Here is a 56903-nt window from a genome sequence, read left to right as displayed (position 1 = left end):
CGGGAGCTAATGAATATTTAATACGCGTAGAAACGCAAAGTTTAGCCGCATATAAAGCGTTCCATGCCGATGTACTGGGTGAGTGTGAGCACGTCAAGTCGATCACAACCATGGTGGTAATGGACACACCGAAAGACGAACGTTAGTCGGTCAAGAGTGGCATGGTTTTGTGGCACATGAATTTGAAGTGACTCGAAAGAGTCAGTCGAGTATGAGATAAGTACACAACAAATGCTGGAAAGCAGATGGCACTCTTACAATTTCCACCTTTATTCTCACCTTCGAAATAATCTCATCCTGCTAGTTTTGCTTAAACCGCTTGTGTTCATGAGCGGCGAGTCAGCAAATTTAAGGATGAACGATGAAATCACATGTAACACTTCCTCTTTTGAGCTTAAGCGCTGTTGCCGCATTGAGCTCATTTAACGTCAACGCCCACGGCTGGGTAGAATTTCCAAGTGCTCGTCAGAATACGTGTTATTTAGACGGTGGTTTTTGGACCAATGAGATCCCCAACCAAGCGTGTAAAGCGGCTTTTGAAGAATCTGGTGCTTACCCGTTTGTGCAACGCAGTGAAATTGCAGCAAACGTACCAAATTACCGAGATATGGAGCATGTTAAAGCCGTAGTCCGTGACGGCGAACTGTGTTCTGCCGGCGATGCCGCTAAGAAAGGCTTGAACATTCCTTCTCCAAACTGGCAGCGCACCAATGTTACGCCAGATGCAAATAACCAGATTGAATTGGTGTTTTACGGCAAGGCGCCGCACAACCCATCATACTGGGAATTCTATCTCACCAAGCCGACTTATGATGATTCAAAACCGCTTACTTGGAGTGATTTAGAGCTGATCGACACCGCAGGTGATGTGTATGTTGATGCGGAAAAACGCTACCGTATTCAGGTGACTTTCCCAGCTGAGCGTTCGGGCGATGCGGTGCTTTATACTCGTTGGCAGCGCATTGATGTCGCTGGTGAAGGTTTCTACAACTGTAGTGACATTACGTTAAACGGAACGGGCACGACGCCGCCGACTGACCCCGTTGATCCAACCGAACCAGGTAATAATCTGACATCTCTGGGCTACTTTGTTCAGCAAGGTTTTGGACCAGTAGAAGCGGGTGACACCATCCGTTTCCGTACGTTTAATGCGACAGGCAATGAAATTGTTGATATTTCACTGCCAATCAGCGCAAACAATACGACGACTTGGGCGGCAGAAATTGCGGATCAATTTAACGCGCAGCAAACGGGCGATTGGTATGTAGGCATTTGGCATCAAGAGATGAACCACTACATGTTCGATAGTAAGAACGTGAATGCGAACCAAGTATTAGCGCCAAGCGCAGACTTCAGTTATGCGTTGTCACTGATCAAAGCGGATGTACCGCCACCAGTTGAACCAACCAACTTGTGGGACAAGACGGCCGTTTACGATCAAGGTGATGTGGTGACGCACAACGGTAAAGAATGGACTGCCCAGTGGTGGACGTCTGGTGAGGAACCAGGCACAACGGGTCAATGGGGGGTATGGCGTTAAGCCAGTTATTCGGGCCCTGATCAATAAAACCCTTCTCATGTGAGAAGGGTTTGTTTTTTCAGTCTAAAACGACCACTTTGGCGGAGTGGTTGTCTTGAAAATCAGAGCACATATCGTTATTCGCTTGCTCTCCACTCGATCCAGTTGAGCATCGAGTAGTCTGCCAGTTTGAGCATCGGAATGTCTTCGTGTGTATCACCGTAGGCATAAATAGACGCAAACTCGTCGAGCGAAAACGCCGCCTTAACACGCGAGACTTTTCTTTCTAAACTGCAATCACCTTGCTGGTAAAAGCCACTCAGTTTTGTCTGCTCTGAGATCAGTTCACTGCACAGCAAGTGGTAACCGTTCGCTTCACACCAAGGCTTGAGATACGCATTGAGTGATGCCGACACCACCACAATAGTATCGCCTCTGTGTTGATGCCACGCCAACCTTTCCATCGCTTCTGGCCGTAAGTACAGCGGGATCACTTCATGGGCAAACTGAGCGCCAATCGCTTCAATTTGCTGCGCTTCTTTCCCTGAAAATGCAATAAAACTGCTGAGCGGACGCATAAGACGAGCGGGTAACACTCCGAGTTTGTACAGCGCATAAAATGGCATGATAGCGACCTTTCCTACTCGCTTGCGCAGGCCATAAGCAGAATAGTGGAGGAAAAGGCTAAACATATCCTCTCGGGTAATGGTGCCATCAAAATCAAACAGTGCCAGTGACGGCTTGGTAGTATCGAGCAAATTCAGCGCCTATTTTTCGATTTAAGATCGTTTTGTGTTTATTGATAAAACACTGCCAACCAAATGGTTTCTTGCGTTGGGTCAGTCCAGCTCACTTTGTGTTTGGTATGAGCCGGAATCGTAACGTGATCGCCTGCCTCAAGTCGTTTCACTACACCTGATTCCAAAGTCAGCTCTCCAGCTCCTTTAAGAACCAATACCCATTCATGTTCTTCTTGATCGTACCAGCCACTTTCGGGCGAGGCTTGCCCCGTTGAGACAATGCGTTCTATACGCAGGTTTTTGTGGATCAGCAGGTCTTCGAACACTTCCTCGTCGAGGTTATTCGGTAAGTCTTTAAACAGGTTCATGGCCTTTCCTTAGAGAATGATCAGTCCAAAAGGTGCAAGCAATTGCTCTTGTTGCCAATCACAAATTTTAACACCAAACAGAGAAACGCGGCGAACATCTAGCCCGTCTAGTTCGACATGAGTCAGATCACACTGCTCAACGTTAAAGGTTCCCCATTGCTCTGGCGAGAATTCGCAGCGAGATAAATCCGAGCCTTTGAGAGTTGCCCCTGCGAGGTTCGCACCGTTCCAACGGTTTTCAAAGAGGTCACATTTTTCTAGTAACACTCGCTCGAAGTTACAGTAGGTGAGGTTGCAGCCAGTAATAAAAGCCGAACAGAAAAACATGGTGTTACTGACGCGATTAGCAAAGTTCGCACCTTGGAAGTTTGCCCCTTTGAGATCGCACTTACGCAACTCCAAGCCCATACAATTTGCGCCGTTAAACAGGCTCATCGCCAACATACAGTTCGTGAAGCTGGCATCTTTTAAGTTCGCGAAGCGAAAACTACACCCTTCTAGCGCTTTGGATTCGATAAAGCGACAGTCGATGAACTTAGCATCGCGCAGATCGGCATGGTCGAAACTGCACATATAAAAGTGGCAGTTTTTAAAGGTGGCATTCTGAAAATCGTGGTGAGAAAAGTTTTCTCGTTCAAAAATGAGATCGGTTTTTAACATGTCTTCTCCTTAGCTGCGAGCAGACTAGCACTCCAAGTGACTGATTTTCCAGAAAAATAACTTCTTGTATTTCAGTGTTTTACAAACCCCTCAAATCTCAATTTTAAGGGGTCAAACGAGCGTTTTAAGTGGGTTGTTTTTTGAAAATAGAAGACGTAGAGGAAGAAAAAAGTTTTTGCTGGCTACGAGCCCTAGCGAGAGGATTCGTGTTTTTGAGTAGGCATGGCTTCTCACACGCACAGTTTGCATTACAGAATTGTATCCGATTTGCATAATTTGTTGATCGATATGGCGTTTCTCTATACAAAAAACCTATATTTTTCACAAATTGATTTCCATCAAAATAGTAGGGTTTCTATGTGCTAGATTGCGCGCAGCTCAAAAAAATATAGATGCCCGTGTGCTTCAAGGCGCTGAGTTTACTTGAAATCTAAGGCCAGTCAGCAGGCACACCTTTGGGTACGACATAACGAAGCCCTATAAAAGGAAATAAAAAATGAAAAAAACAATCTGCAGTCTAGCAGTGGTTGCTGCACTCGTGTCACCAAGTGTTTTCGCTCATAAACAAGGTGACTTCGTCCTTCGTGTTGGTGCGGCGTCTGTCGTTCCAAATGACAGCAGCGATAAGATTCTTGGTTCTCAAGAAGAATTGAAAGTGGATTCAAATACGCAGCTTGGCTTGACGTTTGGCTACATGTTCACAGATAACATCAGCCTAGAGCTTCTAGCAGCAACACCATTCAGCCACGATATCTCAACAGATTTGTTAGGTCTTGGTGATATCGCGGACACCAAACATCTTCCACCAACGCTTATGGTTCAGTACTACTTTGGCGAGCCACAAAGTAAATTCCGTCCATATGTTGGTGTAGGTCTCAACTACACCATGTTCTTTGATGAGGGTTTCAATAGCACGGGTAAAGGCGCTGGTCTTTCAGATCTTAAGTTGGATGACTCATTCGGTCTAGCAGCGAATATTGGTGTGGACTACATGCTCAACGATCAATGGTTCCTCAACGCTGCTGCGTGGTACGCAAACATTGAAACAGAAGCAACTTACAAAGCAGGTGGAGCGAAGCAAAAAACCGACGTCAAAATTAACCCTTGGGTATTTATGATCAGCGGCGGTTACAAGTTCTAAGAAAAACCAGTAGTTACACGCACATTACTATTATTGGCATGACTTTGGGGGCGGTTACGGGGACTGCCCCTCTTTTTTTATCCTCGTTTTGATTGCTCATCATTTACTCCACTTAGCAACATGCAAAATTGGATCTTTACCTTGCAGATCATTTTATTGTCCGAAGATCGAAAAGTCCTACACTGATCACATAATTGAACAAGTGGACAATATAAATGAGCGGCGACATCGCGAAGCATTCTTCCTCCAGATCTAAGCTGGTAAAAACTCTTTTCTTTACTCTATGTGTTATCGCATTTGGTGCGATGTATTGGTCTTGGCAGTATTCAGATAGTCATCCAAGCACGGAAGATGCCTACGTTAGGGCAAAAATTTTATCGGTAGCCCCTCAAGTAAAAGGCCAAGTGGTTTCTGTGGATGTCAAAGACTTCCAATCTGTTAACAAAGGTGATCTACTGCTGAAGATTGATTCGCGCCCATATCTGTTGGCAGTGAAGCAAGCAAAAGCGGCATACCAATTGGCGGTCCAGCAACATGACGTTGCCGATAAGCAGGTAACTGAAGCCGTAGCGGGCTTAGATGCGGCGCGCTCTAACCTGACAGAAGCTCAAGTGGAGTACAAACGTACGGATTCTCTAGTGAAACGCAAACTGGCGTCGGACCAAGATTTAGATACGGCGAAAAACAAACTTGCTAATGCCCAAGCGAGCCTAGAGCAAGCGCGTGCGACGGTAGAAAAAGCCATTGCGAACCGTGGTGAAGAAGGCGTAGAGGCTGCGGTTGTTCAACAAGCGGCAGCGCAGTTAGCGCAAGCGGAGCTGAACTTGAGTTACACCGACATTACGTCACCAGTGGATGGCATTGCCGGTGAAATCAATACGCACGTGGGCTCGGTCGTTAGCGTGGGTCAAACGCTGTTCCCTGTGATTTTAAAAGACAGCTATTGGGTACGCGCGAACTTTAAAGAAACCGATCTTACTCATATTAAACCTGGCATGCATGCGGATGTGGTGATTGATATGTACCCAGACGTGGTGTGGAAAGCAACGGTAGAACAGCTGTCGCCAGCGAGTGGTACATCGTTCTCCTTGATGCCACCAGAAAACGCAACGGGTAACTGGGTTAAAATTAAACAGCGTTTCCCTGTACGTTTGGCATTAGAAGTACCAGCCGATGCGCCGCAACTTCGCGTGGGTGCGAGCTCAGAAGTCACCATTGATTTGCAAAGTAGCGTGCAATGAGCCATCAAATTACGGCAGACAAACGGGGGATTGCCACCGTCGCCGTGATGCTTTCTGCCATCATGGTGTTAATCGATATGACCGTTGCGAACGTGTCGCTATCGCACATGATGGGCGCGTTGGGCGCAACGGCAGACCAAATTACGTGGGTGCTGACGGGTTACAGCATGGCGGAAGCGATCTTCATTCCGATGACCAGTTTCTGGGTGTCGCGCTTTGGTGAACGCAAAGTCATGCTGGTTGCCGTGATCGGTTTTGTGATTGCCAGTGCGCTTTGTGGGCAAGCACAGTCGCTTGAAGAGATGGTGCTATTTCGCATTATCCAAGGCGCTTTCGGCGCGTCGGTGATTCCATTGGCGCAGTCGACGTTAGTACAGATTTATCCGTATGAGCAAAAAGGCAAAGCGATGGCGATTTTCTCCATCGGCATTTTGCTTGGTCCTATTTTGGGCCCAGTTGTGGGTGGCGTGATCACCGACAACATCAACTGGCGCTGGATTTTTTACATCAACTTGCCATTCGGTTTGATCTGTACCTCTTTGATTTATCGCTATATCCATATCGACAACAAATCCAAACCTAACTTTGACTGGTGGATCATCGGTTACATGGCGTTAGGTGTGGGCGCGTTGCAGTTTGTGTTGGATAAAGGTAACGAAGAAGACTGGCTCAACTCACGCATGATCCAGACCGCGATATTGCTCGCAGTCATGGGATTGGTGATGTGGATCTATCGCAGCTGGAAAACCAAAAGCCCAATAGCGCCATTATGGCTGCTTAAAGACCGAAATCTTATGGTCTCGTCGTTGATGATTGCTGTGGTGTCGATGGCGATGTTTGGCCTGACGACTCAACAACCAATGCTGTTGGAAAGCTTGCTGGATTATCCGGTCTCAACCACTGGCTTATTAATGGCACCGCGTGGGTTGGCGTCAGCGGCGATGTTGATTTTGGTGATTAAGCTCAATCCGCAATTCGATCCCAGAATCAAAATAGTCTTTGGCTTGAGCTGCATCGGGATTGGTAGCTATTTGATGACGCAGTACTCACTGCAGATCGATACATTTTGGATTGTGATGCCGAGTATGATTCAGGGGATGGGGCTTGGTTTAACCTTCTCGACGCTATCCACCTTGGCGTATTTAACGATTCCGAAAGAGCAATCTGTCGCGGCTGCGAGTATTTACAATCTGTTCCGTACCATTGGTAGTTCGTTTGGTATCTCTATCGCCACCACGTTCCAATATCGTGATAGTCAGCAGCAATGGCATGCGCTGGGAGAGGGTATTAATCCTTATAATCCTAACTTGCATGACTGGGCGGCCAATCAGGGGCTTTCTATTACCGATCCGGTTGCGTTAGACCAATACCAACAGATGTTGCAGCAGCAATCGCAAATGGTCGCGTTTGTGCACACCTTCCAGCTTGTGGGAGTGATGTTCGTGATCATGATGCCGATGCTGGTTTTCATCCGGTCGCGTGAATAACAACAAGTTCCGGTGAACTGTGTCAGAGAGCGCCTCTCAAGTTGTGTCAGCTTGAGAGGCGTTTTTTATTGGACGGTGTCAGTGAAAGAAGGACGTTTACTCAAACGTCACTTCATCAAAATGCGGATTGGCTTTGAGCGCGCGCATTGCGACTAATTGTTCAGTCGGGAAGGCGATGTGCTCACCATCCATATCTAAAAACAAGCACTCTTGTCGCTGCATGTCGTAGCCTGTGTCGAACGCGTTGCCCTGATGAGTTTCACCATTTTTTAGTGTGATCTCGATCGGGAGCTTAAACATACAGGCGATTTCAATAAAATCGTATTGGCTGCAAGTCACCATAGTTTTCTCCTTTCAAACCGACGCAGTATTCAGAAGGTTTGAGAACCGTATCCTTAAATAGAAGACGTTTGATTGAAACTGAATCTTCATCTTACACCTCATTTTGGTCACGAAATAGACATACACGCACGTTTTAATAAACCTACTGTTGAGCGTTCGCAAGCGAGACAAAACTACGATATGTCTGAGACGATACTTAAGCGCACATACCTAACGAGTGAACAAAAGACACAAAAGCCAAGTTCACTGATTCTGCCTCAAACCTACCATGCGCAGTTGGCGCACCGTGTTCACCACTCGCCTCAATTTGAAAACGGCCGCGTTAAAAACGAGATGCCAAATGTGCCTAGTCCGCAATCATTCTGGCAGGTGTGTTGGAGTTATCTTGGTGGTAGAACGCCGTTGAGTCCTAACGAACATCTGCCACATTCCCCAATTCAACCCACGCAGTTTGCGCAGCGAAGTGAATCGATGCGCCTTACTTGGCTGGGCCACTCTAGTATGCTGGTGGAGGTCGATGGCATTCGAATTCTGACCGATCCGGTATTTGATTACGCTTCTCCGTTCATCGCAAAAGCGTGGTTTGAACGCAATATTCCCAATACTCACGCCAGAGATTGTTTGCCGATTCCTGAAATTATCGTGATTTCGCACGATCATTACGACCATTTAGAAGCGTCGACCATACGTTTCTACGCCGATAAGCCCGTGACGTTTTATGTGCCCTTAGGGGTTGGCAAGCATCTGATAAAGTGGGGCGTTTGCGCAGACAACATCGTGGAATTCGATTGGTGGGATAGCGTGCACTATGCTGGAATCGAACTGATTTGTACGCCCGCTAACCATAATTCGGGTCGTACTTATTTCGATAAAAACTCGACCTTGTGGGCTTCTTGGGTCATCAAAGGCAAAGAAGAGACGCTCTATTTTAGTGGTGATTCAGCTTACGATTCGCACTTTTCTGAGATCGCACAGCGATGTGGGCCAATCGACATTGCCTGTTTGGAAGTGGCTGCTGATGTGAAAGGCCAAGGTTATCCGGTCGAAAACTGGGGGCACATGCAGGCTCATCATACCGTGCAAGCGTTTCGCGATTTAAATGCGAAAAAACTGTTGCCAGTACATTGGGCTACATACGAACTGTTTACTCACCGCTGGGACGAACCGATTTTAGATTTGCTTACCCATTGTCAAAAAGAACATATAACGCTGCTGACGCCAATGCCAGGGGAGAGTTTTTACGTTCATCAAGAACATATAAATAAACAATGGTGGCGAGAAAAAGAAATATGTGAGCCAGATATAATTTTGACTTAATAACATGATCTTACTTCAATAATTATTTTATAAATTAACCTTGTTATTTTCAGAATATAACAAGGTTTTTACTAGTCATTGAAATTCAAAATTTCCATAGGTTCACTTTCCAATTGTGATCTCACGCTTTTATAAATCGATTGGTGTCATTTTTTGATACTTTTCATCTGAAAATTTGCGCTCTTATCAGAAAAGTTTTAGTAAAAATCTTTGCCATCTTAATTTTACTCTTCAAAACAATTATACTGACTATTATCTTGATAAGCCCATAGGGCAATGGCCATAACTTGTTCAGGGTGGGTAAAATGCGTCCAGTTAAAGAAAAGTAAAAAAATTTTAGTGGATAAGATATGTTTTACGCCAACAAGATAGAATATTGAGACCAAAATCACAAGAGTAGGACTCTCTTGAATTTATCATCATGGATGCTGAATAAATAAAATACAGGCATTGTTAGATGAATAATTCTGCAACGTATTTACTTGCTGCTTTACGAGAAAAAATAAAAGAAAAAGGCATTGGATATTCCGAGCTTTCTATTGGACTTGGAATCCCGCTTTCTACTATAAAAAGGCAGCTTCACAATACGTCTCTTGGTTTAGATAAAATCTTGTTGTACGCCACGCACCTTGATACGGATTTGGTTGAGTTATCCATGCGAGGTAAGCAGCTGCAGCAAGAGAGTGAACAGTTTATCACCGACACCAACAGTGAGATTTTTCATCAATATCCTCACTTATTTGATTTTCTTTATCTTTTGCGTCGACCTGAGTGGTCTTTAGAAGAGATCGCACGGAGATACCAGCTGAGTGATACTTCCGTTGCGCTTTATTTACGCGCGCTAGAAATGATGGATTACATTGAACTAAAAGGGGATAAACACTATCAATTTAAAGATACAGGCCGCTTTATTTTTGAAGAAGGTTCAAATTTAGACACGCTATTTGCACAGCGCTTTCGTGAAGAAGTGTTTAGTCACGATGTTCGACCCCCAATTTGTGTTGGACGTATTGCGATTACCGAAGAACAAGAAGAAAAGCTGGCAAATGAAGTGTACAACAAATTAATTGAGTTTGATGTTCAAAATAAAACCAGTGAAAACAGTCAACGACTAAAAAACGTTTTACTCACTTTTACACCTGGTAATCAGATATTTTTGGCTGACACAATTCCGAATATTAATGGCGATTTATTAAAAGCCATCACTATCGCTAAAGAAAAATAAAAGAATAATTATCGGAAGCTTGTGCTTATTTAGTGCGAGCCGGGCTTCTGCACACTAAAAACACTCATTTATATAAATGAGAATATAAAAATAACGTAAATAATAGGGAAAAAGTATGTTTAAAAAGAGCACACTTGCCATTCTGATCGGGGCTACTATTTCGCTTGTTGGATGTGGTTCCAATGATAAAACTGAAATCCGTTTACCACAGGCGCCAACTTCGGAATTTACTAACGTGATTGATCGTACTGGTAATCCCACTTACCTGCGTGATTACGACAGTTATTCGAACCTGAAGTACAACGCGTTGACGGATAACGGCGCGTGGCATGGCCATTTGCTACCTGAAGATGCGGCGGGTTATGGCGCTTTCGGCGGTATTATGCAAGTGACGCAAGAGTACGCGCATTTTATGTCTGGCCAAACGTTCGACAAGCTCACGTTGACCGACAAAGTGAGTGGTCAAACTTACGACTTATCGAACGCAGAAGCGAAAGTCTATTCCATTCCAGGTGCGTTAGTGCAGGTGTTGGACTTGGACGATATTCACGTGCAAATGGTGCTGCGCTTCGTAACTGATCGCTCTTCGCTGGTGGAAACGCTCATCACTAACAAAACTGATCGTGATATGAACTTGGCGTTGGAGTGGGACGGCGAGTTGGTGAAATACGCGCTGTCGACGCGCAAAGACCAAACCGTTGCGCAGTACTACCCAGATTACAAGCGCCAGATTTCGACCATTGAGAACGGCATTAAAATTAACTTTAGCGAGATGAAAAACAACTGGGCGATCCGTAATGACCGTGATGCCGAGTTCCGCATTACTCGTTCTCTACCGACGAAGACGTTCACCAACGAAACCTCATTCAGTTCTACCGCGGAGATGAGCCTACCAGCTGAGCAAACATCGGCGGTTTATACGGCGTATTCTAACCTGCACAATGCGAAAGAAGTGCAGTCAGAATCGTTGAAATTGCAAGATGTATTGGCGAATCCAACTCAATACATGGAAGCGTCGAAAGCGCGTTGGGACGGCTATTTAGCGAATGGTCTTATCAACAAAGAAGCGACAGCAGACCAAGCTCGCGTAGCGGTAAAAGCGATGGAGACCCTAAACGGTAACTGGCGCTCTGCGGCGGGCGACATTGAACAAGCGACAGTCACGCCATCGGTCACTGCGCGTTGGTTCTCTGGTAACTTAACATGGCCGTGGGATTCGTGGAAACAAGCGTACGCGATGGCGCATTTCAACCCAGATGTTGCGATGGACAACATTCGCACGGTATTCCAAGAGCAAGTTCAAGCTGATGACAAGATTCGTCCGCAAGACAAAGGCTACTTGCTGGATGTATTGACGTACACCAAACCTGTTAGTCGTGGTGGTGCTGGCTCTGAAAACTGGAACGAACGCAATACGAAACCATCGTTGGCGGCATGGTCTGTGATGGAGGTGTATCACGCTCTCGTGAACCAGTTTGATCGCCCAGAAGACGCGCAAAAATTCATTGATGAAATGTATCCGAAGTTGGTGGCATACCACGATTGGTGGCTATCAAACCGCGACCACAACCAAAATGGTGTGCCTGAATACGGCGCGGCAGTGGACCCAGCACACAACACGGAAGAAGGCGTGATGTACGTTTGGGTAGAAACGCGCGATCCTAACTTCACGACCATTATTCCGGCAGAAGACATCATCGAGCAAAACGGCAATTCTTATAAAGTAAAAGGCATGGCGTCTTACAATAAGATTCTTGATGAAGTGGATTACATGACGATTCACGTCGGCGCACAAGAAGCGGCTGGCTGGGAATCGGGCATGGATAACGCGGCTCGTTTTGGCTTTATCTACAACATCCACAACATGAATTCGCAAGCTGAAGACATCAGCAACCCAGACAGAAATGTGGATCAACTTGGTCGCTACGCGGCAAGTGCGTACGGCTTTGATAACAGCATTAAGCTGGAAGGCGAAGAGTGGGTGTACAGCAATACGTCAGCGGAAAACTTAGCGAAACTCGATCTAGCGAAGAAAGATTGGGAAGTTCGTTTTGCAGAAAACCGCACCAACAATAACGCTGCGGACGGCGAGCTGCTTGGCTTCTCTATGCTGCAAGAATCGGTGGATCAAGCCTCTTACATGTACTCAGACAACAAATACTTAGCGGAAATGGCGAAGTTGGTGTCTGATGGCGTAGAAGGTAAAGATCGAGCGCAAGAATTCCTTAATGGCGCAGAAAAAATCAAGACTTACATTAACCAATGTATGTTTGATGAAAGCACAGGATTCTTCTACGACATTCACTTGAATGTGGCTGAAGATGGCACTACTCCTGAGCCTCTTGCAAATGGCTGTGCGGGTTTGCCGATTGTAGAGCGTGGACGTGGCCCTGAAGGTTGGTCGCCGCTGTTTAATGGTGCAGCAACGCAAGAGCATGCCGATAAAGTGATCGCGGTAATGCGTGATCAAGACGAGTTCAACACGCCAGATAAATTCCAAGGAACGGGTGTGCCTTTGCCGACGGCATCGCAAACCAACCCTGCTTACGGTAAAGATGTGTACTGGCGTGGTCGTGTATGGCTAGACCAAGTGTACTTTGGCTTCCGTGCGAAGGAAAACTACGGCTACAAAGAAGAAGCGATTGCAATGGCGAATGAGTTGTTTAACAACGCAGAAGGAATGACGGGTGACATGCCAATCCGTGAAAACTACAACCCAGAGACGGGCGCGGTACAAGGTGCGTCGAACTTCTCTTGGTCTGCGGCGCATTTGTACATGATGTACAACGGATTCTTCAAAAACTAGATCGCACACATTAGGCGCTTTGGATGACCCCCCTAGCATTCGTAGCGCTTAACGAACGATAATTCATTGATAAATAAGACAAACCGGACTGTGTTGGCAGTCCGGTTTTTTTATGCCTCTTATCACACAGATTTCAGTGCTGGGTCAGGGCGTGTTGCCAAATCGAAAGCATCTCTTCACTAAACAAGTAAAAGCGCATGTCGAGTGCGGCGTATTCCGGTCTTTGGCAAACGGCCATCGCGACTTCTGCTGCTTCTTGGGGCGGGTAACCATACACTCCGCAAGAAATCGCAGGCAGTGCCACACTTTGGCAATGCTTGTCGAGCGCGAGATCCAGCGAACGTTGATATGCAGATTCCAACACCGCTTTTGGATCGGCGAATTTATCGTAAATCGGGCCAACGGCATGAATGACGTAACGCGCGTTTAAATTGCCAGCCTCAGTAATGCGTGCGTCACCAAACGGGCATCGAATACCGTCGACATCATCAACGGCATAACACGCATTGATAAGCGCAGGCCCTGCTGCGCGATGAATGGCACCATCGACGCCACCTCCGCCGAGCATTCTCGGGTTTGCTGCATTCACGATGGCATCGACATGTGCGGTGGTAATGTCGCCTTGGACTAACGAGATCGCGTTCATTTTTTTGAGCCTTCTACAATGATGAGAAACAAATGGTCAGTAACACAGTTAAGTGTAGTTTACTCATCAATCACTTGAGGTTTTAACTCGACGACATTTCCTTCCGGATCATGTATATAGAGTGATCTACCGAACCCTTGTGCGCCATACCGCTTCGCAAACTCTTCGGTTTCAATGCCGTTCGAACGCAGATATTCCAGTATTTCATTTTCGGAAAAAGGCGCTAGTTGCAGGCAAAAATGGTCAATATTACGACCATTTTGAACTGGTGGCTTTCCGCCAAGTTGCCCTAACTCGCTGTCCACCGTCACCACATCAATCAATGCGTTACCAGCCCTGAGCTGGGTTAAACCAAGCTCCATTACTTCGCGCTCGACAGGGCAGCCCAAAATATCTCGATAGAAATGCAACATGGCGTCGAGGTTGCACGTTCTTAACACGACATGATCAAGGGCTTGGATTGCGATTGGGTTGTTGGTGGGCATGCTTCACTCCTTTTGTGCGGTTATGGAAAAGTATACGACCTGAACGTCCATATTGATCGTTAAGCCATTTTTAACATATGCGCATTTAGTCATAAAGAGTGCGTTTAAGAAGAGAGAAAGAGTTTTTGGCGAAACGCCTTGATGTGCGACCGAGTCAGGCGTTTAGGCCTGTAGCAAATTGGTCACGCGCCCAAGCTCTCAAACATTGATGGGAAGTACTGGATTCATCTCGTTTATGGAAAATCAGCTTATAGCTGACCGGCTCGGAAAACATTGGAGTTTGAATGACTTGCAGATTCAAAGCCGATTGCCATTTCTGCGCCAAAGACAGGGGAAGCACGCCTAAGCAATCGTGTTTCGCCACATAAAGCATCATGCCAGAGAGCGATGTTGTCATCATTTCCACATCACGCTCTTGCAGCCCTGGCTGGTGAATTTCGGTGTTGCTAACTGGGAAGTCTTTGTCTCCGACAAACCGACAGTGCTTTTCAGAATAAAACTGTTCTTGTTCGATTTTTCCTGCGATACGTGGGTGATCTTGACGACAAATCACCACCATTGGCTCTTCAAAAACTGATTCACTGATAAACGATGGGTCATGAATGGTCGTTGGGCTAATAATCAAATCGATCTGTTTAAGTCGGAGATCATTCAATAACGAAGGTAAATCCGTATCGGTGCAAATGCTGATCGTGCTGGTTGGTGTGATGCGGTGGAGCAGCGCTTCATTACAGCTCAGGCGGAAAGTGCTTTGATCGGAAATGGCATCATTGATCATCGCAAACGCCTGATGAAATTTAGGTAGCAACTGATGCGCTACAGAAGTGAGTTTGATTTGTCGCCCATCCTTCACAAATAACGATTTGTTGGTTTCTTTTTCCAAACGCTTCATGGATGCGCTAATCGCTGGCTGAGTTAGCCCTAGGTGCTCTGCGGCGCGAGAGTAAGATTGATATTCAGCAACAATTAAAAAGGTTTGGATTAGATTAAAATCCATACGATACCTAAATAAAAATAATCACTAGGTTGAGTGGGTGGCTCTTTGATTTTTGGGCTTGATGTTCGCCCTAGACACCCACCTTGAAATAAGCCTCCTTAACGCACTTACGAGCTAAGGAGGCGACAGAGCAGTGGTTCGTTAAAACGAATTATTTAACTACCTTGATTTCAGGCATTTGATACTCACCACTTTGGATTGCATCGTCTGCGCCGTAGAAACGCATGATGGCGTAGAACGGTTTTTCAGGTACTGGCAAGAAGTTTGGATCGTCTGCTCGGCCTTTCTCGTTCGCACTCATGTAAATGGTGTAGTAACCGTCTTTGTCCGCTTTCATGGTTCGGTCGCCACGGCTGTGACGGTTTAGGTCGTTTTTCGCCATCAAACGGTTGTCGTTGCCGTAAATAGTAACAGACCAGAATTCGCTGACGTTCGGCGCTTTAAAGCGCATCACGTAATCATGCTTCGAACCATCCAGTTTTTGACCAGTGCTGTCGAAATCTGATTTACGGTAAGACGCTTCGATAGGTGGTAAACCCCACTGACCAAGGTAAGTACCTTCTGCAAAAATATCGCGTGGCGCATCACCCAAGGTATCGCGTGTACCAAGCAACGTACGAGCATCTGTCATTTTAGGTGCAAGTTCGACGAGGTGTTCCATGCCTTTCTTCTCTCCAACTTTTGCCAGTTTTATCTGCTCAGGTGTGAAGTCAGTTTTGCATGGTTCAACGCCGATAGATTGGTATTTGTCCAACCACTGTTTGTCCGCATTGCCCATCGAGCCATTACATAGCACGAAGTTCACGCGTTCAAGCCATGTTGATTTTTTTGGATCTGGATACGTTCTTTGTACTGGTTTTGGCCCGTTCTTACCTAAATATTCCGATAGGGTACGAATGTTCCATTGGTCCATGTAGTTAAGCGCGACTTTTGCGTCTTCGTCATTCACTGCCATGATGCGACCCATCAGCTTCACAAGGTTGCTGTCTACGCGAACCACTTCGTCGACAGAAGCTGGCACTTCACCTTGCCAATCTTGTGCTGCAAACATGAACTGGCCGCCTTTTGTGCCGCGAGTACGAGAACTGAACGCTGCGTTGGTGTAATGGCCCATGTCCATTGTGTGCAAGATCCAGTAACGGCCTTCATCCATATCAGGCACGCTCACAATGACAGGTTCTGCTGCAACATCTAACCAGCCCATAAGGTGAAGCGTATCGTTATTAATGGTTGGGTGAGCGGTGTAAGAGTCATCAGCTAGAGCACGAATATTCTGAAAGCGGTTGAGCGGATAGTTGTTTTCTACCGCCGTGTGATAGAAAAACTTGTACGCTTCATCGATAGAGTAGCCGTAGATATAAGCATCTTCTGCAAGATCAACATTGGTGTTAGCCGCAAATACAGAGCTGGCTCCTAGCGCTGATAATCCCAATAGAGTAACGAGTAATTTTTGTTTCATGGCTGGTTTCATCCATTTGTTTGTGAGGATATGTTTCCAGCTAAGCTTAGTCGTTAACCCGTTTATTACAGAAATGAATTGTGAGTATTTAGTCTATATCAAAAGTGATATGCTTTGAGAAAAGCTAAAGAGATAACGTTGATGAACTTTGATTACAACTTGCTCAAGGTGCTTGCGGTGATTCTTGAAACACGCAACACCACAACGGCTGCGGAGCGTTTGTGCACCAGCCAGCCTGCTGTGAGTCGAAGCTTGCGTAAAATTCGGGATTTGTTTAACGACGACATTTTAGTGCGTAAGGGCACCAATATGGAGCTCACGCCGAAAGCCGAAGAGATCAAAGCGCAGCTTTCTGGGATCATCAACGACATCGACAAGCTAGTGAATGTTTCTCATAGTTTTGATCCCGCGACCGAAAGCAGTGTTCTGCGTGTTGCTATCAACTCGTCCATTGCGCAATGGTTTTCTGCCGCGTTTACTCAGCTGCTAGCCAAGGAAGCGCCGTTTATGAACTTGGTGATCGAAGACTGGACGGAAACCACGCCAGACAAAATCGATGCGGGTGAAATCGCTTTTGGTATCAACTATTTCCCTATGGAGTTGCCGAAACATCTGGTTCAGAAAAAAGGCGGGCGGGACGACTTTGCTCTGGCCTGTCGCGCGACGCATCCGCATGGTGGTAAACGCATGTACTTGGATGACATTTCAGAGTACGCGTACGCGGTTCACATCATCCAACATTGGAATGAAAAAGAAGATCATATCTCGCGCTTATTACAGCCTTTTTCAGTTGTCCCAAGAATTCAACTGCGTACCACGCACATCAACACCATTTTGAATTTGGTTGCGGATAGCGATGTGCTGTTTCCTTGTTCGCGTCACTTGATCAATCAGTTAGATAAGCGTTTTTCTTTTATCGAATTTGATGACGCGCTGCCGAAATTAGAGGGTAACTTCGGTTACGTTTACAGCGTAAAGCGCCGCAATGATCCGTTGATATTGTGGGTTAACAATACCGTTGAATCGTTGATGAAGTCGTTAGGCATTGAGTCGTAACAATGGTTGGTGAAACGGTTTGAACAACCGGGTTCAATAACGCACAGATCCCGGTTGTATTACTTGATGTAATTACTCGTATTCAGAAGCGTAAGTTTCTTCATAAGTGTGCGAGTAAAGCTCGAAAAGGTTGCCGAATGGGTCTTCTAGATAGACCATTTTCGCAGGCTTGTTATCGTCTTCTGGGTGGTAACGCATGATGTCCATACGCACTTTGCCACCCAACGCTTCAGTGCGCTTGATTGCACCTTCAAAGTCGTCCGTCTGCAAACAGAAATGGAAGATACCGATGCGAGAAAAATCCACTTCATGGCGCTCTTGACGCTCTTTCATTTCAAATAACTCAAGTCCGATGCCATCGCTTGTCACTAGATGTGCAATGTTGAAGCCTTTAAAGCCCTCACCAAAGACCGCAATACACATTCTGCCAATTGCGGTTTCGCGTTCTTCAATCACTTTCGTGTTGCCCATAACGACTTTTAGACCAAGCGCTTGCGTGTAAAACTCAACCGCTTTATCCATATCTCCGACCATAATACCGACATGATTCATTTTCATTTGTTTGCTCCCAACATGTGTGCTTAAACGTTGTTTTGTTTCGATGTGGGAGAGTATATGGCGAGGTGTTAATTACATGAAATTATCATAAATTATAAAAATAATAATTTTTTATAATCAACATGAGAGGGGTTCGAGCTAATTGGCTAATGCCTCAACAGCTTGCTGTACCGAGGTGAAGTGAATTTTGATGATGCATCTTTGTGCGAGACTAAACTCATGCGACTGGATGAGTGACGTAACTTCCTCGACGGACAGAGTGCGTTTTTCCGGTTGTAAAACGGTGGTGTTCGAATCGTTGTATTGCAACCCGAACGTGTTGCCATTTGAGTCAATTACGTAATCATCTGGCCCCCAAATGAACGCTTCGCATTCGGAATCAAGCTCGGCATGAGAACGCAAATAGATAAGTTCATCGTCGCCATCGAGTTTCAATAAACATGGCCATGTAACCATGGGGCCTCCGGTGTAGTGGCTAAAATTGTTTCAATGTCTGAAAGGGCAAGGTGAGCGCTGGCTTTCAAGGTGTTGGCCTTAAACCGCAGTCAAAAATTACGTGTGTTGAGCAATAATCGAAAACAGCTCGTCAACCGTTCTTGCCACGTAATCTGGTTGCACGTTCCAATGCTCTGGCATCGCGCCGCTGTACGCTGCTGCAACGGCAATCACTTTACTTTGGCCACCCAACTGCTGTTCGATGTTGCGTGCGAATTGCGTGTCGGCTTCATGGTCACCGATGTACATCAGCTGTCGATTTTCTGCGTGACCAAAAATCGACTCAACGCATTTGATACCACTGTACGCATCGGGCTTTTGGTGTCCGTTCGAGACGTCATCATACCCGATGATGGATTTAAACGGCGCGCTGATGCCGTTGTCGGACAGCACTCGACGAATATTGCTTTGCGAGTTTTGAGAGCAAATGCCGTGAGGCAGTTGCACAAACTCTTTAATAACGCCATCAATGCCTTCAAACAAGGTTACTGGTGTTTGGTTTTTCTCTTGATGCTCTGCCCATAAACCGCCAGCTTTTAGCATTTCATCATGGGACATGCCGTAGTAATCCACGTAGAGCTCTTGCCAGTTTTTCGCCGCGTGGTTTGCGTAGTGATAGTTGGCTTCTGAATGGAGATATTTCGGTAAATTATCGCCAGTTAAATGCGGGGCAACGATGGATAAGATCGCTTTGGTGATGTCGATGTTTTTCGGTACAGAGTTTACGAGTGTCCCATCGTAATCCCACAATATGGCGTCTAATTTCATTCAACGTTCTCGTTGTTATTGATGGTTAAAAGCTGGAACCGGGTTGCTGCAAAAATGCTAACTCTTCAGATGTGCTTTCTCTACCCAAGATGGCGTTGCGATGTGGGTAACGTCCAAATTGGTCGATGATGGCTTTGTGTTTTAGCTCAAAATCGTAGTTATTTTCAAGCCCTGATGCGCGAAACAATTTCTCAGCTTCGACATGAATACGTCGAGATTCGCTGTGCATAAACGGCATGTACAAAAAGCTTAGCTGCTCAGGCGCTAATTCTTGATCGTGTCCTAACCGAATTGCTTCTTGAGCCAATGCTAATGCGAGCGGGTCTTGCGCAAACGCTTTTGGGGTGTTGCGATACGCATTACGTGAAAACTGGTCGAGGACGATGATTTCGGCCAATCGCCCTTGTACGCTGTCTCGCCAGCTAAAAAGCTCACAGCGAGCGGCTTGCTCTAATACAGAGGTAAATCGCGATGTAATATGTTTGTCCAGTTCTGGGTCGTTTTCAAACCAGTTTTGAGGCGTTAGCTCTTCGAACCAGAACTTGATGATTTGTTGATGCATGGCGCTTCCTTTTGTTGTGCCTTAATAGTAAAAAGCCAGAAGCGTGGCTTCTGGCTCTTGGCGTGTTATCGACCGTAAGTCTCTACGATGTAACGTTCAAAATCGTCACACATTTGTTCGTCAGAGATGACGTTGCTTGCCAGTTCTTTACTGCCGTCGACGACTTTAATCGTCGCGTTCAGTGAAGCAACTGGTGCTCGTTCTCGCGTCGCAAGTAAGTCGATTTTCTTCTGCTGTACTTCCCACGCTTGCTCTGGCGATAGATTACATACATCTGCCAAGTACTTAGCATTGAACCCCTCGCCAGTCAGGCTGAAAATGGTTTCGTTGTGCGACAAATGATTGCCTGCGTGCCAGTAGTGTTTTGCCAGCAGTGGGCCAATTTCTGGGTTATCCGTCAGATAGCCAAACTTATCAAGGAAGTATGCGCGGGTCTGATACACCGCCATGTGCGCGAGTAGATAACCTTGATACGCACAAGCTGCTTCGTCGGATAGCAAATGTGGAATCGCCATCAGTGGGCGAGGGCTGCATTCCAAACCAAGGATCTGTTTTTCACAATCGCGAGCCAGCTTAGTGATGCGCTCTGGCGTTAACTCGTCATCGCTAAGTTGATATAACGCGCGTTCAAAGTACGGCACAACCAAGATGCTACGTTCTTCATAAGCTTTGAATGGCTGACGACTGTTGATCATCGCTTGAATGATCTCATCAGGAACCGGATTCCCTTCATCATCCAGTGCGTATTGTTTTAGCCAATCGGCATCGGTTAACAGGCTGTCACAGAACATCGACTGAGTTTCTGCATAAGCCATCGACGTTGGCGCAAACTCCTGTGAAAAACAAGGCGCGTTCATTTTTACGTTCGCAAAGTGTGCTGCGTGGCCACCTTCGTGGAACAGCGTGTTGATACCATCGTAGCCGCTGCCCACTTGGTCTGGTTTGGCATTGCTGGTAAAGTTCACCTGCGCTGCGACCCATTCGCCTTGATTGTAGAAAGAAGGGATCGGGCCGTGGCAGAACCCGTTCGGGTATTTACCTTTGCGGTCTAATAAATCAAGCGTTAGCGTCGCGCCAGAGTAATCAATATTCAGACGACCAAACGATTCTACCCAGCGTCTCAGAGATTTTGAGAACGGCACGTATGGGTCAAGGTCACGCATGACGTCACCCGCGAACGAGTAAACAAAGTTGAAGCCTGTTAGCGCGCTTGCGCCTTTCTCTTTCGCCAAGTTTTCTAAGCTGTTTAGGTGCGCATCTCGCGTGCGTTGTTCGAAATCTTCCAAAATCTCGAATAGCTGCTCAGAGCTCATCTTTTCCGTTTTTTGCACGGAGTAATCAAAGAAGGTCGCATAACCCAGTGAGCGAGCGAACTGGTTGCGCAGTTTGATCAGTTCTATAAAGCCGTTTTGCAGTAGCCATTGTTCAAGGTTCAGCAACGCTTGGTGAGCCGATTGGCGAACTTCTTCATGATTGTTGGTGCGAATGGTTGAGCTCAATACTGGCAGTGAACCTTCCACTTGCTCGCCGTTTTCATCGGTAAACGTTTGTACGTGGTTCTGTTTTTTCTCGAACAGCTCAGCTTCAAAGGCAATGAGCTGATTTTTCAACGCTTGTGCTTTTTCGCCCTCGATTGCGTGAGATTCAAACATCGCCAGCCAACCAGAAAGACCCGTAATGGTTTGCTGTTTCTCTTGTGGGTCGGTAATTGAGTCCGCGGCTTCAAGCTGTTGTTTGATGGCAGTAATTTGCTCGGCGTTGCTTAAAAAGCTTGTCCATGCGGTTTGTGCTTGCGTCGAGCCATCATGGTCATCGCTGATCCCCATGTAAGTTTCCCAAAAGAAATCTTCTTTGGTGCGGTGAATCGCGAGGTAACGTTGATTGAGGTCGTTAAGATAATCCGTTGCGGTCATTTTGATCCTTCAAATGGTTGGGAGTAGACCCCTAATTATTGCACGCTTGTTGATAATAAAGGAGGGACAAATTAATTTGCTGGTAGTGTACTGCGTAAACGTGATTTTACTATTTGTTTACATTTTAATGAGTTAGCAAGAGTTGTTACGCGTTCGGAGTGCGCAGTGTTAAGGCTGGCACGGGTTTTACAGTTCATCAGTTAATTAATCTGCGAGGCGCTCTCGATGATCTTTGTCATGTGTAATAATATTTCTATATCGCGGCAGTACATATGGAAACGATATGATAAATAAGACAAAAGTTACGCTATTGGCGCTAGGTACGATTTTGGTTGGATGCTCTTCTGTCACGCCGCCAAGAAATGATGCGGTTGAGAACATTCAACAAAAGTGCTCTGTAATTTTAAGCAGTGATGTTTCAGGTGAACAGCGCTGGCAGACATACAACGGCTTGCTTGTAGAATATGCTGTGCATGGCATTAAAACTCAGGCGCAGTTAGAACGCTTTGAAGCGTTTGTGCAGCGAGTACAAAATGATGAATCTGGACAGTTAGTTACCGAGCTGATTGAAGTCACCGATTGGGGATGCTCAAACGGCAATTATCTTGAAGAGATGGGCTTGTTTATTCAAGAAGTTCAAAAGTAGAAAACCGAGCGTTAAGTCGCTCGGTTTTTCTGTTTATGGAGCGCTTTGTGCGCTGGCCCGTCAGGACGCTTACTCCTCTGGGTACTCGCCCATACCTTGCGTTTTACCTTCCGCTTTCCAATGCTCACCGGGGTCAAATGCTTCATCGCATAAATCTACGGTGTAGCCCATTTCTGTGATTTCCTTTAATGTGAGATTATCTGCAATTTTTGCGACTTCACCCGATTTATTACGTAATTCCATGTTGTTTCCTCCTCTGTAGGTAGACGAGCGGTATCGATGCACAGTGACGAATGCATCGGTGACCTTTGTTCTAAGTATATAACTCTCAGCTCAAAATGAGGGTTTAATCCATTTTTATCGTGTGGTTAATTGAGTAATGCTTTGAGCTGCTTCAGTTATTTTTAACTGCATCATCGCGACAGTTGGTTATTTGTGATTTATTGAACGATTAAATTGTCAATCTGGAAACTCGAAATGGTGATTCTCGACCACGCTTTAGCACAACAAATTGTTGATCGAACCATGTCCATCATTGGTCACAATGTGAATGTGATGAACTCGGCAGGCATCATCATTGGCAGTGGCGATCCGAAACGTGTTGGGCAAGTGCATGATGGCGCGGTACTGGCGCTGAATCATGGCGATTCGCTAGAGCTTAATGAGCAGCAATGTTTGACGTTGCAGGGTGTCAAACCCGGTATCAATATGTTGTTGAAATTACATGGCGACGTGGTCGGTATTGTTGGCGTCACAGGCGAGCCGGATAAAATCCGAGATTTTGCAAAACTGGTTAAAATGACCGCTGAACTAACAATCGAGCAAGCTGCGCTGGTGGAAAAATTTCAGTGGGACAGACGTCATCGTGAAGAGTTTATTCTGGCTTGGATCAATGGCAAATTGACCGATGAAGAGCTGAAAGATTGGGCGATGCGTCTTTCTATCGATGTTACTCAACCACGGGTGGCAACGGTGATTGAAGTCTCGACGCCGTCCGCCTCTAAAAGCATGAAGAGTGTGCGCAATATTGTTGAGTTGCTTGAATACCCAGAGCGTAACAACCTAGTTGCGATTGTCTCAGTGAATGAAATTGTGGTGCTGAAACCGTGTCATTCCGCCAAGCAATGGGATAGCCAAATCGAAAGTGAACGCATTGATAAGTTGATGTCGCGTTTAAGCGATCACGATTCGCATACGTTTCACATTGCGCTAGGGCAGTTGTTTAATGAGCCTAAAGATGTCGCGTTGTCATACCAAAGCGCAAAGCAGGTATTAGCCATTGGCAAGCAGTTCTACCCAGAGAAACGTAAGTACCTGTTCGATGAACTTCGTTTGCCTGTGCTGTTAGCGCCGTTGGCGGATATTTGGCAAGGTGAACAAATCATTGATGGCGTGAAATGGTTGAAAGAGAAAGACAAATCTGGGCAATTACTGAAAACCCTAGATGCGTTGTTTGAATGCAATGGCAATGTGACGGAATGCTCTAAAATGCTGTTTATTCACCGGAACACTCTGCGTTATCGGTTAGAAAAAATCACCGAGATAACAGGGCTGCCAACCACCAATTTTGTGGGGTTAGCGGAGCTTTATATTGCGACTCGGCTCTCAAAAATGGCGTGATATTGTGCATTTGCACAATACGCGTCATTTTTTGACCACATCATTTGTCACTCCGCCTAAAGGAATTCGAAAGCAAACGATTAATAATTCATGCGTCCCTACATGTTGAGTGAGCCAACACGGACTCGCTCAGCAAAATAAGAATAAATGGAGTTATCATGAACCTTATATTAATCCTGCTCGGGGTGATCGCATTTATTGTGCTCACGACCACCAAATTCAAATTACATCCCTTTTTAGCGCTGATCATCGCGGCGTTCCTTGCGGCATTTGCTTACGGCTTACCGGCAGATAGCATTGCCAAAACCATTGCTTCTGGCTTTGGCGGCATCCTTGGTTACATTGGCTTGGTTATCGTTTTAGGTACCATCATCGGTGTTATTTTGGAGAAAAGTGGTGCGGCGATCACCATGGCCGATACGGTTATTAAAGTGTTGGGTGAGCGTTTCCCAACATTGACCATGAGCATCATCGGTTACATCGTTTCTGTTCCGGTATTTTGTGATTCAGGCTTTGTCATTCTGAACTCGCTCAAAGAATCACTCGCGAAGCGTTTAAAAACCTCAAGCGTTGCAATGAGTGTGGCGTTGGCAACTGGCCTATACGCAACACATACGTTTGTGCCGCCAACTCCTGGCCCTATTGCCGCTGCGGGTAACTTAGGCCTGGAATCTAACCTTGGTTTAGTGATTGGTGTGGGTGTGTTTGTTGCAGCAGTTGCGGCGTTAGCGGGTATGTTGTGGGCGAACCGATTCCAACATGTTGAACCAGATGGCATTGAAGCCGCAGATGAAATTCAGCATGACTGGCAAGCACTCAAAGCGTCTTACGGCCAACTGCCAACTGCCAACGGCGAGCCAAGCATTCGCTCCTATTTTTGTTCCAATCTTATTGATCTGTTTTGGCTCTATCGCGAAATTCCCAAGCTTACCGCTAGGCGAAGGTTTTGTGTTTGATGTTCTGACTTTCTTAGGACAGCCACTAACGGCGTTGGTGATTGGCCTGTTCCTTTCTGTTCGCCTACTCAAATCAGACAACAAGATTGAAGAATTTGGCGAGCGAATCAGCCAAGGTATTACGGCTGCTGCGCCTATTCTTTTGATTACCGGTGCGGGTGGCGCATTTGGCGCGGTATTAAAAGCAACGCCGCTAGGTGAATACTTGGGTACGACGCTATCGGCGCTGGGCGTGGGTATTTTCATGCCATTTATCGTTGCGGCTGCGCTAAAATCGGCGCAAGGTTCGTCAACGGTTGCACTGGTGACCACATCGGCTTTGGTTGCGCCTATGCTTACGCAATTGGGGCTCGATTCAGAAATGGGCCGCGTATTAACAGTGATGGCGATCGGTGCTGGTGCGATGACGGTTTCTCATGCAAACGACAGCTTCTTCTGGGTAGTTTCGCAGTTTAGCCGCATGTCGGTGGGCTTAGCGTATCGCGCGCAAACCATGGCTACGCTCGTTCAAGGTGTCACGGCAATGGCATTGGTGTACATTTTGAGTCTCGTTCTCTTATAAGTCTCTGGAAATACGTATGAAAGTGGTAATTGCACCTGATTCATTTAAAGAAAGCTTAACCGCCAAACAAGTGAGCGAGGCGATCAAAACGGGTCTTGCTCGCGTATGGCATGGTGCCGAATTTGTTACGGTTCCGGTCGCAGACGGTGGCGAAGGCACGGTTCAATCTTTGATAGATGCAACTCAAGGCGAACAAGTCTTTACAACGGTGACCGCGCCATTAGGGAATGATGTTGAAGCGTTTTATGGCATCCTCGGCGACGGCGAAACTGCGGTTATTGAAATGGCGGAGGCCAGTGGGCTACACCTTGTGCCGAGTGACGCTCGCGACCCAAAACTGACCAGCAGCATTGGTACCGGACAGCTGATCAAACACGCGCTAGACAGAGGTATTCAACGCTTAATCATTGGTTTGGGCGGCAGCGCTACCAATGATGGTGGCGTGGGCATGTTGACCGCGTTGGGGGCTACGTTTCTTGATGAATCTGGCCATGCAATTACCCCAAATGGAGGCGGGTTAGCGGCGCTTGCATCCATCGATATTTCTGGTCTTGACCCGCGCTTAGCTGCTTGCGAAGTGTTGGTAGCGTGCGATGTTGATAACCCACTCTGTGGCGACAAAGGCTCGTCGGCTATCTTTGGCCCGCAAAAGGGGGCGACGGCGTCAGACGTCACTCTGCTCGATAACGCATTACGCAAGTTTGGTGAGTTGACGGAACAAGCGACGGGTAAGCACGTACTGACTCGTGAAGGGGCAGGTGCTGCTGGTGGTATGGGCGCGGCCTTGCTCGGTTACACGCCGGCACGTTTGCAACCGGGAATTGAGATTGTGCTTGAAACGGTCAAACTTGCTGAGCATGTTGCGGATGCGGATATCGTATTCACAGGCGAGGGTCGCATCGATCATCAAACCGCACATGGCAAAACGCCGATGGGCGTTGCTAAGGTGGTCAAGCAGTTTAATTTACCAGTCATTGCATTAGCAGGCTGTGTGGGCGACGATTATCAGGCGGTTTATGAGTGCGGAATTGATGCGGTGTTTGCTTGTGTACCAAGGGCGATGAGCTTATCTGAGGCCATGAAAGAGGCCGACGTCAACGTTGCCAATTTAGCCGAAAACGTCGCGAGAATGTGGCAAATTAAGTCGCACTGAGGGCGATAACGATACGAGAAAACTCCACCTTGCGTGGAGTTTTTTGTTGTTACCTGTTTGCGTGTGTGGGCATAAGTTCATTTAGCAAGAGCGAGTTAACAGGCATGCTTTGCTATCAACTTTGCCAGTGTTTGCATTGCGTTACTCCAATCGGTTTCATGACCAAAGTTTGCCACGCTGAGGCGCACGCAATGTCGATATTGCTCTTGAGTGCCAAATACAGTGCCGGGAAGTAGGCTGATTCTGTGCTTATTGCACGCTTGATACAATGCATAGCTGTCCGTGTCTTCGGGCAGGCGCAACCAAAGCAAGAACGAGCCTTGTACGGCGTTGATCTGGTATCGATGTTTTAGAGATTCGTATTCATCCAAGTATTGATGAAGCATCTGGATAAATCGGCGCATGTTGTTTTGATAAACCCGACCCATTCGCGCAGTATGCGTTCGATACTTACCGGACGTTAGAAACGTTGCCACGGCTGATTGCATTAGGTTCAAACTGCCCATGTTTTCACACAGTAGATATTGCTCAATTTGATCTCGATATCGCCCCGCCAACATCCAACCAATTCTCAAACGCGAATCGAGCGTTTTGGATAACGAATTCACGTAAATTACGCGTTGCTTGTCATCGAGCAACCTCAAGCTTGGCAAAGGCTTGTTATAACTTAACCCGCCAAACACATCGTCTTCGATAATAGGAATATTGCCAGACGCCAATAGCAATTGCTGGCGCTTTTCTAGCGGCATCATGGCACCAGTTGGGTTGGTGAAGTTTGGCGTTACGATGATCGCTTTTATGTCCCATGTCGCCATTGCTTTTGCTAAGGCTTCGGGGCACATACCGTCTCGTGGGCAACTCGGAATTTCCACCACTTTGAGGCCGAGTGATTCGAGCATCAATAAATTACCAAAATAGCAAGGGGACTCCACCGCGACGATATCGCCTTTTTGTGTCGTTGCGCGCAGCGCTAGGCTAATTGCTTGCTGCGCGCCGTGCGTCACCATGATCTCATCCAACTTGGTTGGCGTGCCCAAATCTTGTGTGATTTTCGCCAGTTGTTTGATTAAGAGGTGATCACCGGGTGGCAATTGGTAATGGCTCGGTACATGCGTTTGCTGGCGGCTGTGGCGGCCAATCTCGGCGTACAAGCTTTTGATCGCGGGGGAGTCAATGTTTGGGTGGGCAGAGCCTGCGGGCAAACGCTCTTGGTATTCAGGGTACGTGAGGATTTCTTTGCAGATCGAGAGCAAATCCACGCGAGTCGGATCCGGAATTGAGCGAGAGGTCGGCAAGGCGATTTTTACTCGATAACCCGACTTGGGAACCGAGTACACCAAGTTTTGCGCTTCCAGCTCTTGATACGCACGAATCACGGTGTTTTTACTGACGCTTAATTCTTGGCTCAATGAGCGAATGGAGGGCAGTCGATCATCCACTTGGTAAACGCCACCATTGATGGCTTGTTTAAGGTGCTTTTCCACCACGAGGTACTTATTCCCTTCACCGCTTTCCAATAAATCTGTACCCATAAAAACACTTCCATCTGTCACTTTTTGAAAACACTGTACCTAATTACATTAACAGTATCTCAAAACATAAAACAAGCGTGAGTGAGGCGATCATGTTAATCCGAGCCATCCCTTTTGTATTTGTCATCCTTTGGGCTTCTGGATTTGTTGGTGCGCGTTTTGGTTTGCAGTATGCCGAGCCAGCGACACTACTTTCTATCCGTATGGCATTCAATGTCTTACTGTTTTTGGTTCTTGTGGCGATGTTGCGTAGAAGGTTGCCAACAGGAAGCGATTTCTGGCACAGCTGTGTGGTGGGTGTGTTGATCCATGGCTTCTATTTAGGCGGCACTTATTTCGCTATTGATTTGGGTATGCCTGCCGGGCTGAGTTCGTTGTTGGTGGGCATTCAGCCGATTTTAACCGCGGCTTTGCTGGTGGTGTTTGTTCGTGAGGAATTTAAACCCTCGCAATGGCTGGGTTTGGCTCTAGGCTTTGTCGGCATCGCTATGGTGCTGATGGGAAACATGGAGTGGCAGTCTGAGCAACATAAGTTCTTAGCCATTGGAGTCTGTTTACTGTCTTTGGTTGGTATAACGTTAGGGACGCTGTATCAGAAGAAACATTGCCAACAGGTGGATATGGTTGGTGGTGCGACGGTGCAATATTTGGCCGCACTCATCATGTTTCTGCCTGTTGCGATGCAGTTTGAAACCATGCAAGTTCAGTGGAAACTGGAGTTTATTTTGACCGTGTTGTGGTTGGTCGTCGTGCTCTCTTGTGTGGCTATCCTGCTGCTGTTGTACATGGTGAGAAATGGCGCGTCTTCGAGTGTGGCGTCTGTGTTTTACCTAGTGCCGCCAACAACCGCGATTCAAGCTTGGCTCGCGTTTGGTGAGTCGTTTGATTGGATGGGCATTTCTGGCTTTGCATTGGCGGCCACGGCGGTCTATCTAGTGGTTAAAAAGCCAGATCTGACGATAAAAAAATCGGTTCAAACAGAATATACCTAAATTGGGTAGGGACATTAACGTGCCAGTGAGTACAATTCTGCTTCATCTTAATCCGTGGAGCAGAGTGATGACGTTAAAGCCAGATCGAATGACCGCGATGCGTAATATCATCGAGCAAGTAAAAGCTGAACTACCGATTTACGAACCGGAAACCTTTGTGTGTGGGCCGGAAGGGCAGTGCATCGGTTGTCCAAAGAAATTATTAGAAATGGTCGATTCAGAGGTTACTTATTGGGAGTCGGCAATGGAGCGGGGTGTGATTCCGCAGTTTGATGAGATCCGTCGTTTCGGGAAGATGTGCACTAACGTACGTCGCGGACTTGTTCGTAATAACGTTCCACTACTCGGGTAATCTACTTCAGTAAATAAGTGATTGATAAATAAAGTCCTAAAATTGACACATAAATGTGTGCGTTTGCATAGTAACTTGGCGAGCGGTCTCAACTTTGGCCCATGACTCTTGTTTGTCATCTACTAGGGCTTTAAACGTTTTAAATCAGCGATATATTGGCAAGGTCTCACATGGATGTGAGGCAAACGACCATTCATTCTGCTGAGATAAAAAAGTGAGATTAAAGGGATTTACTCTGATGGAAATCACCATAGTGCTCGCCACTTTGGCTTTCATCGCTTTGGCTGCGTTGCCAACACTACTCCACATTCATCGCCAAGCCTATGCGTCGATGTTACACAGTTCCAATTCGTCATTGGGTACCGCGCTTAAATTTTTTAACGCCCGAGTGGTGATAGACAATGCTGCCGAGCAAAACCGAGTCCACTATATTGATAGGAACGTAAAAACCTTAAGTGGTATGCCAGAAGCGAGCGCCAATAGCATTGGCGCGTTATTAGAAATCGATTTGCCGCAGAGTGGCGTGTCCAAAATTGATGTTCCCTGCAAAGGCAGTGACTTTTGTATTATTGGTCAGCAACACCCAAATAGTACCCACTTTGTGTCTATTCCCGATTATCAATTTGTCGACCAGTCAGGTCTTGATCGGGTGGTGTACATTTGGCCGCAAGGGTATACCTTGGCAGAAGAGGCATGCTATTTCTATTATGTAAATCAAGCATCCACAGAGTCTATTGTCCGAGGGCACGTTACTGAGGGTTGTTAGGCGCGCTTAACATCATCTTCTGACTCATCAACACTTCGCCATTGGGGAGAGTGACTTCTCCTAGTTCACCATGGTGCTCAAATCCAAATCGTTCGTACAACGCTATCGCGGCAAGGTTGTCCTTATAAACATTAAGTACAATGGTGTCATAACCATATTCCCAGGCACTTTTAAGTGCGACAGACAATAGCTGCTTACCTAGCCCTTTTCCTCTGAATGTTCTATCGATATGAATACCTAAAATGCCTGTGCTAGTGAGTTGACCGCCTTCATAACCGCACAGTTCGGCAGGAAAAATCTCTACACTACCAATCAGAACGTGATGGTCCAAAGCAACAAATTGAGGAATCGATTCAAGTTCTACGCGACGTAAAATATTGGTCAGGGTGTCTTTATCTGGAGCCGGACTGCGCAGGTATTTACCTTCGGCATAGACTCGGTTCCACAGTTCGGTAAAGCGCTCGATATCGCTTACCTGGATGGGTCTGATTTGCATTCATCTTCCTTGATTAGTGCAGGTTAGTGATGGTTAAGGTACGAGTTCAGATAAACAGCGAATTTGATTCGGAATGGGATCGGCTGGCGCATTGGCTCCTGTTGGATTAAACCAAATCGTATTTACGCCAGCTTGCATTGCAGGGTAAATGTCTTTATAGGGCAAGTCGCCAACCATAGTTAACTCACTCACGTTAACCCCTAGCTGTTTTGCGATAGCAAGATAAAACTCAGGTTGGTTTTTAGCGATGCCGAGATTGGCAAAACAAAAGTAGCCATTTAAGTACTGGTCTAAGTCGACGCGGACGAACGCACGCTGAACCTCTTCCATGTTGGAATCAGACGCACTGGTCGCGATGTAAATAGCATGATTTTGGGAAAGTGTTGCCAGTGTTTTTTTGGCCAGAGGAATCGTTTCTACGTGTTCCCAATCGCACATTTTTCCTTGTGCGTGAGGGAAATCCACCATTAAGGTGTTCCCCCAATCGAAAAGATAAATCATGTTCGAATCTCCTTTATCCGCACATCATATCGTCTTTTCTAAAATCAGGGGATAAATTGCATCGATAAATGCGATTTAGGTGGCTTTAGTCGTGAAAAGCGCTTAATTGTCGTTATCGTTACAAATGTTTCAGCATAATGCGTGAGTTAGTTTTAAAACCTTGCTTGTCGTAAAACCGCTGTGCTGATTGATTGAATTCCATCACTTCTAATCGAACTTGTGTAGCATTGGCATCGCGAGCCCATTGCTCACAAGCCTCAAGCAGTTGGCGACCGATACCCTGCTGCTTTTGTTCTTCATTGACGACAATCGTTCCTACTCGACAAATTGGATCTTTGATCAGAAAGCTGACGGTTTCATTCTGAGTGATCATCGCGGTTAAAAAGCCGACTACCTCCTTTTCATGTTCTGCGACTAAAAACAAGCGTTCATCATTCTCGAGAGCCTGAGTGAGGAACGCTCGGTCGTCTTCCGAAGGTGCTACAAAAGCTTCAGGCGCGTTGGCAAAATGCAGTGCGTTGATTTGTAGGTTTAATTCAAAAATTGCATCCAAATCGTCAGGAGTTGCTTGTCGAATGTTGACTTCCATTTTACTTACCGCCTGAAAGATCGATAAAAGAGCCTGTAACATAAGAAGCTTCATCACTGAGTAGCCAAGCGATCGCATTCGCCACTTCTTCTACCGTACCGCCCCGTTTCAGTGGAATTTGAGGGCTGAGCCTATCCACTCGGTTTGGTTCTCCACCATCGGCGTGCATATCGGTATAAATGAAACCAGGTCGAACGCCATTGACGCGAATATTTCGGTCTGCCAATTCAAGCGATAGCCCTTTGGTTAAGGTATCCATTGCGCCTTTTGATGTGGCGTAATCGACATATTCGAATGGCGCGCCTGAGCGTGATGCCCCAGAAGAAACATTCACAATTGCGCCACCAGTACTGAATCGCTTCGCCGCTTCTCTACAACAGAGAAAGCAGCTATTCACATTAGTGTTCATTACTTTCTGAAAGCGTTCCAAGCTGATTTCCGCCAACGGTGACTGAGTAAATAGAATGCCAACGTTGTTGACCAAATGGGTGACTGAGCCTAGTGCGTTTTCTGTTGCATCGAAAAGATTGAGCACTTGTTGCTCGTCCGATACATCTGCTTGAACGGCGATCGCTTTTCCGCCATTTGCTTGTATGTCTCTGACCACTTGGTGAGCTGCTTCACTTTGCGCACGGTAATTAACACACACGGCATAGCCTTGCTCGGCCAGTTTTTTCGCTGTTGCGGCTCCAATGCCTCGGCTTGCGCCAGTAACGATGACTACTTTATTCAAAATACATCCTTATTTTTGTAGCGAGTAGATTTTGTCGGCGTAACGCTTGTCGCCAATTTGGTATGCGTCAGGAATGACTTCAGATAGCTCGAATCCGCACTTCATGAGAACACGCTCTGAAGCAATATTCCCTTCAGTGACCGTAGCGGAAAAGCGGTCAATGTCATGTGTTGCTCTCGCCCAATTTAGAAGCGCTTGAAGGGTTTCTGTTCCAAACTGTCGGCCATGAAATTCAGGCAAAAGTAAGTAACCCACCTCTGCGTTACCTTCTTCAATGGCAAGGCCAGTGACGCCAATCGGTTGTTCAGATTGCTTATCGAGTATGACGAGGCAAAGCCAGTGCGGACTGTCTGGTGTCCATGGTAATAATCGCGAAGCAAATTTTTCTTTTATTTGTTTTTCGCTCGGGCGATCAAAACAGAGCTCAATGATCTCTGGTTCGGAATGTAATCGCTGAAATAGTTCCCAATCGCTGGCTTCGATAGGTCTTAATCGGTTTCGGTGAGTCTCAATATAAACTGACATGCGTGTCCTTACAGCATTTATGTAGAGAGCCAGTTTCTCATCCTCTTATCTCTTTAATCAAACGGTTGCACTTACAAAAGTGATTTGTGTGGTGAATGCCTGGTTGGGTAATTAATTCTTACTGAATATTCATTTATGGGATGAAAATAACGAAATTTCATACTTGAGACACATAGAGCAACACGGAAATGATGTGGATCAAGAGAGAACTACCCATAAAGTAGTATTTTGCGATCTATAATTACATTTTATTTGGAAGTGTTGCTAATTATGTCAATAAAAAAACGATATGTTGCACTGCTGGTTGCTGCCGGCATTGGTGTGGGCTGGTTAACATTAGGTGGTACTGCAGCGGTAATGCATTACACCTCTGATACTGAGTTCTGTCTCTCGTGCCACTCTATGGAAATCCCTTACAAAGAGTACCAAGGCTCAGTGCACTTCAGTAATGCGAAAGGCATTCGTGCCGAGTGTTCTGATTGCCACATCCCACAAGAACCGATGGACTACCTGATCACGAAGATTCGTGCATCGAAAGACATCTACCATGAGTTCGTGACTGGCAAGATCGACACGCCAGAAAAATACGAAGCGCACCGCAAAGAGCTTGCGGAGATGGTGTGGGAGCAGTTCCGTGAAAACGACTCTGCTACGTGCCGTTCTTGCCACGACTTTGACGCGATGGAAGAATTTGAGCAATCTCGCGATGCAGCGAAAATGCACGAGTACGCAAAAGCAAACGATCAAACGTGTATCGATTGTCACAAAGGCGTTGCTCACTTTGCACCAGAAGCTGAGCTAGACAGTAAGGCATTTGAAACGTTGATGAGCTTCACCACAAAAACATCACCTGGTGCCAAAGTCGTTTACCCTGTGACTGAAATCGCAATGGGTGAAATGGGTAAAATTAACCCAACGACGAAGTTAGAAGTAATCAGCTCTGAAGGTGATGAGCGTACTGTTAAGTTGGACGCCTTCCAAATGAAAGGCGCAGAGCAAGTGCTGTACATGGGTGAAGGTCAACGTGCCATCGTAGCAACGCTAACCGAGCAAGGTCAGCAAGCTCTTGAGGGCGGTGAGTTTAAGGCCGACGTTTACGGCAACGAATGGCGCGCAGTGTCACTAACAGGCACGATCGATTCTCCTGTTGTGGATACGCTTGACCCAGTTTGGTCATACGCAGAAGAGCTAGACAACGTTTATTGTGCAACTTGTCACGCGAAAATTCCTTCAAATCACTTCACAGTGAACGCATGGGGACCAGTGGCGAAGAGTATGGGTGATCGAACAGACATCACTGCCGAAAACCTAGAAATTCTTACTAAGTTCTTCCAGCACCACGCGAAAGATGTGGTTGGTCACTAACGATAAATAGAAGGATAAGATTATGACTAATTTAACCCGTCGTGGATTTCTAAAAGGCACAGGTATGGCGGCTGGCGCCATGGCATTTACTTCTTTTGCGCCTATGTCTGTTGCGTCTTCAAACCAGCGTGGCAAGGGCATTTTGACAGCGGGCCGCATGGGCCCAATGTTATGTGAAGTGAAAGATGGCAAGCTAGTATCGACCACTAATGCTCTGCCACAAACTGTACCAAATAGTCTACAAACTACAGGGCCTGACCAAGTGCATACCAAGGCGCGTGTGAAGTACCCAATGGTACGTAAAGGCTACTTGGCAAACCCATCGTCGCCAGAAGGTGTGCGCGGTAGTGATGAGTTTGTGCGTGTGTCTTGGGATGAGGCTTACAAACTGATCCACGAGCAGCACATGCGAATTCGCAAAGAATATGGCCCAGCTTCTGTATTTGCTGGTTCTTACGGCTGGCGTTCAAGTGGCGTGCTGCACAAAGCACAAACCTTGCTGCAACGTTACATGAGCATGGCAGGCGGCTACTCAGGCCACTTGGGTGACTACTCAACGGGTGCTGCGCAGATCATCATGCCGCACGTTGTGGGCTCTATCGAAGTGTACGAGCAACAAACCACGTACCCAGTGGTACTAGAGCACAGCGATGTGGTTGTGCTTTGGGGCTTAAACCCGATCAACACCCTAAAAATCGCGTGGAGCTCAACAGACTGCGCTGGTCTTGAGTTCTTCCATCAATTAAAAAAATCAGGCAAGACGGTTATTGCGATTGACCCTATTCGTTCTGAAACCATCGAGTTCTTTGGCGAGAATGCGGAGTGGATTGCTCCTCACCCAATGACCGACGTAGCGATGATGATGGGTATCGCACACACCTTGGTGAAACAAGGTAAGCACGATAAAGCCTTCCTCGATAAATACACCGCTGGTTACGACAAATTTGAAGCGTACCTGATGGGCGAAGAAGACGGCGTAGAAAAATCAGCGGAGTGGGCATCGCAAATCTGTGGCGTACCTGCGAAGCAACTTGAGCTCTTAGCTGACATCTTCAGTAAAAACCGCACCATGCTGATGGCGGGTTGGGGCATGCAGCGCCAACAATACGGTGAACAGCGTCACTGGATGCTGGTTACACTGGCAACGATGTTGGGTCAAATCGGTTTACCGGGCGGTGGTTTTGGTTTCTCTTACCACTACTCAAACGGTGGTAACCCTGCTCGTGACGCTGGCGTGCTTCCTGCGATTTCAGCGTCACTGGGTGGCGGCTCTTCTGCGGGTAACGACTGGGCGGTGTCTGGCGCGGTACAAAGTTTCCCTGTGGCGCGTATTGTCGAGGCGTTGGAAAACCCAGGTCAATCCTACCATCACAACGGTCATGAACTGACGTTCCCAGATATCAAGATGATTTGGTGGGCAGGTGGTGCGAACTTTACTCACCACCAAGACACCAACCGCTTGATTAAAGCGTGGCAAAAACCTGAGCTAATTGTAATTTCAGAACCGTACTGGACGGCGGCAGCAAAACATGCGGACATCGTTCTGCCAATCACCACATCGTTCGAGCGTAATGACTTAACGATGACAGGAGACTACAGTAACCAACACTTGGTGCCAATGAAGCAAGTGGTTGAGCCACAAGGTGAAGCGCGTAATGACTTCGATGTATTCGCGGACATGGCGGAGATGCTAGCACCGGGTGGACGTGATGTGTACACCGAAGGCAAAACCGAAATGGAATGGCTGTACGGCTTCTACAAGGTGGCGCAACAAGGTGGCCGTGGCTCTCGCGTAGCAATGCCGAACTTCAGCAAGTTCTGGGAAGATAACCAACTGATCGAGATGAAGTGGAACGAGAAGAACGCACAGTTTGTTCGTTACGCGGATTTCCGTGAAGACCCGATCATGAACCCGCTAGGTACGCCAAGTGGTAAGATTGAAATCTTCTCGAAAACGATTGAAGGTTACCAGTTGGAAGACTGTCCTCCACACCCAACGTGGATGGCACCAACCGAGTACACTGGCAATGCAAAAGATGGCGAGTTGCAGCTAATGACCGCGCACGCAGCGCATCGTCTACACAGCCAGTTTAACTACGCGAAGATTCGCGAAGAGTACGCAATTGCAAACCGTGAACCTATTTGGATTCACCCTGAAGATGCGAAAGCGCGTGGTATTAAAACTGGCGATCTAGTTCGTGCGTTTAACAACCGTGGCCAAGTATTGGTTGGCGCAGAAGTGACTGACCGAATCAAGCAAGGTTCAGTGTGTATTCATGAAGGCGGTTGGCCGGATTTGGATCCGAAAACCGGCATTTGTAAGAACGGCGGTTGTAACGTGTTAACGTTGGATATTCCGACCTCTCGACTTGCAAACGGCTGTGCGGCGAACTCGGCACTGGTTCGTATTGAAAAATACACTGGCCCAGAATTAGAACTAACAGCGTTTGAACCACCAAAAAATGGCTAGAAAAAAGTAGCGCTTGAAAGCAAGAAGCCAGCGAATCGCTGGCTTCTTTTTTATCTAGTCATCGTTCACATTAGCGCGAAGCAAGAGAAACAAACGGCATCTGTTTCTTAATCTGAAATGTCGGGAGTAAAGTAAATACAATCGCGACAAACAAGACCGAACCTATTAAATCTTCAGGGCGATGCATGCCCAGCCATAAGCGGCTATATGCGACGCTCATACCCCACATCCACAATGACAGTGCAGAGATATAGCACTTGTTCTGTAAGAACAACCCACCAAAGAAAGCCAAACAAATCGAAACGAAAATCGTATGGCCCGACGGGAAAGAATAGTCTTTCTCGCCTTGCCAATGGCGTGTTCGCCAATCACTGACTTGTTCAGTAACCTGGTTAATTACGTTGGCTTGTTGTTTTGTATCTAACTGATAAAACGTTTCTGGTGTTTCAATCAATTGTTCTGCTGCGAGCAATTCCGTGTATGGGCGCGGGCTTTCTGTCATCAGTTTTAGCCCCGTTTTGCTGGCAAAGCCAATCACAAGTAACAGCCCTAACATTGAGAGTTTTTGCATCCACTCAGTGCGACTTGGTTTAAAGCGAAATAAAGAAAGCAGTAGCAGCGTTAAGGTAATTAAAAAGCCTTTGCTGCCAGCAGAATCTGTGAGCAAAGTAAAAGTAATACCCAGACTTTCAGGCACCTGTGAAGTGAGATTGTGATAAGAGCCAAACAGCGACATTGGGATGATGCCAAGAACAAACAAGGCGAGCATCATCAATCCATATTTTTTGGTTTTCATTGAGAGCGTTTTGTTTTTATTGAGGGTTATTCAACCACGTGAAAATAAGGGGCTTATCTTACGTTATCTGGCGTGAAAAACTTATCAACGCTTTGTCAATTTGACGAGAGAATGAAGGCTGAGTGATGAATTGATGACATTTATCCGGAGGGTAAAGGCGCTCATCCTTAAGCGTTGGGGTCTTAATCCATCAGAGAAAGTAAGTACTCTGCTGCTTTGGTTGGGTTTTCTGCATGACAAATGGCAGAAACCAAAGCCAAACCATGTACACCTGTCGCACTCAGGGCAGGAATGTTGGTTTCGTTGATGCCACCAATAGCGACGATTGGTAAAGACGTGGTGTTCAGCGCCATCTTCAAACCTTCAATACCCCAGTGTTTTTTGGTGTTGTTTTTGGTTGGTGTAGCGAAGATGGCACTCAAACCGATGTAATCAATGGGCAGAGAATCCGCCTCTGCCAACTGCTCTTCAGTCTCAATCGACAAGCCTAGAATCTTGTTTGGGCCAATCAATTGACGAGCGATCTCTGCTGGCATGTCTGACTGCCCGAGGTGAACACCATCGGCATCGACGGCAAGGGCAACATCAACACGATCATTGATGATTAACGGGACGTCAGTGCCTTCAAGGACCGTCTTTACGGCTTGAGCTCGTTCAATAAATGCACGAACGTCACCATGTTTTTCGCGTACCTGTACCATGGTTACCCCACCTTCTACCGCCTTTCTTACAACGTGTTTGAGAGTGGATAAATCTTGTTGGTCGTCGGTGACCAAATACAAACGATAGGCGTTCATTGTGTTTCCTTTTGCCTCCCACTGTCTTTGGAGTGAGAGGCGTTTAAAGCATTGAGAAGTGATTTATCTCACTTGTAATTTAAGACGTGTTGCCAGTGTTTCTTCGTCCAGTTGGTAAAGCTCATCCAAAAGATGCATTTGCAAGCTACCTGGCCCTCGCGCTTGCTCAGCCGCAATTTCACCCACAACGCCAAGCACCGCTGCCGCAGCAAGGCCCGTTTCGTCGCCGATTGCTGCGAAAGCGCCAGTCAGTGCCGTCAGTGTGCAGCCCATGCCCGTTACGTATGGCATCATCTCGTGACCATTATTCAACTGGACGGTTTGCTCTTTTGTCACGATGTAGTCAGTTTCGCCGGAGATCACCACGCTCGCTCCATATTCTTCAATTAAGAAGTGAGCCGCCCCAAGGGCTGCATCACTACTGTCGAGTGCATCTACACCTTTGCTTTGCGCTTGCTCACCAGCGAGAGCAATGATTTCGGACGCATTACCACGAATGATTAACTTGTTTGCAAGGCGGGCGATTTCGCGCGAGGTTTCGGTGCGCAGTGAACTTGCACCGCAACCGACAGGGTCGAGCACAACGATTTTACCGTTCGAGTTGGCTTGCTCGACGGCATAGCTCATGCGCGGCGTCCAAACGCTGTCTAGGGTGCCGATGTTGATCACCAACGCGCCAGCAAACGACATCATTTCTGCCATTTCTTGCTTTGAATGCGCCATGATTGGCGAAGCACCGATAGCCAACAAAGCATTCGCCGTGTTGTTCATCACCACGTAGTTGGTAATGTTCACGACTAAAGGCTTTTGCTGACGCACTGCGGTTAATGCTTGAGTGATTTGTTCTATTAACATGAGATTCTCCAATTAACCTTATTGCGCGTTTAGACCTTGTTGCCAAAACGCCACTTCCATACGCGTTGCGGTTTTGAAGACCTGAATCAGGTTTTGACCGCGCTGGCTGTGGATGTCGATTTCAGCCAGTAGCTGGTTAAAGTGTTCGGCCCCACTTGCCACGCCAGATTGGAACTCTTCACCGCCGTACAAGTTAATCCAACTTGCGTAAGGATTGCCTTCGAATACCGTGTTTTCATCTTCAATCAGCATTTTACCAATGACGGCGTAGCCGATGGAGCAAGGGGCGAGCGCGGCATATAAGTCAACTAAGTCGCCCGTCATTCCCGCATCCAATACGTAGCGCGTGTAAGCCACCGTGCCAAAGTCTTCCGGCTCGTTTTCGAGATCAGATTCCGTTAATCCCCACTGACCGCAGTAGGTAACATGGTGGGCAATCTCTGAATCTAAAAGCGCATGTACGCTTGGTAGTGCGCGGCGCATATCGTCTAACGTACGCGCTTTGTAGATTGCCAGCGCATAAGCTCGTGCGTACTGTTTTAGGAATAAGAAATCTTGTTTCAAGTAATGCAGAAAACAAGGTTGAGCCAGCGTGCCTTTGGCCAATTGCTGCACGAAGGCATGCTCAGTGTATTCTTGCCAATCTTGGCGGCAAGCGTCGATCAAATCTTGGTATTTCATAATGGGGCAGCCTCGTAATTAGTCAAAACTCGGTACGTAATCTTTTGCTTTTGGTAGCGTTTCGATGATTTTTTGTGAGTACATGAACTCGGCGTAATCGTCATAGCGTTTTAGGTCGACTGCCGATGGGCGAAGCGCGAAACGAGTTAACGTGTCGTTCCAAGCGCGTTGGTTGAGCTCGTTGTTTAGCGTGTCTGGTGAGTAAGCGACAAACTCTTTCCAGGACTTTTTCGGATGGTTGACGATGTAAGTAGTCGCTTGCTCCAGCGCTTTGTTGAACGCTTTGATAGCGGCTTTGTCGTAGGTTTTTGCATTCGCCACAAACACCAGTTCGTCATACGCTGGTACGCCGTGTTCTTCTGGGAAGAAGGCTTTGGCTTTGTAGCCTTCTAGGGCAAGTTGGTTGGTTTCGAAGTTACGTAGGCCGCCCCAAATCGCATCCACCTTGCCAGAAGCAAGAGAGGAAGACAGCGCCCAACCTACGTTGATGATTTGTACGTCAGAAAACTTCACGTTCTCTTGCGCAAGCATAGTGCCGATTGTCGCTTCTTCGTTACCGGCGATCGCAATACCAATTTTCTTGCCTTTCAAGTCGCCAAGGTTTTCATTCTTACCGTTGTCCAACACCATCAACGTGTTGAGGGGAGTTGCAATTAAGGTCGCAGAGCGAATTAATGGCAAGCCAGCCGCTACGTCGATGGTCAGGCTAGGTTGGTATGAAATCGCCATATCGACTTTGCCAGCTGCAACTAGTTTAGGTGGTGTGCTTGGGTCGGCGGGTTCTTGGATATCTACCTTCAAACCTTGCTGTTTAAAGTAGCCTCGTTCTTGTGCAATCACTATAGGGCCATGGTTCGGGTTAACGAACCAATCCAGCATTAAAGTAAGCTCTTTTTCGGCAGCAAGTACGTTAGTTGAAACAATTGATGCGAGCAGAGCAACAGCGCTCATGAGTTTGTTTTTATTCACGGGGTTCTTCCTTTTTCTTTCCCTATTTGTTTTCCCAGGGAATGGCTTTTTTCAGTAATTTGTCAGTGGTGAAATAGAGTGTGATAGACAGTGCGGCGAGAATAAACAGCGCCGCGAACATCTCATCGATGATCATGCGAGCGTTGGCTTGCAGCATCAGATAGCCTAGGCCCTCACTTGAACCAACCCATTCACCTACCACGGCACCAATCGGCGCAATAACGACGGCAACACGAATACCAGACGCTAACGTTGGTAGGGCGGCAGGGAGTTGAATATGGCGCAGTAATTGCCATTTCGATGCGCCCATGGTTTTGGCAAGATCGAGGTAACCAGTTGGTGTATTGCGTAAACCGTCGTAGCAGCATGTCGTGACGGGGAAAAAGATGATGATCGCCGCCATTACTACTTTCGATGCAATGCCGTAACCCAGCCAAAGCATGAGCACTGGCGCGATAGCAAATACTGGAATTGCTTGGCTAGCGATAAGAATCGGCAATAGCCAGCGTTTGAGCGGCTCGAACATCAGCATTTGCAAAGCGAATAGCAAACCCATCGATAAGCCGAGTGCGAGGCCAAGTAGGATCTCTTGCGCGGTAACCCAAGTGTGTTTGAGTAGCACGTCGTATCGAGTGACTAATCTATCCAATACTTCAATCGGCGAAGGCAAGATGAAGCTTGGCATGTCAAACACCACTACAATGAGTTGCCACAAACCTAAGATCACGGCTGCGCTGATTAGCAGACGCAATGCCGGATGAGTCACGCGTTCCTTTTTACTGATACGCGCCGAAACGGAGTTGTACTGAGTCATATCACTCATAGTCTTTCTCCAATTGATTCAAAATCGCTTGTTGTAGAGTTGCGCATTCTCCATCGAGAGATCTTGGTGGCTTGGCGTCCGGAACAACCAAGTGCTGCGCTTGAGCAGGCGTGCCTTGTAACACATAGAGTTGGTGTGCCAATCGCACCGCTTCTTGTGGGTCGTGGGTAATCAGAACAACCGTCTTATCTTTCAATAATTCGGCAGACAAGGTTTGCAACTTATGGCGAGTAACCGCGTCCAGCGCAGAGAAGGGCTCATCCATCAGAACCAGAGGCTTGTCTTGCATCAGAGTACGAGCAAGGGCAACACGCTGTCTCATACCGCCAGAGAGCTGAGCTGGCTTAGCATCCGCGTAATCGGCGAGTCCCACTTGGCTGAGTAAAGTCAGTGCACGTTGTCTATTTTGCTCTGGTGCTTGCTCTTGAGAAAATCGAGAACTGAGGCAGACGTTGTCTAACACATTCAACCACGGTAGCAATAAATCCTGTTGAGCCATGTAAGCGATACGGTCATGCAGTGCAGCGCCATCGGTTGTGATGAGTTCGCCATGCCAGTCAACTTGGTCATCCAGTAGGCCAGCTAAGTAACGCAATATTGTGGTTTTCCCGCAGCCACTTCGTCCGAGTAATACCGTCCATTTACCGACGGGAATGGTCATGTTCACTCCCGCTAAAGTCGGTGTTTGGCTATCTTTGTATTGCAGACTGGCATCGGAAAGCTGAATGCCAATCGCGTTAGCGAACATAGGTATGACCCGCAAAGAAGTGATTCACTGGTCCGTGACCTTTCCCCACTTCCAATTCATCCGCGTGTGCGATAGCTTGGCTGATGTACTGCTTACCAAGGTGCACCGCTTTGTGCAGGTTGTTGCCTTGACTAAGGTAAGACGCAATGGCGGAAGACAGTGTACAGCCCGTACCGTGGGTGTTTTTGGTCGGAAAACGCTTGGCGCTGATTAACTCCGCACTGTTTTGCATGATCAGCAGATCGTTGCTGTTTTCATTTTCTTCAAGATGACCGCCTTTGAGCAGAATAGCTTTGGCACCAAGTGCACGAAGGTCGGTAATCATATCGTTCATTTCAGATTCTGATTGAGGCACTGGCTTACCCGTCAATGCTGCACCTTCTGGCAGGTTAGGAGTGATGATGTCTGCCAGTGGAATTAGTTCTTCTTTCAATGTGCTGATTGCTGATTGCTCAAGTAGCAAATCGCCGCTGGTGGCGACCATGACGGGATCAATCACAAGATGTTTAGGTTGGTATTGCTTAATCTTGTTAGCAACGACTTTAATGATGTTCGAATCCGCCAGCATGCCGACTTTTACCGCCACAATATTGAGATCGGTAAACACTGCATCGAGTTGGCTTTCAACGTGATCAAGAGGAATAGGGAAAATCGCAGAAACGCCTTGCGTGTTTTGTGAGGTGATGGCGGTAATCACTGAGCAGGCAAAGCTGCCAGTTGCGGACATCGCTTTGATATCGGCTTGGATGCCTGCGCCGCCGCCGCTGTCGGAGCCTGCGATGGTTAAGACAACAGGGGTGGTTATAGGTGATTGTGCCTGGTGTAAAGATGGCTGTGATTGCTGCGTCATGGTCGCTCCTACTACAAGACGTATAGGAACTGACTTTGACCGTTGTGGATAGATCGATTGTTCGATCGTTATCGCTCGCCAAAGAGGAGCGGCGAAAGGCAAAGTGCGCATAGTTCCCTACGTCAGTGCTAACTGAATCAGGTTCAACGGGTCTCGAATCTCGATCTCAGCCAACGCTTATCGCGTGGCCCCCCGACTATTTCGCTCGGATGATAGCAGGACCCTTGTAGAAGGGATACGTTTTTTGAGAGTAATTATTATTGAGTATTCAATTATGCGAGGTGAGTGATAGAGTAAGCATCTAAATGGTTCGTCGTGTGGAATTTACTAGTGCAACGCTCTGGTGAAAGAGCTGAACCTGGAATATTTAATAAATAATCGTGGTCTCGTTAAGCAAGGATTAGCACAAAACAAGGTTAAAAAACTGTTAAAATTTAACGCGTTGCCAATTTAACTTTGTTGAACTTTTCGACAGTTAATTAGGAAGGCTAAGACTATCATCGAGCAAGGAGACTTCATGCTTAATTCTGCAACAGCGAAGTCAGTGATCGATCATGCTCTCTTTTTAGGGGCTGATTTCGCTGAACTATTCGTTGAACATCATCAAACTAACACCGTCCAGATCGCATCTGGTGAGGTGGACAAGGTCAATTCGGGGATTGATTTTGGTATCGGTATTCGCCTCTTCTTCGGTCACAAAGTGCTTTATGGATACACCAATAACACGGACGAAGCCGAGCTAAAACGCGTAACCTCATTGCTTGCGGCAAAAGACAAGCGTGAACAAATCGCGTCAGCAGGTTCTTTAAATTTGAACCGCTACCCAATCCAACACGGTTGCCGCATGCCGTTAAGTCAGGATGCCAACTTAGATTCAAAAATCGCGTTTCTATTGAAAGTTGACCAAGCTGCGCGTGCAGAAAGTGAGTACATCAGCCAGTTCATTGGTAGTGTGCTTCAGCGCGAGCAGCAAGTGTCTATCTTCAACTCAGAAGGTCTACACGTTGACGATACTCGTCACTACATCCGAGTTGCTGGTAATACCGTTGCTCAAAAAGGTAATGAGCAGTCTTCTGGTATGGAAGGTCCTGGCGCTCTTGCTGGTTGGGAGTTCAGCGAACAGCTTGATGCGAAAGAGCTGGGTCAAACTATCGCGCAGCAAGCGTTAGTGAAACTTGGCGCTGATGCTTGTCCATCAGGTGAAATGCCAGTGGTGATTGGTAACGGCTTTGGCGGCGTTATCTTCCATGAAGCGTGTGGCCACTTACTCGAAACCACTTCGGTTGCGAAGAAAGCGTCCGTATTCCACGACAAGATGGGCGAAATGGTTGCTCACACCGCAGTGAATGCAGTTGATGATGGCACCATGACCAACGAATGGGGCTCGATTCATGTTGATGACGAAGGCATGAAGACTCAGCGCACTCAATTGATCAAAGACGGTAAGCTAACCAGCTTTATGGTCGATAAAATGGGTGGTATGAAGACAGGTTATGAGCCTACGGGTTCTGGTCGTCGTCAGAACTACAAGTTCGCACCAACCTCGCGAATGCGTAACACCTTTATTGAAGAAGGCGAGCATTCACTTGATGACATGCTGGCAGGTATCGAACGTGGTATCTATGCGAAGAAGATGGGTGGTGGCTCGGTTCAACCGGGAACAGGTGAGTTTAACTTTGCTGTTCGTGAAGCTTATCTCATTGAAAATGGCAAAATTACCAAACCTCTGAAAACAGCAACGCTGATCAGCACGGGCCCTAAAGTGTTGAAAGAAATCAGCATGGTCGGTAAAGACATGGCGCTTGCGCCGGGCATGTGTGGTTCAGTAAGTGGTTCAGTACCAACAACAGTCGGTCAGCCAACACTGAAAGTAGATAATATTCTGGTAGGAGGCGGTAACTAATGAGCCAAGAAAAACAACTTCTTAATGCGGTTGATTACGTCCTATCAGAAGCAAAGCGTCAAGGCGCAGAAGCGGACGTCATTGTAAACCGCAACAGCAGCTTTTCTCTGAAAGCGAACCAAGGAAAGCTGGATGAGTACAAAGTAAGCTCAAGCCAAGTTCTGGGTGTTCGTGTTGTGAAAGATGCTCGTGTCGCGACAAGTTATTCTGAATCACTAGAGCAACCAAGTTTAGATTTGATGCTCACAAACGCGCTGCAAAGTGCTCGCTTTTCCAAGCAAGATGAACATCAAACCATCAGCTGCGTAAACAGTAAAATCACCACTGATATTGCAGAAATTGCGCAAGACGATACCACATCGGTCGATGAGAAAATTGAACTGTCCCTTGCGCTTGAGCAAGGTGTTGTGGCTCTGCCTCACGCTTCAAGCTCACCATACAATGGTTACAGTGACGGTGAAACTCAGCTCATCATCGCGAATACTCAAGGTACGTTATGTCAACATTTCGAGCGATCGTTCACTTGTTACGCGTATACCTTGTTTGAAAAAGACGGCAAACAGTCGATGGCGGGAAGAATGTCGCTAGGTCGCCGTTTTGATGAGTTGGATCCAGCTTATTGTATAGAAGGCGGTTACAACCTTGCTCGCGATCTTCTTGAAGGCGCTCCGGTTGCGACAGGTAACTATCCGGCCATTTTCCACATCAATGCTTTAAGCAGCCTGTTTGGTGCATTCGGCAGTGCGTTTTCTGGTGTGAGTGCGATGAAAGGCATCTCGCCACTGGGTGACAAGCTTGGTCAAAGCGTTGCAAGTGAACTGATCACCTTTACCGATGCGGCTTACATGCCAAATGGTATGGCAATCGCGAGTTTTGATAGTGAAGGCTTCGCTACTCAAGATAATGTGATGATTGCTAATGGTGAGTTGAAAACCTTGCTACACAACAGCCAGACCGCAAGTTACTTGGGCGCAGTCTCGACAGCAAGTGCCGCTCGCGGTGCAAAATCGAGCTTAGACGTGTCAGCGAATCACAAAGTGATTGCGACAGGCAACAGCAATGCGTCAGAAGTCAATGCAGGTGAATACCTAGAATTAGTGGAACTGCAAGGGGTTCACTCTGGTGCAGATGTTGTCAGTGGTGATTTCTCATTTGGTGCGAGTGGTTTCTTGTGCCGTGATGGAGAGCGCGTTCAACCAGTTCGTGGGATCACGGTAGCGGGTAACTTCTACAAGATGCTGCAAGAAGTTGAGGCTGTAGGTGATACTCAGCTAATCAACGATAGCCGCACTTTCTTCTCGCCAGACGTTCGCTTTGCTCGTTTGAGCATTGGTGGTAAATAAGCGTTGCATAGAAAGTCAGAAACAAAAAAAGAGGACTCAATCGAGTCCTCTTTCATCATCTAGCAACGTGTACGCGAATAACTAGAATTCGCGGATATCCAGTTCGTTGTGGATCAGTACTACACACTGAGAAGCAAACAGCATCTTAGGCCCAAGGCTGATTTTCTCAGTACCTAGGCGCTTCAAGCTGTTGAACGACTTCTTTGGCATCGGAATGTGATCGGTTAGTAAGAAACATGGATTTTCACCAATTTCTGCGTCACGAACAAATTCGCCTTTCTTGTCCAACATATAAAGTTGGTGGTCTTCCGCCAGTTCTTGCACCAAGCGTTCAAAGCTCACTGTACGAACCGTAATACCGGGTTCAACTTCACGAAGCTGCTCTTTACCCATACCAACAGATGCGTCTAACGCACGGGCAACGGCAGCGATCAACGTTGACTCGTGAAAACCACCAATATTGGTAATGTCGTTTGAACGAATGGTAATCGTGCGCGAGTAATCCTTCGTGCTCTCTAATACCAAGTGGACAACCACATCTTCACGGTGAGATTGTGCCACGAACATGGTGTTCATCATGGTATGAGCAAGGATCTCGGTATGCGCCTCGTTACCAACACCTTCTAATAGTGCTTTGCTGGTGGTTGGCGCCGCGCGAGCTCGTAAAACAAAAGAGCGCATGAGTTTAGCCTCTATATAGGAAGAGTGAATGCGCGGAAGTATATACCCAAGCAGGGAAGGGATGCGAGTTTAATAGTAAATGTGAACTTACTTACAAAGCTTCGATTGTCGTGCGGAGTGTGCTAGTTAGAATAGGAGGCAACCCTGTTAGGAGCGGTATATGGAAATCAAAAAGATAAATAAAGACATTTATAAAAAGAAAGTAAACCTGGTGATTGGCGGTTTTGTTGCGTTGCTCGCTATCTCATCTCTTGCCTTTAGTACCTTGCTTATTGTTTTGTTTGGCAACACTGAAGTCGTACCTGAACAATCAACGGGAAACTTTCATTGGAATTTGATTGGTGTCGTTCTCGCAGTCGCAACTTCCCTCTCTTTATTGAATCAAATTAAAACTCGACCATACATGGAAGAGGTGCTGTACGTTTGGAAGCTCAAGCAACTGCACAACAAAATATTTCGTAAACTAAAAAGCATTAAAGCAGCCGCGAGCAATGACGATGTAAAAGCGCTCACTACGCTTAAGTTCTATTACACAACGCAACAACAAGTGTTTGAGTTAGACAACAACACATTGACGATGAATAGTGTAAATAAAGAATTAGAGGCAATTGAGCAAATCGAAGCGGCGCAATCACTGGATCTTGATATCACCAGCTTTAAAGAGAGCTGGGTAGACACATACTGATTGCCTATTTGCTACTTGAAGTTAACAACTGAGTGCTAAAAATAAGCGTTTGAGTGAGATTTAATCACTCGACGCTTTTTTTTAGTTTTTTTTCTAAAAAGGGGTTGCCAAGAAAAATCATCTCCCTATAATGCGCCTCCGTTGTCAGGGCAAAGCGGAAACGCAAAAGCAATTGGCAATAAGGCGAAAGAAAGCTTCTAAAAATTAATTTTAAAAAGTGTTTGACACTAAGAATTAATTCCTTAGAATACGCCTCCGCTTCGATAGCAAAGCTTACGAAGCAAGCTCTTTAACAATATAAACCTATCAATCTGTGTGGGCACTCGTTGATGATAATCCAATTAGAAGCTTCAGCTTCAAATTAGGTTTCAATGAAACGAAGTGACCATTGAATCTTCGGATTCAGCACAGTCAATTCAAACATTACTTTATGTAATGTTCAGTATTCATTGAGCCGAACAAAATCTTAAATTGAAGAGTTTGATCATGGCTCAGATTGAACGCTGGCGGCAGGCCTAACACATGCAAGTCGAGCGGAAACGAGTTATCTGAACCTTCGGGGAACGATAGCGGCGTCGAGCGGCGGACGGGTGAGTAATGCCTAGGAAATTGCCCTGATGTGGGGGATAACCATTGGAAACGATGGCTAATACCGCATGATGCCTACGGGCCAAAGAGGGGGACCTTCGGGCCTCTCGCGTCAGGATATGCCTAGGTGGGATTAGCTAGTTGGTGAGGTAAGGGCTCACCAAGGCGACGATCCCTAGCTGGTCTGAGAGGATGATCAGCCACACTGGAACTGAGACACGGTCCAGACTCCTACGGGAGGCAGCAGTGGGGAATATTGCACAATGGGCGCAAGCCTGATGCAGCCATGCCGCGTGTATGAAGAAGGCCTTCGGGTTGTAAAGTACTTTCAGTCGTGAGGAAGGCGGCGTCGTTAATAGCGGCGTTGTTTGACGTTAGCGACAGAAGAAGCACCGGCTAACTCCGTGCCAGCAGCCGCGGTAATACGGAGGGTGCGAGCGTTAATCGGAATTACTGGGCGTAAAGCGCATGCAGGTGGTTTGTTAAGTCAGATGTGAAAGCCCGGGGCTCAACCTCGGAATAGCATTTGAAACTGGCAGACTAGAGTACTGTAGAGGGGGGTAGAATTTCAGGTGTAGCGGTGAAATGCGTAGAGATCTGAAGGAATACCGGTGGCGAAGGCGGCCCCCTGGACAGATACTGACACTCAGATGCGAAAGCGTGGGGAGCAAACAGGATTAGATACCCTGGTAGTCCACGCCGTAAACGATGTCTACTTGGAGGTTGTGGCCTTGAGCCGTGGCTTTCGGAGCTAACGCGTTAAGTAGACCGCCTGGGGAGTACGGTCGCAAGATTAAAACTCAAATGAATTGACGGGGGCCCGCACAAGCGGTGGAGCATGTGGTTTAATTCGATGCAACGCGAAGAACCTTACCTACTCTTGACATCCAGAGAACTTTCCAGAGATGGATTGGTGCCTTCGGGAACTCTGAGACAGGTGCTGCATGGCTGTCGTCAGCTCGTGTTGTGAAATGTTGGGTTAAGTCCCGCAACGAGCGCAACCCTTATCCTTGTTTGCCAGCGAGTAATGTCGGGAACTCCAGGGAGACTGCCGGTGATAAACCGGAGGAAGGTGGGGACGACGTCAAGTCATCATGGCCCTTACGAGTAGGGCTACACACGTGCTACAATGGCGCATACAGAGGGCGGCCAACTTGCGAGAGTGAGCGAATCCCAAAAAGTGCGTCGTAGTCCGGATTGGAGTCTGCAACTCGACTCCATGAAGTCGGAATCGCTAGTAATCGTGGATCAGAATGCCACGGTGAATACGTTCCCGGGCCTTGTACACACCGCCCGTCACACCATGGGAGTGGGCTGCAAAAGAAGTAGGTAGTTTAACCTTCGGGGGGACGCTTACCACTTTGTGGTTCATGACTGGGGTGAAGTCGTAACAAGGTAGCGCTAGGGGAACCTGGCGCTGGATCACCTCCTTATACGATGATTATTGCGATGAGTGTTCACACAGATTGATACGGTTTATGAAGTTTAAGAGATAGAACATCCCCCAAGATGTTCACTTAGTGTCCCGTTCGTCTAGAGGCCTAGGACACCGCCCTTTCACGGCGGTAACAGGGGTTCGACTCCCCTACGGGATACCATTGGGTCGTTAGCTCAGTTGGTAGAGCAGTTGACTTTTAATCAATTGGTCGCAGGTTCGAATCCTGCACGACCCACCATTTCCTTCCACGGAAATCAAAACAATGTGGGCGATTAGCTCAGTTGGGAGAGCACCTGCCTTACAAGCAGGGGGTCACTGGTTCGAGCCCGGTATCGCCCACCATTCTCTAAGTATTTTTGGAATAAAACGTCCAAACCAGAACAAGCAATTGATACTGGTTGGTATTTTTGACTCTGAAAGTCTTTAGAAAATGTAACTTCCTTGTGAAGCAACATAGCTCTTTAACAATTTGGAAAGCTGACAAAACAACAATTTATTGTTGTTTGTAAAGTTCTCAATGTTTGTCTTTATGACAAACACCAATACAACACATTCAAGTGTTCTTGGCTTTTGTCTTACTTTTTCAAAGTAAGGGAGAAGAAAATTGAGTCCGGCAAAATCGAGTCTGCATCATGTTTAAATAATGGCAGACAACTTTGGTTGTTTAACAACATCCTCAAGAATCGCTTCGCGAAACTCTTTGGGGTTGTATGGTTAAGTGACTAAGCGTACACGGTGGATGCCTTGGCAGTCAGAGGCGATGAAGGACGTATTAACTTGCGATAAGCCCAGATTAGGCAGTAAAAGCCACTTGAGTCTGGGATTTCCGAATGGGGAAACCCACTTACATAAGTAAGTATCCTTACCTGAATACATAGGGTAAGGAGGCGAACCGGGGGAACTGAAACATCTAAGTACCCCGAGGAAAAGAAATCAACCGAGATTCCGAAAGTAGCGGCGAGCGAAATTGGACTAGCCCTTAAGCTTTATAGGCGTCAGGTGAACAAGCTGGAAAGCTTGGCGATACAGGGTGATAGCCCCGTAACTGACGACGCATATTCAGTGAAATCGAGTAGGGCGGGACACGTGATATCCTGTCTGAATATGGGGGGACCATCCTCCAAGGCTAAATACTACTGACTGACCGATAGTGAACCAGTACCGTGAGGGAAAGGCGAAAAGAACCCCTGTGAGGGGAGTGAAATAGAACCTGAAACCGTGTACGTACAAGCAGTAGGAGCAGGCTTTGTCCTGTGACTGCGTACCTTTTGTATAATGGGTCAGCGACTTATATTCAGTGGCAAGGTTAACCATCTAGGGGAGCCGTAGGGAAACCGAGTCTTAACTGGGCGTTCAGTCTCTGGATATAGACCCGAAACCAGGTGATCTAGCCATGGGCAGGTTGAAGGTTGAGTAACATCAACTGGAGGACCGAACCGACTAATGTTGAAAAATTAGCGGATGACTTGTGGCTAGGGGTGAAAGGCCAATCAAACCTGGAGATAGCTGGTTCTCCCCGAAAGCTATTTAGGTAGCGCCTCGGACGAATACTACTGGGGTAGAGCACTGTTAAGGCTAGGGGGTCATCCCGACTTACCAACCCTTTGCAAACTCCGAATACCAGTAAGTACTATCCGGGAGACACACGGCGGGTGCTAACGTCCGTCGTGGAGAGGGAAACAACCCAGACCGCCAGCTAAGGTCCCAAATTACTACTAAGTGGGAAACGATGTGGGAAGGCTCAGACAGCCAGGATGTTGGCTTAGAAGCAGCCATCATTTAAAGAAAGCGTAATAGCTCACTGGTCGAGTCGGCCTGCGCGGAAGATGTAACGGGGCTAAGTAGTAAACCGAAGCTGCGGCAATACTCTTTGAGTATTGGGTAGGGGAGCGTTCTGTAAGCGGTTGAAGGTGTGTGGTAACGCATGCTGGACGTATCAGAAGTGCGAATGCTGACATGAGTAACGATAAAGGGGGTGAAAAACCTCCTCGCCGGAAGACCAAGGGTTCCTGTCCAACGTTAATCGGGGCAGGGTAAGTCGACCCCTAAGGCGAGGCCGAAAGGCGTAGTCGATGGGAAACGGGTTAATATTCCCGTACTTCTTACAATTGCGATGGGGGGACGGAGAAGGCTAGGTGGGCCTGGCGACGGTTGTCCAGGTTCAAGTGCGTAGGCTTGAGAGTTAGGTAAATCCGGCTCTCTTTAAGGCTGAGACACGACGTCGAGCATCTACGGATGTGAAGTCATTGATGCCATGCTTCCAGGAAAAGCCTCTAAGCTTCAGATTGTAAGGAATCGTACCCCAAACCGACACAGGTGGTCGGGTAGAGAATACCAAGGCGCTTGAGAGAACTCGGGTGAAGGAACTAGGCAAAATGGTACCGTAACTTCGGGAGAAGGTACGCTCTCGACGGTGAAGTCCCTCGCGGATGGAGCTATTGAGAGTCGCAGATACCAGGTGGCTGCAACTGTTTATTAAAAACACAGCACTGTGCAAAATCGCAAGATGACGTATACGGTGTGACGCCTGCCCGGTGCCGGAAGGTTAATTGATGGGGTTAGACTTCGGTCGAAGCTCTTGATCGAAGCCCCGGTAAACGGCGGCCGTAACTATAACGGTCCTAAGGTAGCGAAATTCCTTGTCGGGTAAGTTCCGACCTGCACGAATGGCGTAATGATGGCCACGCTGTCTCCACCCGAGACTCAGTGAAATTGAAATCGCTGTGAAGATGCAGTGTACCCGCGGCTAGACGGAAAGACCCCGTGAACCTTTACTACAGCTTGGCACTGAACATTGACCCTACATGTGTAGGATAGGTGGGAGGCTTTGAAGCGCAGTCGCTAGATTGCGTGGAGCCGTCCTTGAAATACCACCCTTGTAGTGTTGATGTTCTAACGTCGACCCCTTATCGGGGTTGCGGACAGTGCCTGGTGGGTAGTTTGACTGGGGCGGTCTCCTCCCAAAGCGTAACGGAGGAGCACGAAGGTGGGCTAATCACGGTTGGACATCGTGAGGTTAGTGCAATGGCATAAGCCCGCTTGACTGCGAGAATGACAATTCGAGCAGGTGCGAAAGCAGGTCATAGTGATCCGGTGGTTCTGAATGGAAGGGCCATCGCTCAACGGATAAAAGGTACTCCGGGGATAACAGGCTGATACCGCCCAAGAGTTCATATCGACGGCGGTGTTTGGCACCTCGATGTCGGCTCATCACATCCTGGGGCTGAAGTCGGTCCCAAGGGTATGGCTGTTCGCCATTTAAAGTGGTACGCGAGCTGGGTTTAGAACGTCGTGAGACAGTTCGGTCCCTATCTGCCGTGGGCGTTGGAGAATTGAAAGGGGCTGCTCCTAGTACGAGAGGACCGGAGTGGACGAACCTCTGGTGTTCGGGTTGTGTCGCCAGACGCATTGCCCGGTAGCTAAGTTCGGGATCGATAACCGCTGAAAGCATCTAAGCGGGAAGCGAGCCTTGAGATGAGTTCTCCCTGATACTTTAAGTATCCTAAAGGGTTGTCGTAGACTACGACGTTGATAGGCAGGGTGTGTAAGCGTTGTGAGGCGTTGAGCTAACCTGTACTAATTGCCCGTGAGGCTTAACCATACAACACCCAAGGGGTTTTGATGGACTCAATGAAAGAACATTGAATGTGTAAGAACGAGAATTAAGAAACAGCTTTCCGAATTAAAGAATTTGCTTGGCGACCATAGCGTTTTGGACCCACCTGACTTCCATGCCGAACTCAGAAGTGAAACGAAATAGCGCCGATGGTAGTGTGGGGCTTCCCCATGTGAGAGTAGGACATCGCCAGGCTTTAAATATCGCTTTCAAGTTTTCTTTTTAATTAAGATAACTGAAGGCAAAACTAAAAATTAGCATCGATAGTATAAGACTAAGTTTTAGTGACAATTTGTGGAGAGATGGCTGAGTGGTTGAAAGCACCGGTCTTGAAAACCGGCATACGTTAATAGCGTATCTAGGGTTCAAATCCCTATCTCTCCGCCACCTTTAAAAAACCGCTGTTCTTACAGCGGTTTTTTTGTATCTGCTGTTTTTTAACAGTTGTTATCGAAAACTTCTAATTGGCTTTTCTCCGGCCCTTTCTCTAAGTTCTTTAGCGTACTCATTTTGGGTGTAGTTTACGCAGTAATATCTTCAATCGAAGACATTTCCATAGGTCATTTGGGCTTTAAGTAGAGCTTTGTTAAGTCTCAACGTGGGATGCTTAAAAGCATTTTGATAGAGTTTCAGTCTAAATACTGCTGATGTACTTGGAGAAAAAATGAAGCTACTTTACTGGTTAGATGAATGGCAAGCGTTTACTCAAAAAGAGCAAAATGCTGCTTTACCAATTTCTGGCTACGATTTACTTGATGATGTTTTTGTGAAGTATGAATTCGTCGATCTTAACAAGCCATTGTTGTTCACATTTTCTCCTTCCGGTACTGATGCTCAGGTACAAGACTTAACTCCGGATTTTTCTCCTTGGGGCTACGACCTCGGAATACAACAACAAGTAAATATTATTGCCTTTCAACATTTAGGTAAAAGCAATTGGTTCCGTAGCCGGAATTTGATTTTCTTTCTGGAGCAGTTGTCTGAGTTACTTAAGCCCTTCAAATGTCGTTTGGGTTATGGGCAGAGCCGAGGTGGTTTTGCTATTGGCGCATTCGCTGACTTACTGAAGTTGGAGCATCTTTTGTTGTTTTATCCTGTTAGCACAAAAAATAAAGCGTTAGTGCCATGGGATGATCGGCCCAGCACTGAGCTTGCTCAACAGTTCGATTGGGAAAGCGGCTACCATGATCGAGATTTGGGCAATGCCAAAGGTTACATTATTTATGACCCCACCAATCGTATTGATCGTCTTCATGCTGAACGTTATCCAGAGCTTACTCATTTAAAAGTCGTCGGTATGGGGCACGGCACTCAATCCACACAATTAGATAAATTAGAATTTTTTAATCTGGTGGCGAAGGAGTTTGTTCGTCATCAAACCATAGATATTGACCAATTTAATAAGCAAATTCACGCTTTGTTTTAAAAGAGGACTGATATCAGAGTCCCCTATAACCAGGGGGAGATGATCACACACTAAAAACTAGATTTTTAACACAATTGCTAGGCGCAATTTAGATGGAGGATTAATGAAGTTACTGTACTGGTTGGATGAATGGCTGGCTCTTTCTCGTGAAGAACAGCAAACCAGGCTACCGATGTCCGGGGAGGACTTACTTGATGATGTGTTTGTTAAGTATGAGTTTGTCGACCGCAATAAACCGCTGTTGTTCACCTTTTCCCCTGCTGGTACGAATCTACAAGTACAGGACTTACACTCAGACTTTACGCCTTGGGGCTATCGATTAGCCCAGAAACAAAAAGTAAATATTATTTCTTTTCAGCACCTTGGGAAAAGTAACTGGTTTCGCAGCCGTAATTTGATTTTCTTTCTAGAGCAGTTATCGACATTACTTGAGCCTTTTGAATGTCGTTTAGGTTACGGGCTTAGCCGCGGTGGTTTTGCTATTGGCGCCTTTTCCAATCTATTAAAGTTGGATCAAGTATTGATGTTTCACCCGGTCAGCACAAAAAACAAAGTGCTGGTGCCATGGGATGATAGGCCAAGTACTGAACTTGCCCAACAATTTGATTGGGAAGGAAAGTATCACGACCTCGACCTTGGCGATGCAAAAGGCTACATCATTTATGATCCAACCAATGAAATCGACCGCCTTCACGCTAAACGCTACCCAGAGCTCACTCACTTGAGAGTCTTCGGTATGGGACATGGTACCCACGCGACGTATTTGAATAAATTCGGTTTTTATAAGCAAGTGGCTGTAGACTTTATACGTTATCAGAAGATAGATATAGCGCAGTTTCGTCATCAGACCAAAACGCTGCGATTAAAAGAAGATTACTATCAGTGCCTTAACAAGGCGAATGCGAGTTCACAGCATCGTTTGAACTTACTGAGTACCGCTCATAATGTGTTAATTGAAGAAAAGAAAGAACATGTGAAGGAGCATCAAGCGCAAATCGATATTCAGCCACTTGTTGATATTGCGATGAAGCATGAGCATGACAATCCGCAAGATGCAGTACAACTTTTGGAAGTGGCTCAGCAGTTAGTTCCGAATGACCCCGTTGTGGAGCACAAGTTGCAGCAACTGTCGTAGCGTTGAGATGTAATGCAGACGGTATTGGTTGAAAATAGGTCCGTGGCTTTTGTCGCTGGCCTTTTTAGGAGCTTATGGGTTGATATTTCGATGACATTTAATGAAGCAGTACAAAATAAAAAGCCCAAGCAAATGCTTAGGCTCAACGAGTATTAATATGAGTTTAAAACTCTTTTGGCGCAAAGCCTGTCATGACATCGAGGCGAAGCTCTTTACCAACTTTTGTTAGTGGGTGAACGATTACTAAGCCGCGTACGCGTTTTTTCAGTTTGCCGATGTCCGCTTGTTCTGCTTTGGTGATTTCACGAGAGAATGGCATATCAAGTAAGCTTTTACGTTCTTTGTTCAGCTCATAGTTTTGCTTATGCTTTAACTGGTTAAGCTTTTTGGTTAGCTGTTCTACTTCATCCGTGAACTTTGTAATCATTTCGTGATCACCACGAGAACGTGCCGCATCAAGTTTACGTTGGCATGTATCTAAACGGTTGTGCAGCTTTTGAATATCAGTTTTTATGCTCATGGTAAT

Annotated in this window: 52 protein-coding genes, 4 tRNA genes, 3 rRNA genes, 1 pseudogene and 1 riboswitch (1 of these 61 cut by a window edge); of the genes and pseudogenes, 30 read left to right on the top strand and 30 right to left on the bottom strand. The window is 46.9% G+C overall.

All coding sequences use genetic code 11. The features are described from left to right. A protein-coding gene (locus tag ACHFJ9_RS04785) for an Lrp/AsnC family transcriptional regulator (protein WP_029862756.1) crosses the window boundary here: on the top strand, positions 1-146 show its 3' portion. It extends 295 nt beyond the left edge of the window; only the last 146 of its 441 coding nucleotides appear in the window; its start codon lies beyond the left edge, outside the window; the stop codon is at positions 144-146. Positions 147-361: 215 nt separating this feature from the next. Then, positions 362-1540, top strand: a complete 1179-nt coding sequence (locus tag ACHFJ9_RS04780) for a lytic polysaccharide monooxygenase (protein ID WP_006740966.1) — start codon at positions 362-364, stop codon at positions 1538-1540. A gap of 116 nt (positions 1541-1656) precedes the next feature. Here ACHFJ9_RS04780 and ACHFJ9_RS04775 read toward each other — a convergent pair whose 3' ends face one another. Genes ACHFJ9_RS04775 through ACHFJ9_RS04765 form a run of 3 tightly spaced genes read right to left on the bottom strand, consistent with a single transcriptional unit; the run spans position 1657 to position 3287 of the window. Beyond that, complete coding sequence (locus ACHFJ9_RS04775) at positions 1657-2277, bottom strand: HAD-IB family hydrolase (RefSeq protein WP_258632642.1); 621 nt, start codon at positions 2275-2277, stop codon at positions 1657-1659. Between the two features lie 38 nt (positions 2278-2315). Beyond that, a complete protein-coding gene (locus ACHFJ9_RS04770) occupies positions 2316-2627 on the bottom strand; it encodes a cupin domain-containing protein (protein ID WP_258632644.1) in 312 nt (103 codons plus the stop codon). A 9-nt stretch (positions 2628-2636) separates the two neighbouring features. Next, entirely contained in the window at positions 2637-3287 is a 651-nt protein-coding gene (locus ACHFJ9_RS04765; protein ID WP_005460782.1) for a Qnr family pentapeptide repeat protein, read from the bottom strand. A gap of 496 nt (positions 3288-3783) precedes the next feature. On the opposite strand from ACHFJ9_RS04765, the gene ompW reads away from it, so the two are divergent. The 3 genes from ompW to ACHFJ9_RS04750 all read left to right on the top strand — a co-directional run bounded on the left by ompW (position 3784) and on the right by ACHFJ9_RS04750 (position 7156). Further along, positions 3784-4428, top strand: a complete 645-nt coding sequence (gene ompW, locus ACHFJ9_RS04760) for an outer membrane protein OmpW (protein WP_395354006.1) — start codon at positions 3784-3786, stop codon at positions 4426-4428. Between the two features lie 215 nt (positions 4429-4643). After that, the gene (locus tag ACHFJ9_RS04755) at positions 4644-5669 is read left to right on the top strand and encodes an HlyD family secretion protein (protein ID WP_021452788.1); all 1026 of its coding nucleotides are present in this window, start codon (positions 4644-4646) and stop codon (positions 5667-5669) included. Continuing rightward, positions 5666-7156 carry an MDR family MFS transporter gene (locus tag ACHFJ9_RS04750; RefSeq protein ID WP_025793523.1) on the top strand — a complete coding sequence of 497 codons (1491 nt, stop codon included), beginning with the start codon at positions 5666-5668 and terminating at the stop codon, positions 7154-7156. Before ACHFJ9_RS04755 ends, ACHFJ9_RS04750 begins: the two co-directional genes overlap by 4 nt. A gap of 96 nt (positions 7157-7252) precedes the next feature. On the opposite strand, the gene ACHFJ9_RS04745 is transcribed toward ACHFJ9_RS04750, so the two are convergent. Beyond that, the gene (locus ACHFJ9_RS04745; RefSeq protein WP_020841653.1) at positions 7253-7498 is read right to left on the bottom strand and encodes a Rho-binding antiterminator; all 246 of its coding nucleotides are present in this window, start codon (positions 7496-7498) and stop codon (positions 7253-7255) included. Positions 7499-7678: 180 nt separating this feature from the next. On the opposite strand from ACHFJ9_RS04745, the gene ACHFJ9_RS04740 reads away from it, so the two are divergent. From ACHFJ9_RS04740 to ygjK, 3 genes are all read left to right on the top strand, one after another. Beyond that, positions 7679-8815 carry an MBL fold metallo-hydrolase gene (locus ACHFJ9_RS04740; protein ID WP_374091279.1) on the top strand — a complete coding sequence of 379 codons (1137 nt, stop codon included), beginning with the start codon at positions 7679-7681 and terminating at the stop codon, positions 8813-8815. 457 nt (positions 8816-9272) lie between these two features. Further along, entirely contained in the window at positions 9273-10040 is a 768-nt protein-coding gene (locus ACHFJ9_RS04735; RefSeq protein ID WP_374091265.1) for a transcriptional regulator, read from the top strand. Positions 10041-10155: 115 nt separating this feature from the next. Then, entirely contained in the window at positions 10156-12846 is a 2691-nt protein-coding gene (ygjK, locus tag ACHFJ9_RS04730) for an alpha-glucosidase (RefSeq protein ID WP_395354002.1), read from the top strand. A gap of 133 nt (positions 12847-12979) precedes the next feature. Here the strand turns inward: ygjK and ACHFJ9_RS04725 are convergent, their stop codons facing one another. The 4 genes from ACHFJ9_RS04725 to ACHFJ9_RS04710 all read right to left on the bottom strand — a co-directional run bounded on the left by ACHFJ9_RS04725 (position 12980) and on the right by ACHFJ9_RS04710 (position 16433). Next, the gene (locus ACHFJ9_RS04725; RefSeq protein WP_199804139.1) at positions 12980-13492 is read right to left on the bottom strand and encodes an O-acetyl-ADP-ribose deacetylase; all 513 of its coding nucleotides are present in this window, start codon (positions 13490-13492) and stop codon (positions 12980-12982) included. 59 nt (positions 13493-13551) lie between these two features. Further along, positions 13552-13977 carry a VOC family protein gene (locus tag ACHFJ9_RS04720; RefSeq protein ID WP_005391937.1) on the bottom strand — a complete coding sequence of 142 codons (426 nt, stop codon included), beginning with the start codon at positions 13975-13977 and terminating at the stop codon, positions 13552-13554. 154 nt (positions 13978-14131) lie between these two features. After that, positions 14132-14974 (bottom strand): LysR family transcriptional regulator, encoded by an 843-nt coding sequence (locus ACHFJ9_RS04715; protein WP_395353999.1) that lies wholly within the window; start codon positions 14972-14974, stop codon positions 14132-14134. A gap of 151 nt (positions 14975-15125) precedes the next feature. Further along, entirely contained in the window at positions 15126-16433 is a 1308-nt protein-coding gene (locus ACHFJ9_RS04710) for a DUF1254 domain-containing protein (protein ID WP_395353997.1), read from the bottom strand. A 141-nt stretch (positions 16434-16574) separates the two neighbouring features. Here ACHFJ9_RS04710 and ACHFJ9_RS04705 point away from each other — a divergent pair, with 141 nt between their 5' ends. After that, the gene (locus tag ACHFJ9_RS04705; protein WP_006740978.1) at positions 16575-17489 is read left to right on the top strand and encodes a LysR family transcriptional regulator; all 915 of its coding nucleotides are present in this window, start codon (positions 16575-16577) and stop codon (positions 17487-17489) included. 72 nt (positions 17490-17561) lie between these two features. Here the strand turns inward: ACHFJ9_RS04705 and ACHFJ9_RS04700 are convergent, their stop codons facing one another. The 5 genes from ACHFJ9_RS04700 to ACHFJ9_RS04680 all read right to left on the bottom strand — a co-directional run bounded on the left by ACHFJ9_RS04700 (position 17562) and on the right by ACHFJ9_RS04680 (position 21785). Next, on the bottom strand, positions 17562-18047 hold the full coding sequence (locus tag ACHFJ9_RS04700; protein ID WP_005391929.1) for a VOC family protein: 486 nt from the start codon (positions 18045-18047) through the stop codon (positions 17562-17564). Positions 18048-18185: 138 nt separating this feature from the next. After that, on the bottom strand, positions 18186-18503 hold the full coding sequence (locus ACHFJ9_RS04695; protein WP_395353995.1) for a DUF4144 domain-containing protein: 318 nt from the start codon (positions 18501-18503) through the stop codon (positions 18186-18188). Between the two features lie 96 nt (positions 18504-18599). After that, entirely contained in the window at positions 18600-19310 is a 711-nt protein-coding gene (locus ACHFJ9_RS04690) for an HAD family hydrolase (protein ID WP_395353993.1), read from the bottom strand. Between the two features lie 25 nt (positions 19311-19335). Beyond that, positions 19336-19872: a DUF924 family protein gene (locus ACHFJ9_RS04685; protein ID WP_395353991.1), complete on the bottom strand. Its 537-nt coding sequence runs from the start codon at positions 19870-19872 to the stop codon at positions 19336-19338. Between the two features lie 65 nt (positions 19873-19937). After that, complete coding sequence (locus tag ACHFJ9_RS04680; protein ID WP_395353989.1) at positions 19938-21785, bottom strand: M3 family metallopeptidase; 1848 nt, start codon at positions 21783-21785, stop codon at positions 19938-19940. Between the two features lie 283 nt (positions 21786-22068). On the opposite strand from ACHFJ9_RS04680, the gene ACHFJ9_RS04675 reads away from it, so the two are divergent. Further along, positions 22069-22431, top strand: coding sequence for a hypothetical protein (locus ACHFJ9_RS04675; RefSeq protein ID WP_047009761.1), 363 nt, complete (start codon positions 22069-22071; stop codon positions 22429-22431). Positions 22432-22500: 69 nt separating this feature from the next. Here the strand turns inward: ACHFJ9_RS04675 and ACHFJ9_RS04670 are convergent, their stop codons facing one another. Next, positions 22501-22674: a hypothetical protein gene (locus ACHFJ9_RS04670; protein WP_005391896.1), complete on the bottom strand. Its 174-nt coding sequence runs from the start codon at positions 22672-22674 to the stop codon at positions 22501-22503. A 234-nt stretch (positions 22675-22908) separates the two neighbouring features. Between ACHFJ9_RS04670 and ACHFJ9_RS04665 the strand changes: the two genes are divergently transcribed. From ACHFJ9_RS04665 to ACHFJ9_RS04655, 3 genes and pseudogenes are all read left to right on the top strand, one after another. Beyond that, positions 22909-24051: a sugar diacid recognition domain-containing protein gene (locus ACHFJ9_RS04665; RefSeq protein WP_395353986.1), complete on the top strand. Its 1143-nt coding sequence runs from the start codon at positions 22909-22911 to the stop codon at positions 24049-24051. Positions 24052-24209: 158 nt separating this feature from the next. Next, positions 24210-25569 (top strand): annotated as a pseudogene (locus ACHFJ9_RS04660) (GntP family permease). A gap of 16 nt (positions 25570-25585) precedes the next feature. Next, on the top strand, positions 25586-26722 hold the full coding sequence (locus tag ACHFJ9_RS04655) for a glycerate kinase (RefSeq protein WP_395353984.1): 1137 nt from the start codon (positions 25586-25588) through the stop codon (positions 26720-26722). A gap of 95 nt (positions 26723-26817) precedes the next feature. On the opposite strand, the gene ACHFJ9_RS04650 is transcribed toward ACHFJ9_RS04655, so the two are convergent. Continuing rightward, positions 26818-28254 carry a PLP-dependent aminotransferase family protein gene (locus tag ACHFJ9_RS04650; RefSeq protein ID WP_395353982.1) on the bottom strand — a complete coding sequence of 479 codons (1437 nt, stop codon included), beginning with the start codon at positions 28252-28254 and terminating at the stop codon, positions 26818-26820. Positions 28255-28346: 92 nt separating this feature from the next. Between ACHFJ9_RS04650 and ACHFJ9_RS04645 the strand changes: the two genes are divergently transcribed. From ACHFJ9_RS04645 to ACHFJ9_RS04635, 3 genes are all read left to right on the top strand, one after another. Then, on the top strand, positions 28347-29246 hold the full coding sequence (locus tag ACHFJ9_RS04645; RefSeq protein WP_145534133.1) for a DMT family transporter: 900 nt from the start codon (positions 28347-28349) through the stop codon (positions 29244-29246). Positions 29247-29313: 67 nt separating this feature from the next. Next, complete coding sequence (locus ACHFJ9_RS04640) at positions 29314-29598, top strand: hypothetical protein (RefSeq protein WP_047009765.1); 285 nt, start codon at positions 29314-29316, stop codon at positions 29596-29598. 238 nt (positions 29599-29836) lie between these two features. Then, a complete protein-coding gene (locus ACHFJ9_RS04635; protein WP_395353979.1) occupies positions 29837-30364 on the top strand; it encodes a hypothetical protein in 528 nt (175 codons plus the stop codon). Here the strand turns inward: ACHFJ9_RS04635 and ACHFJ9_RS04630 are convergent. From ACHFJ9_RS04630 to ACHFJ9_RS04610, 5 genes are all read right to left on the bottom strand, one after another. Beyond that, complete coding sequence (locus ACHFJ9_RS04630; protein ID WP_074190229.1) at positions 30348-30860, bottom strand: GNAT family N-acetyltransferase; 513 nt, start codon at positions 30858-30860, stop codon at positions 30348-30350. The genes ACHFJ9_RS04635 and ACHFJ9_RS04630 overlap by 17 nt on opposite strands. Positions 30861-30893: 33 nt before the next feature. Next, complete coding sequence (locus tag ACHFJ9_RS04625) at positions 30894-31361, bottom strand: HAD family hydrolase (protein WP_170902858.1); 468 nt, start codon at positions 31359-31361, stop codon at positions 30894-30896. A 118-nt stretch (positions 31362-31479) separates the two neighbouring features. Beyond that, entirely contained in the window at positions 31480-31950 is a 471-nt protein-coding gene (locus ACHFJ9_RS04620; RefSeq protein WP_074190227.1) for a GNAT family N-acetyltransferase, read from the bottom strand. A 1-nt stretch (position 31951) separates the two neighbouring features. Beyond that, positions 31952-32683, bottom strand: a complete 732-nt coding sequence (locus tag ACHFJ9_RS04615) for a glucose 1-dehydrogenase (RefSeq protein WP_006740993.1) — start codon at positions 32681-32683, stop codon at positions 31952-31954. A gap of 9 nt (positions 32684-32692) precedes the next feature. Next, positions 32693-33208 (bottom strand): GNAT family N-acetyltransferase, encoded by a 516-nt coding sequence (locus tag ACHFJ9_RS04610; protein ID WP_074190226.1) that lies wholly within the window; start codon positions 33206-33208, stop codon positions 32693-32695. Positions 33209-33478: 270 nt separating this feature from the next. On the opposite strand from ACHFJ9_RS04610, the gene ACHFJ9_RS04605 reads away from it, so the two are divergent. Further along, the gene (locus tag ACHFJ9_RS04605) at positions 33479-34573 is read left to right on the top strand and encodes a NapC/NirT family cytochrome c (RefSeq protein WP_005391870.1); all 1095 of its coding nucleotides are present in this window, start codon (positions 33479-33481) and stop codon (positions 34571-34573) included. Between the two features lie 22 nt (positions 34574-34595). After that, entirely contained in the window at positions 34596-37043 is a 2448-nt protein-coding gene (locus ACHFJ9_RS04600) for a trimethylamine-N-oxide reductase 2 (protein ID WP_104972195.1), read from the top strand. Positions 37044-37113: 70 nt separating this feature from the next. Here the strand turns inward: ACHFJ9_RS04600 and ACHFJ9_RS04595 are convergent, their stop codons facing one another. The 8 genes from ACHFJ9_RS04595 to thiD form a co-directional block, all read right to left on the bottom strand. Further along, the gene (locus ACHFJ9_RS04595) at positions 37114-37839 is read right to left on the bottom strand and encodes a phosphatase PAP2 family protein (RefSeq protein WP_065645281.1); all 726 of its coding nucleotides are present in this window, start codon (positions 37837-37839) and stop codon (positions 37114-37116) included. 182 nt (positions 37840-38021) lie between these two features. After that, complete coding sequence (gene thiE / locus ACHFJ9_RS04590; RefSeq protein ID WP_395353974.1) at positions 38022-38636, bottom strand: thiamine phosphate synthase; 615 nt, start codon at positions 38634-38636, stop codon at positions 38022-38024. A 63-nt stretch (positions 38637-38699) separates the two neighbouring features. Further along, positions 38700-39491 carry a hydroxyethylthiazole kinase gene (gene thiM / locus ACHFJ9_RS04585; protein ID WP_005391861.1) on the bottom strand — a complete coding sequence of 264 codons (792 nt, stop codon included), beginning with the start codon at positions 39489-39491 and terminating at the stop codon, positions 38700-38702. 18 nt (positions 39492-39509) lie between these two features. Continuing rightward, complete coding sequence (gene tenA / locus ACHFJ9_RS04580; RefSeq protein ID WP_006740999.1) at positions 39510-40172, bottom strand: thiaminase II; 663 nt, start codon at positions 40170-40172, stop codon at positions 39510-39512. 18 nt (positions 40173-40190) lie between these two features. Further along, positions 40191-41141: an ABC transporter substrate-binding protein gene (locus ACHFJ9_RS04575; protein WP_104216491.1), complete on the bottom strand. Its 951-nt coding sequence runs from the start codon at positions 41139-41141 to the stop codon at positions 40191-40193. 22 nt (positions 41142-41163) lie between these two features. After that, positions 41164-41964 carry an ABC transporter permease gene (locus tag ACHFJ9_RS04570; RefSeq protein WP_074190220.1) on the bottom strand — a complete coding sequence of 267 codons (801 nt, stop codon included), beginning with the start codon at positions 41962-41964 and terminating at the stop codon, positions 41164-41166. Then, positions 41957-42712: an ABC transporter ATP-binding protein gene (locus ACHFJ9_RS04565; RefSeq protein ID WP_074190219.1), complete on the bottom strand. Its 756-nt coding sequence runs from the start codon at positions 42710-42712 to the stop codon at positions 41957-41959. The genes ACHFJ9_RS04570 and ACHFJ9_RS04565 overlap by 8 nt, the downstream gene beginning before the upstream one ends. Further along, the gene (thiD, locus tag ACHFJ9_RS04560) at positions 42702-43562 is read right to left on the bottom strand and encodes a bifunctional hydroxymethylpyrimidine kinase/phosphomethylpyrimidine kinase (protein WP_258622229.1); all 861 of its coding nucleotides are present in this window, start codon (positions 43560-43562) and stop codon (positions 42702-42704) included. Before thiD ends, ACHFJ9_RS04565 begins: the two co-directional genes overlap by 11 nt. Before the next feature lie 97 nt (positions 43563-43659). Beyond that, positions 43660-43767: riboswitch (TPP riboswitch) on the bottom strand. 312 nt (positions 43768-44079) lie between these two features. Here thiD and ACHFJ9_RS04555 point away from each other — a divergent pair. Further along, positions 44080-45465, top strand: coding sequence for a TldD/PmbA family protein (locus ACHFJ9_RS04555; RefSeq protein ID WP_395353969.1), 1386 nt, complete (start codon positions 44080-44082; stop codon positions 45463-45465). Further along, entirely contained in the window at positions 45465-46808 is a 1344-nt protein-coding gene (locus tag ACHFJ9_RS04550) for a TldD/PmbA family protein (protein ID WP_395353967.1), read from the top strand. Before ACHFJ9_RS04555 ends, ACHFJ9_RS04550 begins: the two co-directional genes overlap by 1 nt. An 81-nt stretch (positions 46809-46889) precedes the next feature. On the opposite strand, the gene trmY is transcribed toward ACHFJ9_RS04550, so the two are convergent. Continuing rightward, positions 46890-47489: a tRNA (pseudouridine(54)-N(1))-methyltransferase TrmY gene (trmY, locus tag ACHFJ9_RS04545; protein WP_005459965.1), complete on the bottom strand. Its 600-nt coding sequence runs from the start codon at positions 47487-47489 to the stop codon at positions 46890-46892. Between the two features lie 160 nt (positions 47490-47649). Here trmY and ACHFJ9_RS04540 point away from each other — a divergent pair, with 160 nt between their 5' ends. From ACHFJ9_RS04540 to ACHFJ9_RS04495, 10 genes are all read left to right on the top strand, one after another. After that, on the top strand, positions 47650-48174 hold the full coding sequence (locus ACHFJ9_RS04540) for a DUF3087 domain-containing protein (protein ID WP_053809661.1): 525 nt from the start codon (positions 47650-47652) through the stop codon (positions 48172-48174). 468 nt (positions 48175-48642) lie between these two features. Beyond that, positions 48643-50195: ribosomal RNA gene (locus ACHFJ9_RS04535) — 16S ribosomal RNA — on the top strand. 89 nt (positions 50196-50284) lie between these two features. Further along, positions 50285-50360: transfer RNA gene (locus ACHFJ9_RS04530), tRNA-Glu, on the top strand. A gap of 2 nt (positions 50361-50362) precedes the next feature. Continuing rightward, positions 50363-50438: transfer RNA gene (locus ACHFJ9_RS04525), tRNA-Lys, on the top strand. 28 nt (positions 50439-50466) lie between these two features. Next, positions 50467-50542: transfer RNA gene (locus ACHFJ9_RS04520), tRNA-Val, on the top strand. Positions 50543-50912: 370 nt separating this feature from the next. Further along, a 23S ribosomal RNA gene (locus ACHFJ9_RS04515) occupies positions 50913-53801 on the top strand. Between the two features lie 93 nt (positions 53802-53894). Continuing rightward, a 5S ribosomal RNA gene (rrf, locus tag ACHFJ9_RS04510) occupies positions 53895-54011 on the top strand. The 16S, 23S and 5S rRNA genes sit together here with 4 tRNA genes alongside, the layout of an rRNA operon. 101 nt (positions 54012-54112) lie before the next feature. Further along, a tRNA-Ser gene (locus ACHFJ9_RS04505) sits at positions 54113-54203 on the top strand. Between the two features lie 277 nt (positions 54204-54480). Further along, positions 54481-55242: a cytosolic protein gene (locus ACHFJ9_RS04500; protein WP_182034887.1), complete on the top strand. Its 762-nt coding sequence runs from the start codon at positions 54481-54483 to the stop codon at positions 55240-55242. A gap of 103 nt (positions 55243-55345) precedes the next feature. Further along, complete coding sequence (locus ACHFJ9_RS04495) at positions 55346-56377, top strand: cytosolic protein (protein ID WP_395353964.1); 1032 nt, start codon at positions 55346-55348, stop codon at positions 56375-56377. Between the two features lie 163 nt (positions 56378-56540). Here the strand turns inward: ACHFJ9_RS04495 and ACHFJ9_RS04490 are convergent, their stop codons facing one another. Next, positions 56541-56897: a YibL family ribosome-associated protein gene (locus ACHFJ9_RS04490; RefSeq protein ID WP_005374274.1), complete on the bottom strand. Its 357-nt coding sequence runs from the start codon at positions 56895-56897 to the stop codon at positions 56541-56543. Positions 56898-56903: the final 6 nt, after the last annotated feature.

The organism is Vibrio sp. D3, assembly GCF_043995865.1.
Lineage (GTDB): Bacteria > Pseudomonadota > Gammaproteobacteria > Enterobacterales > Vibrionaceae > Vibrio > Vibrio diabolicus.
Note: the sequence above shows the minus strand (reverse complement) of the source record. Positions and strands in the feature narration are given on the sequence as shown.

Excerpts from the sequence above, each read along its gene's own strand:
- ACHFJ9_RS04780 (WP_006740966.1), top strand. The coding sequence starts at position 362 with ATGAAATCACATGTAACACTTCCTCTTTTGAGCTTAAGCGCTGTTGCC.
- ACHFJ9_RS04770 (WP_258632644.1), bottom strand. The coding sequence starts at position 2,627 with ATGAACCTGTTTAAAGACTTACCGAATAACCTCGACGAGGAAGTGTTC.
- ACHFJ9_RS04765 (WP_005460782.1), bottom strand. The coding sequence starts at position 3,287 with ATGTTAAAAACCGATCTCATTTTTGAACGAGAAAACTTTTCTCACCAC.
- ompW (WP_395354006.1), top strand. The coding sequence starts at position 3,784 with ATGAAAAAAACAATCTGCAGTCTAGCAGTGGTTGCTGCACTCGTGTCA.
- ACHFJ9_RS04755 (WP_021452788.1), top strand. The coding sequence starts at position 4,644 with ATGAGCGGCGACATCGCGAAGCATTCTTCCTCCAGATCTAAGCTGGTA.
- ACHFJ9_RS04750 (WP_025793523.1), top strand. The coding sequence starts at position 5,666 with ATGAGCCATCAAATTACGGCAGACAAACGGGGGATTGCCACCGTCGCC.
- ACHFJ9_RS04745 (WP_020841653.1), bottom strand. The coding sequence starts at position 7,498 with ATGGTGACTTGCAGCCAATACGATTTTATTGAAATCGCCTGTATGTTT.
- ACHFJ9_RS04740 (WP_374091279.1), top strand. The coding sequence starts at position 7,679 with ATGTCTGAGACGATACTTAAGCGCACATACCTAACGAGTGAACAAAAG.
- ACHFJ9_RS04735 (WP_374091265.1), top strand. The coding sequence starts at position 9,273 with ATGAATAATTCTGCAACGTATTTACTTGCTGCTTTACGAGAAAAAATA.
- ygjK (WP_395354002.1), top strand. The coding sequence starts at position 10,156 with ATGTTTAAAAAGAGCACACTTGCCATTCTGATCGGGGCTACTATTTCG.
- ACHFJ9_RS04725 (WP_199804139.1), bottom strand. The coding sequence starts at position 13,492 with ATGAACGCGATCTCGTTAGTCCAAGGCGACATTACCACCGCACATGTC.
- ACHFJ9_RS04720 (WP_005391937.1), bottom strand. The coding sequence starts at position 13,977 with ATGCCCACCAACAACCCAATCGCAATCCAAGCCCTTGATCATGTCGTG.
- ACHFJ9_RS04715 (WP_395353999.1), bottom strand. The coding sequence starts at position 14,974 with ATGGATTTTAATCTAATCCAAACCTTTTTAATTGTTGCTGAATATCAA.
- ACHFJ9_RS04710 (WP_395353997.1), bottom strand. The coding sequence starts at position 16,433 with ATGAAACAAAAATTACTCGTTACTCTATTGGGATTATCAGCGCTAGGA.
- ACHFJ9_RS04705 (WP_006740978.1), top strand. The coding sequence starts at position 16,575 with ATGAACTTTGATTACAACTTGCTCAAGGTGCTTGCGGTGATTCTTGAA.
- ACHFJ9_RS04700 (WP_005391929.1), bottom strand. The coding sequence starts at position 18,047 with ATGAAAATGAATCATGTCGGTATTATGGTCGGAGATATGGATAAAGCG.
- ACHFJ9_RS04695 (WP_395353995.1), bottom strand. The coding sequence starts at position 18,503 with ATGGTTACATGGCCATGTTTATTGAAACTCGATGGCGACGATGAACTT.
- ACHFJ9_RS04690 (WP_395353993.1), bottom strand. The coding sequence starts at position 19,310 with ATGAAATTAGACGCCATATTGTGGGATTACGATGGGACACTCGTAAAC.
- ACHFJ9_RS04685 (WP_395353991.1), bottom strand. The coding sequence starts at position 19,872 with ATGCATCAACAAATCATCAAGTTCTGGTTCGAAGAGCTAACGCCTCAA.
- ACHFJ9_RS04680 (WP_395353989.1), bottom strand. The coding sequence starts at position 21,785 with ATGACCGCAACGGATTATCTTAACGACCTCAATCAACGTTACCTCGCG.
- ACHFJ9_RS04675 (WP_047009761.1), top strand. The coding sequence starts at position 22,069 with ATGATAAATAAGACAAAAGTTACGCTATTGGCGCTAGGTACGATTTTG.
- ACHFJ9_RS04670 (WP_005391896.1), bottom strand. The coding sequence starts at position 22,674 with ATGGAATTACGTAATAAATCGGGTGAAGTCGCAAAAATTGCAGATAAT.
- ACHFJ9_RS04665 (WP_395353986.1), top strand. The coding sequence starts at position 22,909 with ATGGTGATTCTCGACCACGCTTTAGCACAACAAATTGTTGATCGAACC.
- ACHFJ9_RS04655 (WP_395353984.1), top strand. The coding sequence starts at position 25,586 with ATGAAAGTGGTAATTGCACCTGATTCATTTAAAGAAAGCTTAACCGCC.
- ACHFJ9_RS04650 (WP_395353982.1), bottom strand. The coding sequence starts at position 28,254 with ATGGGTACAGATTTATTGGAAAGCGGTGAAGGGAATAAGTACCTCGTG.
- ACHFJ9_RS04645 (WP_145534133.1), top strand. The coding sequence starts at position 28,347 with ATGTTAATCCGAGCCATCCCTTTTGTATTTGTCATCCTTTGGGCTTCT.
- ACHFJ9_RS04640 (WP_047009765.1), top strand. The coding sequence starts at position 29,314 with ATGACGTTAAAGCCAGATCGAATGACCGCGATGCGTAATATCATCGAG.
- ACHFJ9_RS04635 (WP_395353979.1), top strand. The coding sequence starts at position 29,837 with ATGGAAATCACCATAGTGCTCGCCACTTTGGCTTTCATCGCTTTGGCT.
- ACHFJ9_RS04630 (WP_074190229.1), bottom strand. The coding sequence starts at position 30,860 with ATGCAAATCAGACCCATCCAGGTAAGCGATATCGAGCGCTTTACCGAA.
- ACHFJ9_RS04625 (WP_170902858.1), bottom strand. The coding sequence starts at position 31,361 with ATGATTTATCTTTTCGATTGGGGGAACACCTTAATGGTGGATTTCCCT.
- ACHFJ9_RS04620 (WP_074190227.1), bottom strand. The coding sequence starts at position 31,950 with ATGGAAGTCAACATTCGACAAGCAACTCCTGACGATTTGGATGCAATT.
- ACHFJ9_RS04610 (WP_074190226.1), bottom strand. The coding sequence starts at position 33,208 with ATGTCAGTTTATATTGAGACTCACCGAAACCGATTAAGACCTATCGAA.
- ACHFJ9_RS04605 (WP_005391870.1), top strand. The coding sequence starts at position 33,479 with ATGTCAATAAAAAAACGATATGTTGCACTGCTGGTTGCTGCCGGCATT.
- ACHFJ9_RS04600 (WP_104972195.1), top strand. The coding sequence starts at position 34,596 with ATGACTAATTTAACCCGTCGTGGATTTCTAAAAGGCACAGGTATGGCG.
- ACHFJ9_RS04595 (WP_065645281.1), bottom strand. The coding sequence starts at position 37,839 with ATGAAAACCAAAAAATATGGATTGATGATGCTCGCCTTGTTTGTTCTT.
- thiE (WP_395353974.1), bottom strand. The coding sequence starts at position 38,636 with ATGAACGCCTATCGTTTGTATTTGGTCACCGACGACCAACAAGATTTA.
- thiM (WP_005391861.1), bottom strand. The coding sequence starts at position 39,491 with ATGTTAATAGAACAAATCACTCAAGCATTAACCGCAGTGCGTCAGCAA.
- tenA (WP_006740999.1), bottom strand. The coding sequence starts at position 40,172 with ATGAAATACCAAGATTTGATCGACGCTTGCCGCCAAGATTGGCAAGAA.
- ACHFJ9_RS04570 (WP_074190220.1), bottom strand. The coding sequence starts at position 41,964 with ATGAGTGATATGACTCAGTACAACTCCGTTTCGGCGCGTATCAGTAAA.
- ACHFJ9_RS04565 (WP_074190219.1), bottom strand. The coding sequence starts at position 42,712 with ATGTTCGCTAACGCGATTGGCATTCAGCTTTCCGATGCCAGTCTGCAA.
- thiD (WP_258622229.1), bottom strand. The coding sequence starts at position 43,562 with ATGACGCAGCAATCACAGCCATCTTTACACCAGGCACAATCACCTATA.
- ACHFJ9_RS04555 (WP_395353969.1), top strand. The coding sequence starts at position 44,080 with ATGCTTAATTCTGCAACAGCGAAGTCAGTGATCGATCATGCTCTCTTT.
- ACHFJ9_RS04550 (WP_395353967.1), top strand. The coding sequence starts at position 45,465 with ATGAGCCAAGAAAAACAACTTCTTAATGCGGTTGATTACGTCCTATCA.
- trmY (WP_005459965.1), bottom strand. The coding sequence starts at position 47,489 with ATGCGCTCTTTTGTTTTACGAGCTCGCGCGGCGCCAACCACCAGCAAA.
- ACHFJ9_RS04540 (WP_053809661.1), top strand. The coding sequence starts at position 47,650 with ATGGAAATCAAAAAGATAAATAAAGACATTTATAAAAAGAAAGTAAAC.
- ACHFJ9_RS04500 (WP_182034887.1), top strand. The coding sequence starts at position 54,481 with ATGAAGCTACTTTACTGGTTAGATGAATGGCAAGCGTTTACTCAAAAA.
- ACHFJ9_RS04495 (WP_395353964.1), top strand. The coding sequence starts at position 55,346 with ATGAAGTTACTGTACTGGTTGGATGAATGGCTGGCTCTTTCTCGTGAA.
- ACHFJ9_RS04490 (WP_005374274.1), bottom strand. The coding sequence starts at position 56,897 with ATGAGCATAAAAACTGATATTCAAAAGCTGCACAACCGTTTAGATACA.